General features: G+C 69.9%; 54 protein-coding genes and 1 pseudogene (2 of these 55 running past the window's edge). 24 read left to right on the forward strand and 31 right to left on the reverse strand.

Features of this window, described 5'->3' with window-relative positions; all coding sequences use genetic code 11:
- On the reverse strand, positions 1-56 hold the 5' portion of the coding sequence (locus ACFOW8_RS10755; protein ID WP_378549400.1) for a dTMP kinase. 592 nt of this gene lie to the left of the window's left edge; only the first 56 of its 648 coding nucleotides appear in the window; its start codon is at positions 54-56; its stop codon lies beyond the left edge, outside the window.
- 159 nt (positions 57-215) lie between these two features.
- Here ACFOW8_RS10755 and ACFOW8_RS10760 point away from each other — a divergent pair, with 159 nt between their 5' ends.
- Positions 216-557: a hypothetical protein gene (locus ACFOW8_RS10760; RefSeq protein ID WP_378549403.1), complete on the forward strand. Its 342-nt coding sequence runs from the start codon at positions 216-218 to the stop codon at positions 555-557.
- Positions 558-747: 190 nt separating this feature from the next.
- On the forward strand, positions 748-1,011 hold the full coding sequence (locus tag ACFOW8_RS10765; RefSeq protein ID WP_378549406.1) for a hypothetical protein: 264 nt from the start codon (positions 748-750) through the stop codon (positions 1,009-1,011).
- A 139-nt stretch (positions 1,012-1,150) separates the two neighbouring features.
- Here ACFOW8_RS10765 and ahcY read toward each other — a convergent pair whose 3' ends face one another.
- The 9 genes from ahcY to cofD form a co-directional block, all read right to left on the reverse strand.
- Complete coding sequence (ahcY, locus tag ACFOW8_RS10770; RefSeq protein WP_378549409.1) at positions 1,151-2,632, reverse strand: adenosylhomocysteinase; 1,482 nt, start codon at positions 2,630-2,632, stop codon at positions 1,151-1,153.
- 81 nt (positions 2,633-2,713) lie between these two features.
- Entirely contained in the window at positions 2,714-3,871 is a 1,158-nt protein-coding gene (locus ACFOW8_RS10775) for an alkane 1-monooxygenase (RefSeq protein WP_449289767.1), read from the reverse strand.
- A 122-nt stretch (positions 3,872-3,993) separates the two neighbouring features.
- Complete coding sequence (locus tag ACFOW8_RS10780; RefSeq protein ID WP_378549415.1) at positions 3,994-4,662, reverse strand: TetR/AcrR family transcriptional regulator; 669 nt, start codon at positions 4,660-4,662, stop codon at positions 3,994-3,996.
- Positions 4,659-4,841 carry a rubredoxin gene (locus tag ACFOW8_RS10785; protein WP_378549418.1) on the reverse strand — a complete coding sequence of 61 codons (183 nt, stop codon included), beginning with the start codon at positions 4,839-4,841 and terminating at the stop codon, positions 4,659-4,661. Before ACFOW8_RS10785 ends, ACFOW8_RS10780 begins: the two co-directional genes overlap by 4 nt.
- Positions 4,838-5,011: a rubredoxin gene (locus ACFOW8_RS10790; RefSeq protein ID WP_378549421.1), complete on the reverse strand. Its 174-nt coding sequence runs from the start codon at positions 5,009-5,011 to the stop codon at positions 4,838-4,840. Before ACFOW8_RS10790 ends, ACFOW8_RS10785 begins: the two co-directional genes overlap by 4 nt.
- Complete coding sequence (locus ACFOW8_RS10795) at positions 5,008-6,243, reverse strand: alkane 1-monooxygenase (protein ID WP_378549424.1); 1,236 nt, start codon at positions 6,241-6,243, stop codon at positions 5,008-5,010. Before ACFOW8_RS10795 ends, ACFOW8_RS10790 begins: the two co-directional genes overlap by 4 nt.
- Before the next feature lie 197 nt (positions 6,244-6,440).
- A complete protein-coding gene (locus ACFOW8_RS10800) occupies positions 6,441-6,971 on the reverse strand; it encodes an NUDIX hydrolase (protein WP_378549427.1) in 531 nt (176 codons plus the stop codon).
- Positions 6,972-6,990: 19 nt separating this feature from the next.
- Entirely contained in the window at positions 6,991-8,337 is a 1,347-nt protein-coding gene (locus ACFOW8_RS10805; protein WP_378549430.1) for a coenzyme F420-0:L-glutamate ligase, read from the reverse strand.
- Positions 8,334-9,320, reverse strand: coding sequence for a 2-phospho-L-lactate transferase (gene cofD / locus ACFOW8_RS10810; RefSeq protein WP_378549433.1), 987 nt, complete (start codon positions 9,318-9,320; stop codon positions 8,334-8,336). The genes ACFOW8_RS10805 and cofD overlap by 4 nt, the downstream gene beginning before the upstream one ends.
- Before the next feature lie 489 nt (positions 9,321-9,809).
- Between cofD and ACFOW8_RS10815 the strand changes: the two genes are divergently transcribed.
- The 8 genes from ACFOW8_RS10815 to ACFOW8_RS10850 all read left to right on the forward strand — a co-directional run bounded on the left by ACFOW8_RS10815 (position 9,810) and on the right by ACFOW8_RS10850 (position 17,197).
- Positions 9,810-10,043, forward strand: coding sequence for a WhiB family transcriptional regulator (locus ACFOW8_RS10815; RefSeq protein WP_167456194.1), 234 nt, complete (start codon positions 9,810-9,812; stop codon positions 10,041-10,043).
- A gap of 146 nt (positions 10,044-10,189) precedes the next feature.
- Complete coding sequence (locus tag ACFOW8_RS10820; RefSeq protein WP_378549436.1) at positions 10,190-10,672, forward strand: metallopeptidase family protein; 483 nt, start codon at positions 10,190-10,192, stop codon at positions 10,670-10,672.
- A gap of 59 nt (positions 10,673-10,731) precedes the next feature.
- Positions 10,732-11,103, forward strand: coding sequence for a DUF3499 domain-containing protein (locus ACFOW8_RS10825; protein WP_378550704.1), 372 nt, complete (start codon positions 10,732-10,734; stop codon positions 11,101-11,103).
- A gap of 72 nt (positions 11,104-11,175) precedes the next feature.
- On the forward strand, positions 11,176-12,555 hold the full coding sequence (locus ACFOW8_RS10830; protein ID WP_378549439.1) for a phosphomannomutase/phosphoglucomutase: 1,380 nt from the start codon (positions 11,176-11,178) through the stop codon (positions 12,553-12,555).
- Between the two features lie 82 nt (positions 12,556-12,637).
- Complete coding sequence (locus ACFOW8_RS10835; protein ID WP_378549441.1) at positions 12,638-13,858, forward strand: tobH protein; 1,221 nt, start codon at positions 12,638-12,640, stop codon at positions 13,856-13,858.
- Entirely contained in the window at positions 13,858-15,075 is a 1,218-nt protein-coding gene (gene manA / locus ACFOW8_RS10840; RefSeq protein WP_378549444.1) for a mannose-6-phosphate isomerase, class I, read from the forward strand. The genes ACFOW8_RS10835 and manA overlap by 1 nt, the downstream gene beginning before the upstream one ends.
- 145 nt (positions 15,076-15,220) lie before the next feature.
- A complete protein-coding gene (locus ACFOW8_RS10845; RefSeq protein WP_378549447.1) occupies positions 15,221-16,141 on the forward strand; it encodes a cation diffusion facilitator family transporter in 921 nt (306 codons plus the stop codon).
- Between the two features lie 120 nt (positions 16,142-16,261).
- Positions 16,262-17,197, forward strand: a complete 936-nt coding sequence (locus ACFOW8_RS10850) for a cation diffusion facilitator family transporter (RefSeq protein ID WP_378549449.1) — start codon at positions 16,262-16,264, stop codon at positions 17,195-17,197.
- Position 17,198: 1 nt separating this feature from the next.
- On the opposite strand, the gene ACFOW8_RS10855 is transcribed toward ACFOW8_RS10850, so the two are convergent.
- Positions 17,199-18,668 (reverse strand): phytoene desaturase family protein, encoded by a 1,470-nt coding sequence (locus tag ACFOW8_RS10855; protein ID WP_378549452.1) that lies wholly within the window; start codon positions 18,666-18,668, stop codon positions 17,199-17,201.
- Positions 18,669-18,845: 177 nt separating this feature from the next.
- Here ACFOW8_RS10855 and ACFOW8_RS10860 point away from each other — a divergent pair, with 177 nt between their 5' ends.
- A complete protein-coding gene (locus ACFOW8_RS10860) occupies positions 18,846-19,055 on the forward strand; it encodes a DUF4287 domain-containing protein (protein ID WP_378549455.1) in 210 nt (69 codons plus the stop codon).
- A gap of 15 nt (positions 19,056-19,070) precedes the next feature.
- On the opposite strand, the gene ACFOW8_RS10865 is transcribed toward ACFOW8_RS10860, so the two are convergent.
- Together ACFOW8_RS10865 and ACFOW8_RS10870 are read right to left on the reverse strand one after the other, a co-directional pair.
- A complete protein-coding gene (locus ACFOW8_RS10865) occupies positions 19,071-19,229 on the reverse strand; it encodes a hypothetical protein (protein ID WP_378550770.1) in 159 nt (52 codons plus the stop codon).
- Positions 19,225-19,434, reverse strand: a pseudogene (locus ACFOW8_RS10870) (cation:dicarboxylate symporter family transporter); the annotation flags it as partial. The gene ACFOW8_RS10865 and the pseudogene ACFOW8_RS10870, both read right to left, overlap by 5 nt.
- 74 nt (positions 19,435-19,508) lie before the next feature.
- On the opposite strand from ACFOW8_RS10870, the gene ACFOW8_RS10875 reads away from it, so the two are divergent.
- Together ACFOW8_RS10875 and ACFOW8_RS10880 are read left to right on the forward strand one after the other, a co-directional pair.
- Entirely contained in the window at positions 19,509-21,062 is a 1,554-nt protein-coding gene (locus tag ACFOW8_RS10875; protein ID WP_378549458.1) for a sensor histidine kinase, read from the forward strand.
- Positions 21,059-21,757 (forward strand): response regulator, encoded by a 699-nt coding sequence (locus ACFOW8_RS10880; RefSeq protein ID WP_378549461.1) that lies wholly within the window; start codon positions 21,059-21,061, stop codon positions 21,755-21,757. The genes ACFOW8_RS10875 and ACFOW8_RS10880 overlap by 4 nt, the downstream gene beginning before the upstream one ends.
- Positions 21,758-21,825: 68 nt before the next feature.
- Here the strand turns inward: ACFOW8_RS10880 and ACFOW8_RS10885 are convergent, their stop codons facing one another.
- The 3 genes from ACFOW8_RS10885 to rfbD are packed head-to-tail and all read right to left on the reverse strand — an operon-like array spanning position 21,826 to position 24,704.
- On the reverse strand, positions 21,826-22,905 hold the full coding sequence (locus tag ACFOW8_RS10885) for a sugar phosphate nucleotidyltransferase (protein ID WP_378549464.1): 1,080 nt from the start codon (positions 22,903-22,905) through the stop codon (positions 21,826-21,828).
- A 33-nt stretch (positions 22,906-22,938) separates the two neighbouring features.
- Complete coding sequence (locus ACFOW8_RS10890) at positions 22,939-23,835, reverse strand: glycosyltransferase family 2 protein (RefSeq protein WP_378549467.1); 897 nt, start codon at positions 23,833-23,835, stop codon at positions 22,939-22,941.
- A gap of 11 nt (positions 23,836-23,846) precedes the next feature.
- Positions 23,847-24,704: a dTDP-4-dehydrorhamnose reductase gene (gene rfbD, locus ACFOW8_RS10895; RefSeq protein WP_378549470.1), complete on the reverse strand. Its 858-nt coding sequence runs from the start codon at positions 24,702-24,704 to the stop codon at positions 23,847-23,849.
- Between the two features lie 166 nt (positions 24,705-24,870).
- Between rfbD and ACFOW8_RS10900 the strand changes: the two genes are divergently transcribed.
- The 3 genes from ACFOW8_RS10900 to ACFOW8_RS10910 all read left to right on the forward strand — a co-directional run bounded on the left by ACFOW8_RS10900 (position 24,871) and on the right by ACFOW8_RS10910 (position 28,512).
- On the forward strand, positions 24,871-26,352 hold the full coding sequence (locus tag ACFOW8_RS10900) for an LCP family protein (protein WP_378549473.1): 1,482 nt from the start codon (positions 24,871-24,873) through the stop codon (positions 26,350-26,352).
- A 3-nt stretch (positions 26,353-26,355) separates the two neighbouring features.
- Complete coding sequence (locus tag ACFOW8_RS10905) at positions 26,356-27,069, forward strand: TIGR03089 family protein (protein WP_378549476.1); 714 nt, start codon at positions 26,356-26,358, stop codon at positions 27,067-27,069.
- Between the two features lie 114 nt (positions 27,070-27,183).
- Positions 27,184-28,512 carry a cytochrome P450 gene (locus ACFOW8_RS10910; protein ID WP_378549479.1) on the forward strand — a complete coding sequence of 443 codons (1,329 nt, stop codon included), beginning with the start codon at positions 27,184-27,186 and terminating at the stop codon, positions 28,510-28,512.
- 37 nt (positions 28,513-28,549) lie between these two features.
- On the opposite strand, the gene ACFOW8_RS10915 is transcribed toward ACFOW8_RS10910, so the two are convergent.
- A complete protein-coding gene (locus tag ACFOW8_RS10915; RefSeq protein WP_378549482.1) occupies positions 28,550-30,127 on the reverse strand; it encodes a carboxylesterase/lipase family protein in 1,578 nt (525 codons plus the stop codon).
- 327 nt (positions 30,128-30,454) lie between these two features.
- On the opposite strand from ACFOW8_RS10915, the gene ACFOW8_RS10920 reads away from it, so the two are divergent.
- On the forward strand, positions 30,455-30,670 hold the full coding sequence (locus ACFOW8_RS10920; protein ID WP_378549485.1) for an FmdB family zinc ribbon protein: 216 nt from the start codon (positions 30,455-30,457) through the stop codon (positions 30,668-30,670).
- Between the two features lie 3 nt (positions 30,671-30,673).
- Here the strand turns inward: ACFOW8_RS10920 and ACFOW8_RS10925 are convergent, their stop codons facing one another.
- The 4 genes from ACFOW8_RS10925 to ACFOW8_RS10940 are packed head-to-tail and all read right to left on the reverse strand — an operon-like array spanning position 30,674 to position 34,463.
- On the reverse strand, positions 30,674-30,949 hold the full coding sequence (locus ACFOW8_RS10925) for a SelT/SelW/SelH family protein (protein ID WP_378549488.1): 276 nt from the start codon (positions 30,947-30,949) through the stop codon (positions 30,674-30,676).
- A 21-nt stretch (positions 30,950-30,970) separates the two neighbouring features.
- A complete protein-coding gene (locus tag ACFOW8_RS10930) occupies positions 30,971-31,369 on the reverse strand; it encodes a YchJ family protein (protein ID WP_378549490.1) in 399 nt (132 codons plus the stop codon).
- 38 nt (positions 31,370-31,407) lie between these two features.
- Positions 31,408-31,860: a hypothetical protein gene (locus tag ACFOW8_RS10935; protein ID WP_378549493.1), complete on the reverse strand. Its 453-nt coding sequence runs from the start codon at positions 31,858-31,860 to the stop codon at positions 31,408-31,410.
- Entirely contained in the window at positions 31,857-34,463 is a 2,607-nt protein-coding gene (locus tag ACFOW8_RS10940; protein ID WP_378549496.1) for an AAA family ATPase, read from the reverse strand. Before ACFOW8_RS10940 ends, ACFOW8_RS10935 begins: the two co-directional genes overlap by 4 nt.
- A 400-nt stretch (positions 34,464-34,863) precedes the next feature.
- On the opposite strand from ACFOW8_RS10940, the gene ACFOW8_RS10945 reads away from it, so the two are divergent.
- The 4 genes from ACFOW8_RS10945 to ACFOW8_RS10960 all read left to right on the forward strand — a co-directional run bounded on the left by ACFOW8_RS10945 (position 34,864) and on the right by ACFOW8_RS10960 (position 42,817).
- Complete coding sequence (locus ACFOW8_RS10945; RefSeq protein WP_378549499.1) at positions 34,864-37,740, forward strand: DUF5691 domain-containing protein; 2,877 nt, start codon at positions 34,864-34,866, stop codon at positions 37,738-37,740.
- On the forward strand, positions 37,737-38,837 hold the full coding sequence (locus ACFOW8_RS10950) for an ATP-binding protein (RefSeq protein WP_378549502.1): 1,101 nt from the start codon (positions 37,737-37,739) through the stop codon (positions 38,835-38,837). Before ACFOW8_RS10945 ends, ACFOW8_RS10950 begins: the two co-directional genes overlap by 4 nt.
- A gap of 43 nt (positions 38,838-38,880) precedes the next feature.
- Positions 38,881-41,517 (forward strand): DUF5682 family protein, encoded by a 2,637-nt coding sequence (locus ACFOW8_RS10955; protein WP_378549505.1) that lies wholly within the window; start codon positions 38,881-38,883, stop codon positions 41,515-41,517.
- 139 nt (positions 41,518-41,656) lie between these two features.
- The gene (locus tag ACFOW8_RS10960) at positions 41,657-42,817 is read left to right on the forward strand and encodes a VWA domain-containing protein (RefSeq protein WP_378549508.1); all 1,161 of its coding nucleotides are present in this window, start codon (positions 41,657-41,659) and stop codon (positions 42,815-42,817) included.
- A gap of 354 nt (positions 42,818-43,171) precedes the next feature.
- On the opposite strand, the gene ACFOW8_RS10965 is transcribed toward ACFOW8_RS10960, so the two are convergent.
- From ACFOW8_RS10965 to ACFOW8_RS10990, 6 genes are all read right to left on the reverse strand, one after another.
- The gene (locus tag ACFOW8_RS10965) at positions 43,172-45,691 is read right to left on the reverse strand and encodes an ABC transporter permease (protein WP_378549510.1); all 2,520 of its coding nucleotides are present in this window, start codon (positions 45,689-45,691) and stop codon (positions 43,172-43,174) included.
- Between the two features lie 62 nt (positions 45,692-45,753).
- On the reverse strand, positions 45,754-46,530 hold the full coding sequence (locus tag ACFOW8_RS10970) for an ABC transporter ATP-binding protein (RefSeq protein ID WP_378549513.1): 777 nt from the start codon (positions 46,528-46,530) through the stop codon (positions 45,754-45,756).
- Positions 46,531-46,594: 64 nt separating this feature from the next.
- A complete protein-coding gene (locus ACFOW8_RS10975) occupies positions 46,595-47,509 on the reverse strand; it encodes a hydroxymethylglutaryl-CoA lyase (protein WP_378549516.1) in 915 nt (304 codons plus the stop codon).
- On the reverse strand, positions 47,506-47,676 hold the full coding sequence (locus ACFOW8_RS10980) for a hypothetical protein (protein ID WP_378549519.1): 171 nt from the start codon (positions 47,674-47,676) through the stop codon (positions 47,506-47,508). Before ACFOW8_RS10980 ends, ACFOW8_RS10975 begins: the two co-directional genes overlap by 4 nt.
- Positions 47,673-48,884, reverse strand: a complete 1,212-nt coding sequence (locus tag ACFOW8_RS10985) for a CaiB/BaiF CoA transferase family protein (protein WP_378549522.1) — start codon at positions 48,882-48,884, stop codon at positions 47,673-47,675. Before ACFOW8_RS10985 ends, ACFOW8_RS10980 begins: the two co-directional genes overlap by 4 nt.
- Positions 48,885-49,111: 227 nt before the next feature.
- Complete coding sequence (locus ACFOW8_RS10990) at positions 49,112-49,882, reverse strand: deoxyribonuclease IV (RefSeq protein ID WP_378549525.1); 771 nt, start codon at positions 49,880-49,882, stop codon at positions 49,112-49,114.
- Positions 49,883-50,003: 121 nt separating this feature from the next.
- Between ACFOW8_RS10990 and ACFOW8_RS10995 the strand changes: the two genes are divergently transcribed.
- Both ACFOW8_RS10995 and ACFOW8_RS11000 read left to right on the forward strand, forming a co-directional pair.
- Positions 50,004-51,131, forward strand: a complete 1,128-nt coding sequence (locus ACFOW8_RS10995) for a serine/threonine-protein kinase (protein ID WP_378549528.1) — start codon at positions 50,004-50,006, stop codon at positions 51,129-51,131.
- Positions 51,132-51,291: 160 nt separating this feature from the next.
- A complete protein-coding gene (locus tag ACFOW8_RS11000; protein ID WP_378549531.1) occupies positions 51,292-53,121 on the forward strand; it encodes a serine/threonine-protein kinase in 1,830 nt (609 codons plus the stop codon).
- A 10-nt stretch (positions 53,122-53,131) separates the two neighbouring features.
- Here the strand turns inward: ACFOW8_RS11000 and ACFOW8_RS11005 are convergent, their stop codons facing one another.
- Together ACFOW8_RS11005 and ACFOW8_RS11010 are read right to left on the reverse strand one after the other, a co-directional pair.
- Positions 53,132-53,941 carry a GNAT family N-acetyltransferase gene (locus tag ACFOW8_RS11005; protein ID WP_378549534.1) on the reverse strand — a complete coding sequence of 270 codons (810 nt, stop codon included), beginning with the start codon at positions 53,939-53,941 and terminating at the stop codon, positions 53,132-53,134.
- Positions 53,942-53,994: 53 nt separating this feature from the next.
- The gene (locus tag ACFOW8_RS11010; RefSeq protein ID WP_378549540.1) at positions 53,995-54,282 is read right to left on the reverse strand and encodes a hypothetical protein; all 288 of its coding nucleotides are present in this window, start codon (positions 54,280-54,282) and stop codon (positions 53,995-53,997) included.
- Between the two features lie 255 nt (positions 54,283-54,537).
- On the opposite strand from ACFOW8_RS11010, the gene ACFOW8_RS11015 reads away from it, so the two are divergent.
- The gene (locus tag ACFOW8_RS11015; RefSeq protein ID WP_378549543.1) at positions 54,538-55,218 is read left to right on the forward strand and encodes a hypothetical protein; all 681 of its coding nucleotides are present in this window, start codon (positions 54,538-54,540) and stop codon (positions 55,216-55,218) included.
- A gap of 226 nt (positions 55,219-55,444) precedes the next feature.
- Here ACFOW8_RS11015 and ACFOW8_RS11020 read toward each other — a convergent pair whose 3' ends face one another.
- A complete protein-coding gene (locus ACFOW8_RS11020) occupies positions 55,445-56,572 on the reverse strand; it encodes an acyl-CoA dehydrogenase family protein (RefSeq protein WP_378549546.1) in 1,128 nt (375 codons plus the stop codon).
- A gap of 9 nt (positions 56,573-56,581) precedes the next feature.
- Positions 56,582-56,831, reverse strand: the 3' portion of a protein-coding gene (locus ACFOW8_RS11025; RefSeq protein ID WP_378549548.1) for an acyl-CoA dehydrogenase family protein. The gene runs 923 nt beyond the window's last position; 250 of the gene's 1,173 nt are visible here — the last part of the coding sequence; its start codon lies beyond the right edge, outside the window; the stop codon is at positions 56,582-56,584.

A 56,831-nucleotide genomic window follows, 5' to 3' on the forward strand; every position in this document is an offset into this window, starting at 1 on the left:
ATCAGTGTCCGTTTACCGGCGCCGTCGAGGCCCTCGACCGCAATCAGCACGCCCATGCGCAGCAGATTACCCGACCGTCGAGCGCGCGCCCGGAGCACCGGACGGCCACAAAGTGAAGTGATCGAACTTCAGACCCCCGACAATTGGGGTCTCCCCCGCGCCCCGGACGGACGGGCATGGTCGAAACTCACCGCACCCCCACGAAGGACCAGCCGATGTCACGCCACCTCGCCGCACAGATCGCGGTCGCCGCCGTCGCCGCCGCGACCGCGATCACGCTCTCCGCCGGATCCGCATCCGCCGAAGCCGGAACGATTCCCCGGTCGGCCGTCTCCGCACCCGCCGACACGAACGACACCACTACCGGTTCCGATGCCATCGCGCCGCTGATCAACGAGCTGGTCATGAGCGGCTCCGGACAGACCGTCATCACCGGGAGCAACGCGCTCAACGCGGCGACCGGCAGCTCGGACCTGCTCACCGCGGTCGTCTGCCTCCTGTTTCCCAACTTCGGGAGCGTCGGAATGCTCCCCACCAGCGGCTGCAGCAATCAGTAGACCTCCACGTCACAGCCCGCCGACTCGGCCCACGGGTAGCCGGGTTGACGGGCCGAACATGGCGATGTCGCCCGATTTCGCTGCCGCCACCGGTATGAAGTGCTGTCATTTCAGAGTCCCCGGTCGGCTCGGCCGCTCGCGGGCAGCACTCTCCGCGCCCCGGCCGGGGCCCGCTCGACCAGGAGTCACCATGTTCTCTCGCACCACCCTCCGCACCGCCGTCGCCGCTGCCGCGCTCGGCCTCACCCTCGCAGGTACCGGCGTTGCCGCCGCCGCGCCCGAGGCGGAACCGATCCGGCACGGCCATCACGACAACCGCCCCGGCCTGCTGTCCGGATCGGCTTCGGCGGGCTCGGCCGCCGCCGGGTCGGCGGCGCGCGGTTCCGCGACGCTCGCCGCCTGTGTGCTCCTGGAAGCCGTCGTCCCCCTGCCCGTCTGCCTGCTGCTCAGCTGAGCTCAGCCGGCCGACTCCCTGGTCCCGTCTACACCTGCACGACGACCGGGGCGGCCGCGCCGTTGCGATCGGGCCGGACCTGACCAGCACACTGGCCCAGCGACTACGAAAGTCGCTGGGCCAGTGGGTGTTCGACGACCTAGTACCGGTAGTGCTCCGGCTTGTACGGGCCCTCCACGTCCACGCCGATGTACTCGGCCTGGTCTTTGGTGAGCTTGGTCAGCGTGCCGCCGAGGGCCTCGACGTGGATGCGCGCGACCTTCTCGTCCAGGTGCTTGGGCAGGCGGTAGACCTCGTTGTCGTACTCCTCCGGCTTGGTCCACAGCTCGATCTGGGCTATGACCTGGTTGGAGAAACTGTTCGACATCACGAACGAGGGGTGCCCGGTGGCGTTGCCCAGGTTCAGCAGGCGGCCCTCGGACAGCACGATGATCGCCTTGCCGTCGTCGAAGGTCCACAGGTCGACCTGCGGCTTGATGTTCAGCCTGCCCGCGCCGGAGCGCTCCAGCGCGGCCATATCGATCTCGTTGTCGAAGTGACCGATATTGCCGAGGATGGCCTGGTCCTTCATCGCCTTCATGTGCTCGAGGGTGATGATGTCCTTGTTGCCGGTCGAGGTGATGACGATATCGGCCTGGCCGATCGCCTGCTCGACGGTCACCACGTCGTAGCCGTCCATCAGCGCCTGCAGCGCGTTGATCGGGTCGATCTCGGTGACCTGGACGCGCGCGCCCTGGCCTGCCAGCGACTCCGCGCAGCCCTTGCCCACGTCGCCGTAACCGCAGATCAGCACCTTCTTGCCACCGATGAGCACATCGGTGCCGCGGTTGATGCCGTCGATCAGCGAGTGGCGGGTGCCGTACTTGTTGTCGAACTTGGACTTGGTGACCGAGTCGTTGACATTGATCGCCGGGAACACCAGCTCACCCGCGGCGGCGAATTGGTACAGCCGCAGCACGCCGGTGGTGGTCTCCTCGGTGACACCCTTGACCGACTCCGCGATCGCGGTCCACTTGCCCTTGTCGGTCTCGAGCCGCTCGCGCAGCAGGTTCAGGAAGACCGTGTACTCGGCCGAGTGGTCCTCGTCGGCGGGCGGGACCACACCGGCCTTCTCGAACTGCGCGCCGCGCAGCACGAGCATGGTGGCATCGCCACCGTCGTCGAGGATCATGTTGGCCGGCTCGCCCGGCCAGGTGAGCATCTGCTCGGCCGCCCACCAGTACTCCTCCAGCGTCTCGCCCTTCCAGGCGAAGACGGGAGTGCCCTTCGGCTCGTCGACGGTGCCGTGCGGCCCGACGACGACCGCGGCGGCGGCGTGATCCTGGGTGGAGAAGATGTTGCAGGACGCCCAGCGCACCTGCGCGCCGAGAGCGACCAGCGTTTCGATCAGGACAGCGGTCTGCACGGTCATGTGCAGCGAACCGGAGATGCGCGCGCCTTTCAGCGGCTGCACATCGTGGTATTCGCGGCGCAGTGCCATCAGGCCGGGCATCTCGTGCTCGGCGAGGCGGATCTCCTTGCGGCCGAAATCGGCCAGCGAGAGATCTGCCACCTTGTAATCGATGCCGTTGCGGACGTCAGCGGTGAGCTCGGTGCGCGCGGGAAGTTCTGAGGTCGTCATCAGCCTCTCCTGGTAGTCAGTACCGAGGCAAGGCTACCGCCTGGGGACGCGCCTGTTTCCCTGTCCCATCGTGGCCGCACCTCAGGCCGTGGCGCGGTATCGGGCCAGCAAACGCCGCGGCTTGGGCGGCGCGACATTGGCCAGCGACAGGTCCCCGCCGTAGTGCGCGGCGACCTTGGGATCCATCACCGCGCGCCACAGCGGCGGGACCGCGGCGAGCAGCAGCATGGTGGCATATCCGGCAGGGAGCTGCGGCGATTCACTACAGCTGCGCAGGGTCTGATAGCGGCGGCCAGGGTTGGCGTGATGATCGCTGTGCCGCTGCAGATGGAACAGGAAGATGTTGGTGACCAGGCGATCGCTGTTCCAGCTGTCACGCGGGGAACAGCGCGCCCAGCGGCCGTTGGGCTTGCGCGCGCGCAACAGCCCGTAGTGCTCGACGTAGTTCACCGCTTCGAGCAGCCCGATCCCGACCACCGCCTGCAGCACCAGCCACGGCACGATCGCGGGACCGAACACCAGGATCAGCGAACCGAAGAGCACCCCGCTCATCGCCCAGGCCTGCAGAATGTTGTTGCCGCGGCTCCACCAGCCCTGACCCCGCCTGGCCAGCCGGACCCGCTCCAGTTGCAGCGCCGACCGGAATCCGCCGATCACGCTGCGCGGCAAGAACTCCCACAGCGATTCGCCGAGCCGGGCACTGGCCGGGTCTCCCGGGGTAGCGACCCTGGCGTGGTGGCCCCGATTGTGCTCGACGAAGAAGTGCCCGTACCCCGACTGGGCGAGCGCGATCTTCGACAGCAACTTCTCAGCACGCTCCACCCGGTGGCCCAATTCGTGCGCGGCGTTGATGCCGATTCCGCTCACGAAGCCGACGGTGGCGGCCAGACCGAGTTTGTCGACGACATCGAGATCGTCACCGGCCCACATGGCGCAGGCGATCACCAGCCCGATCAGCTGGATCGGTAGGAACAGGTAGGTGCACCAGCGGTAGTAGCGGTCGGCCGAGAGGGCCTCGTAGTCCTCGTCGCGCGGGTTGTTGCCGTCCTCGCCGACGATCCAATCCAGCACGGGAATGGCGATGAGCACGATCGCGGGACCGATCCACCAGAACACCTCGGCGCCGGTGCGGTAGACGAGCTGGGAGGGCAACAGCGCGCACGCGGGCGCGATCAAGCCTAGAGCCCAGAGATACCGCTTGGGGTCACGAAAACCCCCCGGTTTGCCAACCGCTTGCACACCCGCTCCGCTGTAAAAAGACCAATCGCCAACGGATGTGAATACTGACAGACCGGGCGCTCGTTACACAGAGCCAAATCGGCAAACGTGGTGATGGTTACACGTTGACGAATCGGCACACATCAGCGCGCGGAGTGGTCACCGTCACCCTGCGGCCGGCGGATCCCACGTACCTGCACGATCGCTTCGACGTACGGACCGAGCAACGCGCTCATCTCCGCCGGCGCGTCCCGCTCCGGCACCGGCGGGTTCGGGATATAGCTCAGCGCGATGCGCACCAGCGCGTGCGCGAGCACATCGGCCTCGACATCGGAGGCGTCGACCCAGCTGTGCTGGAACACCCCGGTCAGCCGCGCCGTGGCGTGCTCGAGCAGGGGGCCCGCGTCGAGCGTGATCAGGCGCAGCAGGTCGGGCTTCATCTCCCCGGCCAGCAGCGAGCGGACCAGCGGGTCGGCCGCGGCGGCGAGGAAGAATCCGGTCATGCCGACCCGGATGGCGGCGCGGGCATCGCCGACATTGTCGTCGAGCGCCTCGCGGACGTGATCGACCAGCTGGTCGGCCAGCCGCAGCGCGTAGGCCTGGGAAAGCCCAGCGCGCGAACCGAATTCGTTGTACAGCGTCTGCCTGCTGACACCGGCGCGCGCGGCGACGTCACCGAGAGTGATCTTGGACCAGTCCCGCTCGGTGAGCAGCTCGCGCATCCCGTCCAGGACCGAGCTGCGCAGCAGTTCCCGCGCGGCCTCCTGGTACGGGATGCGCGCGCCTGCGCGCGCCGTGCCCGCCGTACTCACGAACGTTCGATCTCGACCATGAAGAAGTCGGACTTGGCCGCACCGCAGTCCGGGCAGGTCCAGTTGTCGGGGATGTCCTCCCACCTGGTGCCGGGCGCGATGTCGTCATCGGGCCAGCCCTGCGCCTCGTCGTACTCGAAACCGCACTGCACACACTGGTAGAGCTTGTATTCGGTCACTGCGACACTCCTACCGCCTCGAAGTCGATCTTCTCCCGCACGCCACAATCCGGGCAGCACCAGTCGTCGGGTACCGACGCCCACGACGTGCCTGCCGGAAATCCTTCGCGCGGGGCTCCTTTCGTCTCGTCGTAGACATAATCACAGACCGGGCACCGGAACGCACTCATCGGTTCCCCTCCTGTCCGTATCGCGCGAGGACCTTGTCCCGGCGCTTGGGTTCGATATTGGCCTTGGTGACGTCGCCGGAGTAGTGCGCGAGCACACGCTTGTCCATCACCTTGCGCCAGATCGGCGGGAAGTAGGCGATCAGGATCATGCTGGCGTAGCCGCTGGGCAGGTTGGGCGCTCCGTCCCAACTGCGCAGGGTCTGATACCGCCGGGTCGGGTACGCGTGGTGATCGCTGTGCCGCTGCAGGTGGTACAGGAAGATGTTGGTGACGATGTGGTCGCTGTTCCAGCTGTGCTCCGGCGCGGGCCGTTCGTAGCGTCCGGTCGCGGTCTTCTGCCGGACGAGGCCGTAATGCTCGAGGTAGTTCACCGACTCGAGCAGGCTGAAGCCGACCACCGCCTGCAGGATCAGATACGGCAGTACCTCGATGCCGAAGACCGCGATCAGCCCCAGCCACAGCACCACCGACATCGCCCAGGCGTTGAGCACGTCGTTGCGCAGCGTCCACGGGCTCTTACCGAGCCGGTGCAAGCGTTCTTTCTCCAGATGCCACGCGGACCGGAAGCTGCCGACCACGGTACGCGGCCAGAAGGCCCAGAAGGTCTCGCCGATGCGGGCGCTGGCCGGGTCCTCCGGGGTGGCGACCCGGACGTGGTGACCGCGATTGTGCTCGATGTAGAAGTGCCCGTAGAACGACTGCGCCAGCGCGATGCGGGCCAGCCAGCGCTCCAGGTCGACCTTCTTGTGGCCGAGTTCGTGGGCGGTGTTGATGCCGATGCCGCCGATCATGCCGACGCTGATCGCGATGCCGATCTTGTCGAACAGGTTGGCCCCGCCGGGGAAGCCGAGCCAGTGCAGGTTGTCGGCGGTGATGATGTAGCAGGCGAAGATCAGCGAGGCGTACTGGAACGGCAGGTAGAGGTAGGTCAGGTACCGGTAGTACTTGTCGTTCTCCAGGTACTCCATCACTTCGTCGGGCGGATTGTCGCCGTCGGGGCCGAAGAACAGGTCGGCCAGCGGGATCACCAGGTACACCAGGATCGGGCCGAGCCAGAACGGCACCTCGGCGAGCCGGTGCCAGCCGAGCTGGTTGAGCCCCCAGATCAGCGGGATACCGATGGTGAACAATCCGGTCGGGGCGAACAGGCCCCACAACCAGAGATAGCGCTTGGAATCGCGCCACTGCGGGGGCGCCACCCGCTGTTCGGACGCGTTGGCATCTGTAGACATCGTCGTCTCCATCCTGCGGCACATCTCACACTTGTGATGTGCGTAACCCTGTGTCACAGACGATAGAGCCGGATTTGTCCGACGTCTAGACAAATTCGCAAATTTGTAAAGCCGCAATGGCCAGGTCACGAAACGGCGACCGCACCCAGCTCGGTGCGGTCGCCGCTATCGCAGTTCGGAGACTCGTCCAGGGGCCTTTACCGCGGTCCGGGAGGCAGCAGCACGTCCGCATCGGGCGGTAGCCCGTCGACCGGCCACCACCGCAGATCGGTCGACTCGGCACTGCGCACCGGTACCGCGCCGGGCGGCGCGACCACCTCGAACAGAAGGTCGAGATGACGGGTCGGCACCCCGAGCGAACAGGTGATCGGGTGCGCCTGCGCGCCGTACAGCCCCGGCATGAGCCGCAGGTCCGCGATACCGGACTCCTCCACCGCCTCGCGCAGCGCGGCATCGGCAACGGTCGCGTCGCCCGGTTCACAGTGCCCGCCGAGCTGGATCCAGCGACCGACCCGCGGATGCAAGGTCAACAGCACCTCGCGCCGATCATGGGACAACACGATCGCCGATGCGGTGATGTGGCCAGGCGCGTGTTCGCGCAGACACCCGCGCGGTGCCGAACCGAGGAAGGCGAGCATCGCCTCCCGCAACGAACTGTCCTGTCCCGCCTCGGGTTTCCACTCGGTGAGCAGTTCGGTCGCTGACGCGTGCAGCGACTCCGCGGTCATGCCCGCCCCTGCGCGACGTTCACAGCTCGACCAACCCGGCACCCGGCGCGCCGACACTCCGCGGCGCCGGCTCGTCGAGCGGTTGACCGATCGCGATGGCCCCCAACGGCATCCAGTCACCGTCGAGACCGAGTACCTCGCGGGTGACCTCGGGGGCGAAGATCGTCGACCCGATCCAGCAACTGCCCAGACCGTCGGCAGCCAGCGCGACGAGCAGTCCCTGCACCGCGGCGCCGACCGCGACGGTGAACATCGTCTGCTCGGCGGCCCTGCGCCTGGCATCGGGATAGTCGTGCGCGCCGTCGGGAACGCAGAACGGGATGATCACCTCCGGCGCGTCGAACAGGATGCGCCCGCGCGCCACCCGGCGCTCCACCCGCTCGGTGTCGAGCCCATCGGCGGCGAGATCGGCACGCCACTTCTCCGCCATCGCCGCGAGCAGCCGCTCACGCGTCTGCCTGGAACGGAGCCAGACGAAACGCACCGGCCGGGTGTGGTGCGGCGCGGGCGCGGTGAGCCCGGCGGCGACGGCCGACCTGATCCGTTCGGGGTCGACCGGCTCGTCGGCGAAGGCCCGCACGGAACGCCGCAGCGGCACAGCCTCTTTGCGCCCCTTCTCGACGGCCTCGGCGGTGCCGAGCCAGAACAGGTCGTCGGAGCCCCCGCGCAGCAGCGCCGCCGCATTCGACCCGTCGTCGTCGGTGACCAGACCGCGCACCACCGCGACCGGGACCCCGCCGAGCTTGCCCTTGACCAGGTCGGCCGCCGCGGCCAGTTCGTCGGCGACGGCCACCTGGGTCACCTGCAGTTCGTTGCCCTGCCCGTCGACCGCGCCCGCGTAGTCGTGCAGCACCCGCAGGCCCGCGGCACCGATGGCGGCGTCGATCTGGCCGTTGCGCCAGGCCCGACCCATGGTGTCGGTGATGACGACGGCCACCCGCACCCCCAGCCGCTGAGCCAGCGCGGCCCGCAACGCCGTGGCGCTGGCGTCGGGATCGGTGGGCAGCAGGACCAATTCGCCCTCGGCCACATTCGAGCCGTCGACGCCGGAGGCCGCCTGCACGATGCCGAGCCGGTTCTCGGTGATGAGGGTGCGGCCCTTGCGCGCGAGCACCCGCACCGCTTCGGCGTCGACCAGCTTGCGCCGGGCGGTGTCACGCTCCTCCGGGTCGGTGGGCGCGGCGACGATGCGCCCCTCGACCTTGGACACGATCTTGCTGGTCACCACGACGACATCGCCGTCGGCCAGCCACGGCGCCCGCGCCGCGAGATGTTCGGCGAGGTCGTCGCCGGGCCGGAACTCGGGGAGCCCGGTCACCGGCAGGATCCGCAGCTCGCCCGCCGCATGGTCGGACAGCGCGGTCACGGCTTCACCTCGGCCAATTCCAGTGCGGCACGAGCCATCTCGGCCGTGGCGTCGGGGTCGGTCATCAGCAGCGGCACGCTGCGCACCTCGACACCCGGCACGTCGGCGGTGTCGGTGGCGTGCACCAGCCAGCCGTCGAGGATGCCGGTGGCCGAGCGCGCGCCGTAGTGCCGCCCGATCGCCTCGGCGGTGGACTCCACGCCGATCACCGACAGACATTCATCGGCCATGCCGCGCAACGGCTTTCCATCGATCACCGGCGACAGGCCGATCACCTTGGCCGCGGTGGTGCGCAGCGCACCCCTGATCCCGGGGACGGCGAGGATGGCGCCGATGCTCACGACAGGGTTGGAGGGGGCGAGCAACACCGCGTCGGCGGAGGCTATGATCTCAGTCACATCGGGTGCCGGGGAGGCCTGTTCGGCGCCGATGGAGGCGAATCCATGGGTCGGCAGCGCCGCGCGGTACCGCACCCACCATTCCTGGAAATGGATCGCGCGACGTTCGCCGGCGTTGTCGGGATCACTGACGACAACGTGGGTCTCACACCGGTCGTCGGTTGCCGGGATCAGGCGGACGCCGGGCTGCCACCGGTTGCACAGCGCCTCGGTGACCGCCGACAGCGGATATCCGGCGCGCAGCATCTCGGTGCGGATGAGGTGGGTGGCGATATCGCGGTCGCCGAGGCCGAACCAGTCGGGTTGCGCGTTGTACTTCGCGAGTTCTTCCTTCGCGTGCCAGGTCTCGTTCGCATGACCCCAGCCGCGCTCGGGGTCGATCCCACCACCGAGGGTGTACATGCAGGTGTCGAGGTCGGGACAGATGCGCAGCCCGTGCATCCAGACGTCGTCGCCGACGTTGACGATGGCCGAGACGGTCGCGTCGGGCAGCAGCTGCCGGACGCCCTGGAGGAACCTGGCACCGCCGACACCACCGACCAGAACGGCGATCTCGGGCTTGCGCACCGCGTGTTGTGCAGTCACGGGTCACAGCCTAGTGGTGGCGGTTGCCGCGCGATTCCGCGCCGAATTCCAACAAAGTTGCTGGTCATTTGCCACAGCACATAACAAGATCAAAACGAAAGGCGGGTGCGGAGTGTAACGGAAGGGTGACGGCGGGTTGACCACCGGCGCTTGCGGCGTGTCTAATCACAGTCATGTCATTCCGGTCACCGCGTGAAGGCATGGCGCGGGGGCGTTTGCGAGAGCGGTTCGGCTCGCCGGAAGACAGGTTCGGGGAAGCCCGCGAGACTACGTCGCGGTGTTTTGCTGCCGGGGTTCGTTTCCGCCCGGCGGAAAGAATCATTCTGCGCTAACACATAGTGAGGAGGCGGAACGATGACCGAAGACATGGTCTCGCCGACCGATTCCACAGCAGGCGCAGCTCACGCTGTCATGAGCTGGCCGGAACCGGACGTGGCGAACGAGGTCGCGGCTCCCCGGCTGAGTCTGGTCGTGCCGGGCTTCGACGAGATGTTCGATTCCATCGAAGAACAGTGGCAGGAACGGGCACTGTGCGCTCAGACAGACCCCGAGGCGTTCTTCCCCGAGAAGGGCGGCTCGACCCGTGAGGCCAAGCGTATCTGCTTGGGCTGCGAAGTTCGTGACCAGTGCCTCGAGTACGCGCTGGCGCACGACGAACGTTTCGGCATCTGGGGCGGTCTCTCCGAGAGGGAGCGTCGCAGGCTGAAGCGCGGAATCGGCTGAGAGAATGTTCGAAAGTAGACTCTGAGGCTCCAAGCCCGGAGCACGCAGGCGCAGTACGTCGGTGCTTCGGGCGCACGCCCAGTAGTCGCACCGTCTACCGGTTCGACGGGCACGACCAGTGCACGCGAGAGAGGTGGACGAGTTCCATGGCACGTTCCCGGCGTCATCCCCCGGCACCCACCGCCCGCTCGGTGGCCCGCCGCGGCCGTGGTGTCCGCGGACCCATGCTCCCGCCCACCGTTCCCGCGTGGCGCACGAGGGGCCAGAAATTCGATCGGCTCGTGCTGGAGGCCTTCGCCCCGCTCGACACCCGCTGGCACGACCGGCTCACCAAGCTCGACATCGCCGTCGACGATGTACCGAAAATCCGTCCGCTGCACCCTGATTCGGTCACCTGGCCGGACGAGGTGGTCGCCGACGGACCGGTGCCGCTGTCGCGGCTGATCCCCGCCGGCGTCGACCGGCACGGCGCGGCCACCCGCGCCAGAGTGGTGCTGTTCCGTAAGCCGCTGGAATTGCGGGCCGCCGATCCCGACGATCTCGTCGATTTGTTGCGCGAGGTTCTGGTCCAGCAGATCGCCACCTATCTCGGCGTCGACCCGGATCTGATCGATCCCGAGCCCGAATAAAGGCGTGTCCGATCCCCCTTTTACGGGGCGGAGGAGTTAATCTCGACGGCGTGATCCCCATGCGTCGTTGCTGCCGACCCGGCTGCAAGAACCCGGCTGTAGCGACGCTGACGTATGTGTACTCCGACTCGACCGCCGTCGTCGGACCACTCGCCACCGTCGCCGAACCGCATTCCTGGGATCTGTGCGAAACCCACGCCTGCCGCATCACCGCCCCCAAGGGCTGGGAACTGGTGCGCCACGAAGGCGGATTCGCCTCCAGCACGCCCGACGACGACGATCTCACCGCACTGGCCGAAGCCGTCCGCGAGGCGGGCCTGCGCCGTCGCCCCGACGCCGACCAGCCCGGCTACCGCGACTCCGCCCCCGCAGCCCCGCGCCAGGCCCGCACCGGCCGCCGCGGCCACCTGCGGGTCCTCCCCGACCCATAGAAATCCCTGGTCATCGCGCTGGCCGACAGGTACGTGCGTGACCAGGACCGGTTCCCTACTAGGGTTAGGGCTATGACGACTGTCGCGCGCTCTGGCGAACTCGTGAATGCCGTGATCAAGGCTTATGACGTCCGCGGCGTCGTTGGCGAACAGATCGACGCGGGGTTCGTCACAGACGTCGGCGCCTCATTCGCGCGACTGATGCGTGCCGAGGGCGCCGGCAGGGTCGTGATCGGCCACGATATGCGCGAGTCCTCGCCCGAGCTGGCGGCCGCGTTCGCCGCCGGGGTCACCGGCCAGGGCCTCGATGTGGTGCACATCGGGCTGGCCTCCACCGATCAGCTCTACTTCGCCTCCGGCAAGCTCGGCTGCCCCGGCGCCATGTTCACCGCCAGCCACAACCCGGCCCGCTACAACGGCATCAAGCTGTGCCGGGCGAACGCGCTGCCGGTCGGCCAGGACACCGGCCTCGCCACCATCTCCGCCGAGATCGTCACGGGCGTGCCCGCCCACGACGGCACACCCGGCACCGAGACCACCGTCGATCTGCTGGCCGACTACGCCGCCTTCCTGCGCGAACTGGTCCACCTCGACGACATCCGCCCGCTCACCATCGCGGTCGACGCGGGCAACGGGATGGGCGGGCACACGGTGCCCGCGGTGCTCGGCACACTCGGGCCGGTCACCGTCGTTCCGCTGTACTTCGAGCTCGACGGCTCGTTCCCCAACCACGAGGCCAACCCGCTCGACCCGAAGAACCTGGTCGACCTGCAGGAGCTGGTGCGCCGCAGCGGCGCCGATATCGGCCTGGCCTTCGACGGCGACGCCGACCGCTGCTTCGTCGTCGACGAACGCGGCGAGCCGGTCTCCCCCTCGGCGATCACGGCGCTGGTCGCGCAGCGCGAACTGGCCAAGGAGCCGGGCGCCACGATCATCCACAACCTGATCACCTCGCGCGCGGTGCCCGAGCTGGTCGACGAACTCGGCGGCAAGCCGGTCCGCACCAGGGTCGGGCACTCGTTCATCAAGCAGGAGATGGCGGCCACCGGCGCGGTGTTCGGCGGCGAGCACTCCGCGCACTACTACTTCCGCGACTTCTGGGGCGCCGACTCGGGAATGCTGGCCGCCCTGCACGTGCTCGCCGCGCTCGGTGAAGGGCAGCGTCCGGTCTCGGAGCTGATGGCCGCCTACGACGTCTACGCGGCCTCCGGCGAGATCAACTCGACCGTCGCCGACGCCGCCGAACGCACCGACGCGGTACTGACCGCCTTCGCCGACCGGACGGTCTCGGTGGACCGGCTGGACGGCGTCACCGTGGATCTCGGCGAGCACGCCTGGTTCAATCTGCGCGCCTCGAATACCGAACCGCTGCTTCGGCTCAACGTCGAAGCCGGATCGCAGGAGGAAGTAAACACACTCGTGACTGAGATCCTCGCCATCGTCCGCGCCTGACTGGAATAGTGGAATCACAGACCTTGTATTCGCCGACGGATCGGCAGACGACACAGCGCGATGAGGGGAGGTGGGATCGGCGATGATCGCTGGAACACCGGTATTCGACCTCGACGATGCCGCGTCGCTGGAGGCGGCCGACACCGGCGGCGCCTTGCGTTCGGCGGCTTCGGGTGGCGCGCAGGTGCGGGCGACGGCCGCCGCGGTCGCCGAGACCTCGCTCGTCGAGCGGCTGACCGAGCTGCGTCCGCGCAGTCTGGTCCTGGTCTCCGGGTCGGGCAGGGCCGCTCGGGCGGCCGGACTGCTCGTCGCCACGCTCGGTGACCGGGCCGGGCTACCGATCGTGTCCGTCACCTCGCTACCGCCGTGGGTCGGCCCGCTGGACGTGGTGCTGGTCGCCGGCGACGACGCGGGCGATCCGCGACTGATCGACGCCGTCGACCGGGCCATCCGGCGCAGTGCCGAGGTGATCGTCGCCGCGCCGAACGAGGGCCCGCTGCGCGCGGTGGCCGCCGGGCGCGCCGTCGTGCTCGAACCGCGCGTGCCCGTCCTCGATCACAACCGGCTGCTGCGTTTCCTCGCCGTCGGCATCGCGGTGCTGCGCGGCATCGACGCCCAGCGCAGCGTGCCCGCCACGCCCGAGCTCACCGAGCTGGCCGACATGCTCGACGCCGAGGCACTGCGCGACGGCCCGCACCACGAGGTCTTCCACAATCCGGCCAAGACGCTGGCCGCGCGCATGCACGGAGTCGGGGTGGTGCTGGCCGGTGACGCGCCCGCCGCGGTCGAGCTGGCCGGGCACGGTGCCGAGGTGCTGTTGCAGTCCGCGGGCAAGCTGGCCGCCGCCGCCGATCTCGCCGATACCGTCGCCGCCGTCGGCAGGCTGAGCGAGGCGACCGGCGGCTCGGCGCCCGGCTTCGATCCGCTGTTCCACGACGAGGAACTCGACGGCCCCGCCCCGGTCGACCGGGTGCGGGTGCTCGCACTGAGCGTGCATCCCGATCAGGCCGCCGCCCGCCGCAAGCTGGCGGTGTTCGACGGCGCCGGTGGTGGGCTCGTCGACGCCGATCTGGTGCACGCCGATGTCGATGTGTTGCAGGCTCAGCTCGCCGAGCCGGGTGCGGTCCAGCCCGCCGAGGCCGAGGCCGCGTCGACGGCCTTCGGCGGACACGGCAGCGAGATCGAGCAGCTGGCGGTACTCGCGGTGCGTCTCGACATGGCCGCCGCCTATCTCCGGCTCATGGGCGCGCGCGGTGGCACCGCGCCCGCCCCTGACCCATATCACGACGGGGGACGCTACTAGTGCAGGAACTCGTTGGTGCGCTGCGTTCCTACGCTTGGGGGTCGCGCACCGCGCTCGCTCAGCTGTGTGGAAGGCCGGTGCCGTCGGCCCATCCCGAGGCCGAACTCTGGTTCGGCGCGCATCCCGCCGATCCGGCGCGGGTCAAAGCCGCGGGCAGCGACCGGTCACTGCTCGATCTCGTCACCGACGATCCGGTCCGCGAGCTCGGCACCGTCGCCGACGCCTTCGGCGCCCGATTGCCGTTCCTGCTGAAAATCCTGGCCGCCGAGGAGCCGCTGTCGCTGCAGGCGCACCCCAGTTCGGCGCAGGCACGTGTCGGTTTCGAGCGGGAGAATCGCAGCGGCGTCCCCGTGGACTCACCCCTGCGCAACTACCGCGACGACAGCCACAAGCCGGAGCTGGTCGTCGCGCTGGACCGGTTCGAGGCGCTGGCCGGGTTCCGCGACCCACTGCGCACCGTCGATCTGTTGCGCGCACTGGACGTGCCCGGCCTCAACGTGTACGCCGAACTGCTTGCCGCCCAACCGGATTCGGACGGCCTGCGCACCCTGTTCACCACCTGGATCACGCTGCCCGCCGCCGCGCTGTCGACGCTGCTGCCCGCCGTGCTCGAAGGGTGCGTGCGGTACCTGTCCGGCAAGGGTGCCCGTGAGTTCTCCGCCGAGGTGCGCACCGCGCTGGAACTGGCCGAGGTCTACCCTGGCGACGCCGGCGTGCTGGCCGCGCTGCTGCTCAACCGGCTGACCCTGGAACCGGGCCAGGGCCTGTTCCTCGCGGCCGGCAATCTCCACGCCTACCTGCGTGGCGTCGGTGTGGAGATCATGGCCAACTCCGACAACGTGCTGCGCGGCGGGCTCACCCCCAAACACGTCGACGTCCCCGAGCTGCTGCGGGTACTCGACTTCGAGCCGATCGACCTGCCGATCCTGGAACCGGAGGCAGGCGACGACGGCGGCGCGCGCTACCGCACGCCCGCCCCGGAATTCGCGCTGTGCCGCTTCGACCTGCCCGCGGGCGGCGAGCCGATCGCGCTCACCGACGCGGGCCCTGGCATCGTGCTGTGCACCGAGGGCACGGTCGAACTGGCGCAGGGCGGACACACGCTCACCGTCCGCTGCGGCAGCGCGGCGTGGATCTCCGCGGCCGACACCGACATCAAGGCACGCGCGGTCGATGGTCCCGCGCAGCTGTTCAGCGCCTGCGTCGGCGGGAACTGACCCCGAAGTCGGCACTGTGCCCGATGGCGCCGACCTCCGAGGGCCCTGCGTGGCCACACTCCGCTACCACCTCCGGCCCCACCGGAATCGGCGCTAGGCTGTTGCCGCACGATCGTGTTCAGCGAATCTGGAAGGGCGGGCCGGAATGTCGGCTGGTGGTGGCAAGAAGGCGATTCTCGCCGCGTTGACGGCCAACGCGGGAATCGCGGTGGCGAAATTCATCGGCGCGGCGATCACGGGATCGGCGTCGATGCTGGCCGAGGGGGTGCACTCGGTCGCCGACACGGCCAATCAGGGTCTGCTGCTGTTCGGGCAGCGCGCGGCCGCCAAGGATGCCGACGAACTGCACCAGTTCGGCTACGGCCGCAACCGCTACTTCTACTCGTTCGTCGTGGCACTCGTGCTGTTCACGCTCGGCTCGGTGTACGCGATCTATGAGGGCATCCACAAGGTCCAGCATCCCGAGGAGCTGTCGCAGCCGATCGTGGCGATCATCATCCTCGGCATCGCGATCTGTCTGGAGACCTTCAGTTTCGTCACCGCGATCCGGGAATCCCGCCCGCTCAAGGGCACGTCCAGCTGGTGGCGGTTCATCCGCACCTCGCGCAGCCCCGAGCTGCCGGTGGTGCTGCTCGAGGACACGGGCGCGCTGATCGGTCTGGTCATCGCGTTCGGCGCGGTCGGGCTGACCATGGTCACCGACGACCCGATCTTCGACGGTATCGGCACCCTGGCGATCGGTGTGCTGCTCGGCATCATCGCGATCGTGCTGATCGTGGAGATGAAGAGCCTGCTGATCGGGGAGGGCGCCACCCCGGAGCAGGATCGCGCGATCCGCGACAATCTCGTCGACGGCGCCGAGATCACCTCGGTCATCCACCTCAAGTCCGAATACATCGGCCCGGAGGAGATGCTGATCGCGGCCAAGGTGGCGATCGCCCCCGACCTCGATATCGCCGAGATCGCCGAGGCGATCGACGCCGCCGAGATGCGGGTGCGGACGGCGGTGCCCGCCGCCAGGCTGATCTATCTCGAGCCCGACCTGTACCGCACCCAGCCTGCCTGATTCTTTCCGTTCGCGGTCGCCGTCGTCCCTGCCGGGGCGGCGGCGATCGACGTTTTCCCGACGACGACACGGTCCGGCGTCCACTGGATCCGGCCAGGTCCGGCGGTACCGTTCGGTGCTATGGCCGTCGAGGGAGACAGCAAGATCGCGATCCTGGCCGCGCTCGGCGCGAACACCGGCATCATGATCGCCAAGTTCGTCGGCGCGTTCATCACCGGGTCGTCGTCGATGCTGGCCGAGGCGGTGCACTCGGTCGCCGACACCGGCAACGAGGCGCTGCTGCTGCTCGGACGGCGCAGGGCCGAGCAGGGCCCCGACACCCTGCATCCGTTCGGGTACACGCGCAACAGATACTTCTATTCGTTCGTCGTCGCACTGATCCTGTTCACGATGGGCAGCCTGTTCGCGTTGAACGAGGCCGTCCACAAGATCCGGTTCCCGCACGAGCTGGAGTCACCCGCGGTCGCGATCGTGATCCTGCTGGTGTCGATGGCCTTGGAGGCGGCCAGTTTCCGTACCGCGCGCCTGCAGTCGACACCGCTGAAAGGCGAACACTCCTGGTGGCATTTCATCCGCAACACCAGGAACCCGGAGCTGCCGGTGGTGTTGCTGGAGGACCTCGGCGCGCTGGTCGGCTTGCTGTTCGCGCTGGCTGGGGTGAGCCTCACGGTGCTCACCGGCAACGGCGTATGGGACGGCGTCGGCACCCTGCTGATCGGTCTGCTGCTCGGAGTGAACGCGATCGTGCTGATCGTGGAGACCAAGAGCCTGCTCATCGGCGAGGGCGCGACGGCCGCCGAGGACAGCGCCATCCGCGCCGCGCTGCTCGCCGATCCGCGCATCGTGCGGGTGCTGCGCATGCAGACCCAGTACCTGGGCCCGGAGGATCTGCTGGTGAACGCGAAGATCGCGCTGCGTGCCGGGCTCGATGTGGCCGAGGTCGGTGAGCTCATCGATGCCGCCGACGACCGGATCAGGGCGGCGGCGCCGAATGTCGACATCGTCTATCTGGAACCCGACGTGTTCCGGCCCGAGAAAGCAGCCGCCACAGCATGACTCAGTGGTAGGCGGGAACCTCACCACGCAGGATGTCCAAGGGGTCGGTGACGATGCCGAAACGGGTGCGCAGCATGTGCCGCGCGGCGTGCAGGCCGGGCATGCCGTGCACCCCTGGCCCCGGCGGGGTCGACGACGAGCACAGATAGGTGCCCGCGATCGGCGTGGCGTACGGATTCCACCTGGCGAGCGGCCGGAAGGCGGTCTGGCGCAATGTCATCGCGCCCGCGGAGATGTCACCGCCGATGTAATTGGCGTTGTGGGCCGGCATGAACGCGGCGGGGGTGACATGGGTGGCGAGGACGAGGTCGCGGAAGCCGGGCGCGAACCGTTCCACCTGGGCGATGACGGCCCCGCTCACATCGCGATCGGATCCGTTGGGCACGTGCGCGTAGGTGTAGAAGGTGTGCTTGCCCGCGGGCGCGCGAGTGGTGTCGACGACGCCGGGCTGGATGGCGAGCACGTAGGGCCGCTCGGCGAATTCACCAGCGGCGACACGGCGTTCGGCGTGCATCGCCTCCGCGCGGGTGCCGACCAGGTGCAGGGTACCCGCGAGGTCGCAGCCGGGCGCCGTCCACGGGACCGGCCCCGACAGCGCGAAGTCGACCTTGCAGGCGGCGCCGCCGTAGTGGAACCGGCCGAGCCCGTCGCGGTAGCGCGCGGGCAGCCGGTCACCGGCGATGCGCAGGAGTTCGGCGGGCGCGGTGTCGAACAGGACCGCTCTGGCACGGGCGAGTTCGGCGAAATCGTCGACGCGGTGTCCGGTGACGACCTCGCCGCCGAGCCGCTCCAGCTCCGCGATCAGCGCGTTCGGGATGGCCTGGCTGCCACCGCGTGGGATCACCCAGCCGCCGGCGTGCGCGAGGGTGCCGAGCAGCAGCGCGGCACCGACCGCGGGCAGGGCCCGCGGCGGGGTGATCGCGTGCGCGGCGACCCCGGTGAGCAGTGCGGGCGCGACCTCGTCCCGAAAACGCTTGTTCCACAGCGGAGAGCCCTGTTCGAGCAGGCGCAGCCCGAACCGGACGGCGGCGCTCAGCCGGGCAGGTGGCCGCCGTAGATCCGACATGGCCAGGTCGACCACGTCGGGCCAGTGCAGGACGAGCGGGCCGAACAGGTCACGCCAGGCCGGACCGTCGCGGCCGAGGTCGGCGACGGTCGATTCCAGGTTGCGCCAGGCCAGCCCGGCGTTGCCGCCGTCGAGCGGATGGGCGTAGGAGATGGTGGGGGTGAGCAGTTCGACGCCGTGCGCCGGCAGATCGAAGGCGCGGAAGAACGGGGAGGCCAACGCCATCGGGTGCGCCCCGGCGCAGACGTCGTGGTGGAATCCCGGCAGCGTGAGCTCCGCGGTCCGTGAGCCACCGCCGGGCTGGTCCTGCGCCTCCAGCACCCGCACCGAGATTCCGGCGCGTGCCGCGATGACCGCCGCCGCCAGGCCGTTCGGTCCCGACCCGACTACTACGACTTCCGCCATCCGTCGTCCCTTCGCCATCGACCACCGTGTCGCCCCGCGTCGTCTCCAACCTACGCGGCGCGCGGCCCTCGGCCCACGAGTCGCCGGTCCCGCGCACGGCTGCCGGAACACTGTCCGATGAATTCCGTCCGGCCGCACCGTCAGCAGAGAAACGAACAACATTTCGAGGAGAGCATCATGGCGAACGGGCCTGCGTCCTACTTCCCCAGCATCGAAGCCAAGTACGGCAAGCCGGTGGACGAGTGGCTGACGTTGCTGGCGGCCGCCGGGACAACCGGGCACAGCGCACTGGTGAACTGGCTCAAAACCGAGCACAGCCTCGGGCACGGGCACGCCACCGCACTGGTGCAGTTCCACCTGAACCCAGGGAAATGGGCCCGCGACTGAACGGACCGCACCGTCTCACCGCACCGCGACCGGTTTCGGATCGGCAGGCAGCGCGTCCGCCGGATGCCCGCCGACCATCGTCTCCTCGTCGAACGCCAGTTCGCGAGCGAGCACACGGCGGGTTCGATCGGCGTCGACGGTGCGGGTCCAGGTGCCGATGAACAGGGTGGCCACGACCGAGCACAATCGTGCAGAAGAGGTCGGGTGCGATCATCATCGTGATCAGGTTCACGAACGGCGTGCCGAGCGGCGCCGGTGACTGCCCGAATTCGGGCGCGAGCCGGCCGACCAGAACGCCCGCGAGGACGGCGAAGATCACCGCCAGGCACAGCCAATGGGTATGGTCTCGTTTTCGCGGAAGTGCGCCAGTTGTACCCATGACGACCGATCAAGGGCACGACATGTGATACCCATCACTTTTGGTGCATAGGTTCAGGACGAGGTGGAGGCACAATGCGACGACGGCAACTGTCGCTCGCCGGACAGGCCTTCGTCTGGCAACTGGTGGTGCTGGCGCTGATGATCGGCACCGGCACCGCGCTGGCCTTCCTCGACGCCAGTCGCGACCACGACGTGGCGACCGAACTCCAGGTCCGCGATGTGGCCGTCACGGTGGCCCGTGCGCCGTCGACCCTGGCCGCGGTGAACTCGCCGTACCCGAGCGGGTTGTTGCAGCCGACCACCGAACGCATCCGCGCCGACACCGGTATGGACTTCATCGTGGTGATGGCCCCCGACCGCACCCGCTACACCCACCCCAACCTCGAACTCATCGGCAAGCCGTTCTACGGCACCATCGACCCCGCGCTGGCCGGGCAGACCTTCACCGAGACATTCACCGGCACGCTCGGCCCTTCGATCCGCGCGGTCACCCCGGTCTACGACAACGGCCGGGTGGTCGCGCTGGTCTCGGCCGGGGTCACCAGGGCAAGGATCAGCACGCAGGTCGCCTCCCAGCTGCCGGTGATCCTCGGGGTCTCGGCGGCAGGCCTCGCGCTGGCGGCGCTGTCGTCGTTCCTGATCAGCCGCAGGCTGCGCCGCCAGACCCACGGTCTGGCGCCCGACGAACTGCGCGTGCTCTACGAACACCACGACGCCGTGCTGCATTCGGTGCACGAGGGCCTGGTGGTGTTCGGGACGAACCAGGGGCCCGCCGAGGTGGTCAACGATCAGGCCCGCACGCTGCTCGACCTGCCCGACGGCCCGGTCCACCGCGGCGATCTGCCGGTGTCCCTGCAGCAGATGCGCGCCGGCGTGGTGCGGGACGAGACCCATGTGACCACCGACCGGGTGCTGCTGGTCAATCAGGACGTGGTGAGCTGGGAGGGCAAGCCGATCGGCACCGTGCTCACCATCCGTGACCAGACCGAGCTGCGTGCGGTGCTCGGCGAGCTCGACTCGGTGCGCGGCTTCGCCGAATCGCTGCGCGCCCAGGCACACGAGGCAGCCAATCGGCTGCACACCGTGGTCACCATGGTCGAGCTGGGCCGCCCGGAGGAGGCCGTCGCCTTCGCGACCGCGGAGCTGCAACTGTCCCAGGTCCTCATCGACCGGCTGCTGGCCTCGGTCGGCGACGCCGCGCTTGCCGCGCTGCTGCTCGGCAAGGTCGATCAGGCCGCCGAGCGCGGAGTGACCCTGGCCATCAGCGAGGACACCGCACTCGACTCCACCGATCCGCTGTCACCGCACGAGACCGTCACCCTGGTCGGCAACCTGGTCGACAACGCGATCGATGCCGCCGCGGGCACCGTCGACAAGCGGGTGACGGTGACGGTCCAGCATCGCGGCGCCGAACTGCTGGTGCGGGTCGGCGACAGCGGTCCTGGCATGCCGGCGCAGATGTTCGCGCGCGCCGCCGAACGCGGCTACACCACCAAATCCGACCACGCCGGGCTCGGCCTGGCGCTCGTGCACCGCCTCGTCGATCGGCACGGCGGTGTCATCACCACAACGGCCGCACCACACAGCGCGGTCATCGTTCGAATTCCGCTGAGGGAGAAGTCATGATCCGGGTCCTGATCGTCGAGGACGAGCCATTGATCGCGCAGGCGCACCGGGCCTACCTCGAGCGGCTCGACGGCTTCGTCACCGGCGGCGTCGCCCACACCGGCCACGACGCGCTCACCATGGCGGCCGAGGCGATCGCCGACGGCAAGCCGTTCCACCTGGTGCTGATGGACATCGGCCTGCCGGATATCAGCGGACTCGAGGTCGCCGCGGCGCTCACCGGCCTGCAACCGCGGCCGGATGTCATCGCGATCACCTCGGCCAGGGAATTGAACATGGTGCGCAACGCGGTCGCTCACGGCGTCGTGCTGTATCTGCTCAAGCCGTTCACCTTCGCCGCGTTCCGCGAGAAGCTGGAACGCTACCGCGATTTCGACACCGCGCTGCCCGCCGGCGAGGCGGCACTGTCGCAGTACGACATCGACCGCGCGCTCGGCGCGCTGCGCACCGCCGATCAGCGGGCCGGTGCGCCCAAAGGCGTTGTGCAACACACGCTGGAGGAGGTGTCGCGGGCGGTGCGCTCGGCCGAGTCGGGCATTACCGCCACCGATGCCGCTGCCGCCGTTGGTGTTTCGCGGATCACCGCGTGGCGGTACCTCGAGAAACTCGCCGACGACGGGTTGGCCGAGCGGCGCGCCGACTACGGGCGCGCCGGGCGGCCGAAGACCCGCTATCGCTGGCGGGCGGGGGCGTAGTAGACCCGGTACCGGAGTTGGAGCGGCGCGCGTGGCGGGTCAGGCTCGCCACGCGCGCCACGACCAGCTCACACGTCGGTGGAGAAGCGGATGCCGCCGTCGGGGATCTCGACGCCCGGCCACACCCTGGCACCGCGCAGCAGCTCGCAGCGGGCACCGATATTGGCGCCGTCGCCGATCACACCGTCGCGCACCAGCGCGCGCGGGCCGATCCTGGCGCCGAACCCGACGATCGACCGCTCGACGGTCGCACCGGCCTCCACCACCGCGCCGTCGAAGATCACCGCGCCGTCCAGTCGCGCGCCCGCGCCGATCTCGGCGCCGCGGCCGACCACGGTGCCGCCGATCAGCAGTGCGCCCGGTGCCACGCCGGCACCGGGATGCACCAGCGACTCGCCCCGCTGTCCCGGCAGTGCGGGTGAGGGCGCGATGCCGCGGACCAGGTCGGCCGAGCCGCGCACGAAGTCCTCCGGGGTGCCCATGTCGCGCCAGTACGACGCGTCGACATGGCCCTGGACGCGCGCGCCCTCGGCCAGCAGCGCGGGGAAGACCTCGCGCTCCACCGACACCGGGCGACCGGTCGGGATCTTCTCGATGTACTCGCGGCGGAACACATAGCAGCCGGCGTTGATCTGGTCGGTCGGCGGATCCTGGGTCTTCTCCAGGAACGCGGTGACCCGGCCCTCGTCGTCGGTCGGCACGCAGCCGAACGCGCGCGGATCGCTCACCCGCACCAAGTGCAGGGTGACATCGGCGTTGCTCGACTCATGGGTGTCGAGGATCGCGCCGAGGTCGGTGCCGCCGAGCACGTCGCCGTTGAACACCATCACGTTGTCGGCGCGCAGCTTGGGCAGCACATTGCGGATGCCGCCGCCGGTGCCGAGCGGTTCGGTCTCGGTGACGTACTCGATCTCGAGCCCGAGCTCGGCGCCGTCACCGAAATGCTCCTCGAACACCTCGGCCTTGAACGAGGTGCCGAGCACCACGTGGGTGATCCCGGCCTCGGCGATGCGGGCCAGCAGGTGGGTCAGGAACGGCAGCCCCGCCGTGGGCAGCATCGGCTTGGGCGCCGAGAGGGTGAGCGGACGCAGCCGCGTGCCCTGTCCGCCGACGAGGATGACCGCGTCGGTGCCTGCATTGCCTGCCATCGAGTTTCCCCTGTTCACGGTGGACCGGTACCCCTAGGCGCCGGTTCGCGCTTTCTCGCGCAGCGCCGATCGAACCGCAATCCGGGAGCGGACCGCAAGTCCGGCGCGCAGCGCACCCCGCAACGGTGCCTGCCACCAGTGCGGATGCCGGTCGGCCTGGAAACGGTAGGCGCTGGCGTGGTGGGCGGGCAGCATCAGTTCGGGATGCTTGCCCGCGGCGTGCCCCTTGGCGTGGGTCACCTCGGCGTCCGGGACGAACACATTGTGCCAGCCCGCCTTGCCCATGCGGTCACCGAAGTCCACGTCCTCCATGTACATGAAGTAGCGCGAGTCGAAGCCGTCGATGCTGTCGAACGCCGAGCGCCGCACCAGCAGACAGGAGCCGGACAGCCAGCCGACGACCCGTTCGGAGATCTCCTCGTTCTCCTGCCGGTAGCGCACCGACCACGGGTTCTTCGGCCAGATCGTGCCGAGGATCGCGTGGCCCGCGCCGTCGGCGAGGCCGGGCACCCGGCGCGCCGAGGGATAGACGCTGCCGTCCGGCTCGCGGACCATCGGGCCGAGCGCGCCCGCCCGCGGCCAGCGCTGCGCGGCGGCGAGCAGCGTGTCGATGGAGTCGACACCCCAGCGGATGTCCGGGTTGGCCAGGATCACGAACTCGATCGACGGGTCGATCTCGGCGACCGCGCGATTGATCGCACCGCCGTAGCCGATATTGCCGCCGGTGCGCAGCAGCCGCACGTGCGAGTTGGCCTCGGCGACCAGTTCGGGAACGCCGTCGGTCGATCCGTTGTCGGCGAGGATGACCTGCGGCTTCTCGCTGGTCGCGTCGGCAAGGGTGGTGATGAAGTGCTCGAGGTGTTCGCCCGGTGAATAGGTCACCGTGACGACGGCAAGGCCCGCTGGGGCCGCGGAATCGGCTGCGTTCACGACTGGGCAGCCTAGTCGGCGACGCGCCGTAGCGCGTCGGTCAGCGCGGATTGCCAGGAACGCAGCGGGGTGAGCCCGGCCTCGTCCCACGCCGCGGGGGAAAGCACCGAGTAGGCGGGGCGCGGCGCCGGCCTCGGGAAGGCGCTCGAATCGCAGGGCAGCACCCTGGCCGGGTCGGCGCCGAGCTCGCCGAACACCGCGGTGGCCAGGTCGAACCAGCTGGCGGTGCCGGAGTTGGTGACGTGCAGGAGCGTGGGTGCGTCCGGGCGGGTGGTCAGTTCCAGCAGCGCGGCGGCCAGATCGGCGGCGCTGGTCGGTGAGCCGAGCTGGTCGGCGACCACGGTGACGGTGTCGCGTTCGGCCTCCAGCCTGCGCATGGTGGCCACGAAGTCCCCGGCCACCCCGGAATACACCCAGGCGGTGCGCACGATCTGCGCGGACGGGCACAGCTCACGCACGGCCTGCTCGCCCGCCAGCTTCGACTGCCCGTAGACGGTGGCCGGACCGGTCGGGTCGCCGGGTTCGTACGGGGTGTCCGCGTCGCCGGGGAAGACGTAGTCGGTGGAGACATGGATCAGCCGCGCCCGCGCCGCGGTACACGCGGCCGCCAGCACGGCGGGGCCGGTCGCGTTCGCGGCGAAGGCGGCCTCGCGATCGGTCTCGGCGGCGTCGACCGCGGTGTAGGCCGCGCAATTGATCAGCACCGCGCCCGGAGTGAGCGCGGCGTCGACGGCGACGCGGTCGGTGATGTCGAGCTCGGCCCTGCCCAGCCCGGTGGCCGTCGGCGCCAGCCGCAGGATCTCGCGCCCGAGCAGCCCGCGCGCTCCGGTTACGATCAAGCGGGATGGGGCGGGGAAATCGGTGTTCACGCGGCCAGTCTGGCACGCCGGGACACCTGCGGTTCGGCGCGACTGTGGTAACTGTTGGTTAGCCTGTGATGGCCGGTTTCGGCGGATGAGCCCTGGGTTCACGCGATGGCGGGGTTTGCCGGGGGAGATACGGAGCTGGGCGCGGAGTTCGTCGAGAGGATGCGCGATGCGAGAGTCGACCAGACCACCGACCGTGGCCACTCGAGTGGGTGCCTTCGGTCCGGTGCAGGTGATCGTGGCGATCGCGGCGGTCCTGGTGCTCGCGCTCACCGGATTCGCCTGGCGGAGTGTGGACAATCTGATCGCCAATATCGACCGGATCGGCGGGCTCGGCCTCGGTGGTGGCCGCGACGGTGCCGTCGACATCCTGCTCGTCGGGGTCGACAGCCGCACCGACGCGCACGGCAATCCGCTGACCTCCGCCGAACGCGCGATGCTGCACGCAGGCGACGAGGTGGGCACCAATACCGACACCATCGTGCTGATCCGGGTACCCAACGACGGCCGCTCGGCCACCGCGATCTCCATCCCGCGCGACTCCTACGTCGACATTCCCGGCCAGGGCAAGGGCAAGATCAACTCCGCCTACGGCGCCACCAAGGAGACCGAACGCGCGAAGCTGCTCGAGAAGGGCGCCACCGAGGCCGCGGCCGAGCGCGACTCCACCAAGGCGGGCCGCACCGCGCTGATCAAGTCGGTCGCCTCCCTCACCGGCATCACCGTCGACCACTACGCCGAGGTGAGTCTGCTCGGTTTCGTGCTGCTCACCGATGCCGTCGGCGGCGTGGAGGTGTGCCTGAACAACGCGGTCGACGAATGGATGTCGGGTGCGGACTTCCCGGCGGGCCCCCAGCGGCTCGACGGACAGCAGGCACTGAGCTTCGTACGGCAGCGGCACGGCCTGCAACGCGGTGACATCGACCGGATCGTGCGTCAGCAGGTGTTCATGGCCCAGCTGGTGCGGCAGCTACTCAATGCCAAGGTGCTGGCAAATCCGGGCAAACTCAGCGATATCAGCGAGGCGGTCGGCCGGACCGTTGTCCTCGACGAGGACTGGGACGTGCTGGCCTTCCTGCAGCAGCTGTCGGATCTGTCGGGCGGCAACGTCGAGTTCGACACGATTCCGGTGGCCGACCTCAACGGCATGACCTCGGCGGGTGAGTCGGTGGTCCGGGTCGAGCCGAAGGCGGTGCAGGACTATGTCGCCGGGCTGGTGGGCGAGGAACGGTCCACCGACGACACCCCGAAGGTCGACCCGTCGACGGTGACGGTGAGCGTGCTGAACGCGGGCGGCACCACCGGTCTCGCGGCCAGGGTGTCGACGACGTTGACCGGCAAGGGTTTCCGCGAAGGCCTGGTGGGGAACTACACCGGCGGCAGCGTGAGTTCGAGCCGGGTGCTCGCCGCCGACGCCGAAGATCCGAAGGCGGCCGCAGTCGCCGAGGCACTCGGCGGGCTGCCCGTGCTCGCGGATCCGTCACTGTCGCCGGATACGGTGAGCGCGGTGCTGGCGAGCGACTATTCTGGTCCGGGCTCGGCCGCCGCGAGCATGTTCGATTTCGACGGAACATCCTCGGCGACCGCGACGCCAGTACCGCCAGCCCCGCCGATCGACGCAGGCCAGAACGGACCGAAATGCGTGAACTGAACAATGCGTGAGCCGAATTCGACCCTCACCGAGGCCCTCCTCGACCCGATCCTCGAGCGAGACCCCGCCGGTCCGCGTGTCACCTGGTACGACGACGCCACCGGCGCGCGCATCGAGCTGTCCGGCCTGACCCTGGCCAACTGGGCCGCCAAAACGGCCAACCTGCTCCGTGACGAATTCGCGCTGAGCCCGGGCGCGAGAGTCGCGGTGCTGCTGCCCGCGCACTGGCAGACCGCGGCCGTGCTGCTCGGCTGCTGGTGGGCCGGGACCGAGGTCGTGCTCGCCCCCGATCCCGACGCCGACCTTGCGCTGGTCACCCCCGACCGGATCGACGACGCCGACGGGGTCGACGAGGTGGCGGCGCTTTCGCTGGACGCCATGGGGACGCCGGTGCGCGACCTGCCGGTGGGCGTCACCGATTTCGCGACCGCGGTGCGCGTGCACGGTGACCAGTTCCATCCGGGCGGCTTCCGTGCCGCTCTCGACGGGCTCTCGGTCCCGCAGGTACTCGCCGAGGCCAGGAAATCGGCGGCGGCGCAGGGCATCTCCGCCGGCGACCGGGTGCTGTCGAGCGCGCCGTGGGACACCCCGGCCGAACTGATCGACGGCTTCATCGCCGTGCTCGCCGCCGGTGCCTCCCTGGTCCAGGTCGTCAATCCCGACCCGGCCGCCGCCGAGCACCGGGCCACGACCGAACGGGTGACGGTCCGGCGCTGAGGCCCAGCGATCTCCTACCCAGGTATAGGTCCGAGTCCGACTGGAACACGTTTCGGTCTGCCAGGAAAGCCCGTACCGTGGAGAGATCCATTCGGCAGAGCGGCAGGGGTGGCGATGAGTGTCCAGTACTGGTTGCGGTGGTCGGCCGAGCACGGAGCGCCGCGGGCGATCCTGCGCTGGCAACGACGCCGGGGTGAACCGTTCGCCACCCTGCTCAGCGGACAGCGCGGCCAGAATGATCCGTACCCGCTCATCGACGACCTGCGCGAGCAGGGCGGGATCCGGCGGACACCGGTGGCCTATGCCGCCTTCGACCACCGCACCGTCCGCGGCATCCTGCGCGACAGCCGATTCGGGGTCAGGCAGGCACTCGGCGGCGAACTGCCCGCACCGTGGCGCTCACTGGCCGCCCGCGTCACGGTGCCGCCCAATCCGGTGGAGCCGCCGTCGATGCTGGTACTCGATCCACCCGAGCACACCAGAATGCGCAAACCCGTGTCCTCGGCGTTCACCCCGCGCGCTATCGCGCGGCTGCGGGACGCGGTGGAGGTGGTCACCGCCGAACTGCTCGACGCCATGCCCGCGCACGGATCGGTCGATCTGATCACCGATTTCGCGGCCAGGGTGCCGATCGCGATCATCGCCGACATGCTCGGTTTCCCCGCCGCCGACCGGGAGCTGTTCCTGCGCTGGGGTGATCGGGTGACCCCGCTGCTCGATATCGGCACCTCGTGGCACGCCTTCCGCGACGCGATGGTCGCCATCGAGGCGATGGACGAGTACCTGGCCGCCCATATCGCCGAGCTGCGCCGCGCACCCGGCGACGACATCCTCTCCACGCTGGTCGGCTCGGGCGAGCTGAACCTGCGGGAACTGCAAGCGGGCGCGAGCCTGCTGATGGGTGCCGGGTTCGAGACCACGGTCAACCTGATCGGCAACGCGATCGCGGCGCTCTCGGCCAACCCCGAGCAGCTCGCCAAGGCCGCCGCCGATCCCGACCGCTGGCCGGATGTGGTGGAGGAGACGCTGCGCTTCGATCCACCGGTGCAGACCACCGCGCGGCAGGCGCTGGAAGACGTCGAGGTGGACGGGTTCCCGGTGCGCGAGGGCAGCACCGTCATCCTGTCGCTGGCCGGGGCCAACCGCGACCCGGAGATCTTCGGCGAGCCACACCGCTTCGACATCGACCGCCCCAACCTGCGCGAACACGTGGCCTTCAGCAGCGGCATCCACGCCTGTCTCGGCGCCAGCCTGGCCAGGATGGAAGCGGTGCACGCCCTGCGCGCGCTGTACACCCGCTATCCCGGTCTGCGGCTACGCGGGAAGCCGACCCGGCGGAATCTGTTCACGCTGCACGGTTTCGAGCACATGCCGGTCGACCTCGGACCGGTCGCCCGCGCGGCGGCGCCCGACGGGCTCGCCGACGCCGCCAGCCACAGCTGAGCCGGGACCGGTGCCTCCTGGTTGGGGGACGTCTCGCTCAGCTGAAGCCGACGGCCTGATCACCCCACGCGGAGTGCAGGTCGGCGTCGGGATTGTCCACCACCCGGTCGATGGTGTCGATGAGCAGGGTGGTGCGGGCCGAAGGTCGGTAGTGCGGCCAGTGCTTGGAGCCGTCGAGAGCCGCGGGCACGCCGTGTTCGGCGAAAGCCAGCCAGCGGCGCTGCATCCGCCCCGACACCGCGACCGAGGCCTTGCGGCCGCCGAGCCAGAAGGTCGGGTCGTGGTTGAGGGTGCCGAAGTTGCCGAACACGTACGGCAGCTCGGTGGCGTGGCCCGCGCCGACTCTGGCCGCCTTCAGCATCGGGGTGGCGTAGTCGAAGCGGTACATCCAGGTCGGCGAGTGCGCGGCATGCGCCTCGGCGACCCATGCGGCGGGCATCCGGAAGGCCGCGTCGGTGGACATGGCCAGCGCTCCACGGGTTTTCGCGAGGTCAGGGTAGGCCGAGGTGATCTCGGCGATCCGTTCCGGTGACATCTCCGGGTGCGATGCGGCGACATCGCGCAGCATGGCGTTCACCGCGTCTGGGGTCACCGGCATGATCGGTGAGCGCAGCACCCGGAACAGCGAGGCCTCGTCCCGGTTGGTGCCGATCAGCAACGGAATCCGGTGCGATCGGCCCTGCTGGAATCGATCGATCGGATAACCGGGCAGCAGGTCGCCATCGACCACCGGCGCCGCGGCGAGCCTGCCCGGCTCCTTGATCGGCACCTCGTCCAGCAGCACGGCCCCGACCTCGACGAGCTGTTCGACCGGCAGTTCCAGCAGCCGATCGGTCTCGCCGGGGCCGAGTTCGAGCAGTTCGAGATACCGCTGTGCGACGACGGCCGCCCGCTCCTGCCCGAACACCGTGGTCGCGGGCGGACTCTGGGCGATGGCCTTGTGGAAAAGCCCGGCGGCAGCAGGCGAAGTGAGCAGGGCGGTGACGCAACCGGCGCCGGAGGACTCACCGAAGACCGTCACATTGCCGGGGTCGCCACCGAAGGCGGCGATGTTGTCGCGCACCCAGGCCAGCGCGGCGAGCTGGTCGCGCAGGCCGAGATTGGGCGCGAAATCGGCACCGAACGAGGACAGGTCAAGGAACCCGAGGACGCCGAGCCGGTAGTTCACCGACACCACGACCACCTCGCCCGCCTCCGCGAGCTTGCGGCCGTCGTAGATGCTCTGCGCGGCGGTGCCCAAGCAGTACGCGCCGCCGTGCAACCACACCAGGACCGGCCGCCGTTCGGTGTCGGCGGGTTCTGGACGCGGGGACCAGACATTGACCCACAGACAGTCCGCACCCATCGACAGATCCGAGTCGACCGGAACCATGGCGCCCATCGCCTGCGGTGCGATATCGCCGAAGACGGCGCAGTCGCGGACCCCGTCCCATGGTTGCGGCGGCCGCGGCGGTGCGAATCGCGCCGGACCGGCCGGGGCCGCGGCGTAGGGCACGCTGCGCCACACCGCGATCGGACCGTCCCAGATTCCGCTGACCATTCCGTACTCGGTGCGCGCCAGCGGCTCGGTCTCGTGCGTCCGCACGTCGGGATCGAGATCTGACTGAATGCTCATCGCACACCTCCTAGCCCGCGCGACCACTCGGGTGCCTGTGGGTTTGCTCCCGTCGGCCGCAGCACCTGGTGACTCATTACGAGAGTACGTCGACCCGCCCCTCGGGGCCGTCCAACGCACCATCTGCGCAGGTAACGGTTGCTCTCCCGGCTCCGGTCGAAAGGTCTGGCAGGCGGATCGCGGAGTGGTCACGATGTGAATTCGGCCATGTGATCTTCCGGCCACGGGCGGCAGAGCCGATCTCGGTCCGGAAGCGGCGGCCGATCGACCCGACCGCCTGTCGCGGTAGCTGGAAGTGCGCTGGTTCGCGATGCCTACACTGTGGCGATGCCGAACTACAGCTTCCGGTGTCGTTCCTGCGACGATACGTTCGAGGTCAGCAGGCCGATGGCCGAGTCGTCGGATCCGGCCGCCTGCCCCGCCGGGCACGACGACACGGTCAAATTGCTCACCACCTTCGGCACCGTCGGGCGCGGCGCCGCACCAGCGCCGGCGCCCCGACAGGCGGGTGGCGGCTGCTGCGGCGGGGGCGGCTGCTGCTGACGATCAGGCGCGGCGGTCGCTGTGGCCGAGGTCGCGGTCGGGAGCGATGCGGTCGCGCACGCGCTGCTTGAGGACGGCGATATCGGGGAAACCTCCGTCGGCCTTGCGTTCCCACAGCTGTTCGCCGTCCAGGGTGATGCGGAAGATCCCACCCTGACCTGGGACGAGCGCCACCTCACCCAGTTCGGTGGCGAAGGTGGTGAGCAGCTCCTGCGCCATCCAGCTCGCGCGCAGCAGCCAGCGGCATTGGGTGCAGTATTCGATCGCGATCCTGGGCACCAGTCGAGTATCGCGCACGGTTCACGCCGCGAACACGCCGTCGAGGTACACCCACGCGCCGTCGACCCGGACGAAGGTGCTGTTCTCGTGCATGGTGTCGCGCACGCCGTCGAGCCGGTAGTGCGCGATGAATTCGACGGTGCCGTTGTCGTCGAACGGTCCGCCCCGCTCGGTGCCGACGATCTCCAGGAACAGCCAGCGCTGTGCCGGGTCGAGGACCAGCTCGGCGGGGCGGGTATCGGGATGCCAGGACCGCAGCAGGTATCCGGTATCACCGACGACATAGGCGGTGTAGCGCGAGCGCATGAGGGATTCGGCGGTGGGGGCGGGCTTTGTCCCGGCCAGGATCGGGCCGCAGCAGTCCTCGAATGGTTCGCCACGACGGCACGGACACGGTTTCGCTTCACCCATACCGGTCATCCTGCCGGGTGGCGGTAGGTCGCTGACCGCCGGGCCGCTCAGGCGAACGGCTGGTGTGCCAGCGGGACCAGCTCGAGCGCCTTGGCCAGGTCGGCGGTCTGCTCGCGCCAGCGTCGCAGGTCGGTCACGCTGGGCGCCATCTCGTAGTCGAGGTGATGCGCGGCGCGCGACAGTGCCGCCCACAGCGCGCCCACCCGGCCCGCCGTCTCGGGTCCGGCGTACCCGCGCAACGCGAGGAGCTGGGCGCGCATCGGGCAGCGCATGAGCTCCGGCGCGATCTGCGCCCACAGCTCGTCGACGGCCTGTTCGAGGGCGAGCCGCAGAATCCAGGCCACCGCCCGCGACCACACCCCGCCCGCGTCGCTGACCGATCCCGCCAGCAGATGTTCGGCGGCTTCGAGCCGCTCGGCCACCGACGGGCGTGGGGTGTGGCCGGTGTGGCGCGCGGCGCGACGGCCGCCGGGTCCGGCCGGACCGCGCAGCCGGTTCATGACCGGACCACGGCGGGTTCGTGCGCACGCAGCCAGGCGATGAATCGTTCCGTATCGCTGATCAATTCCCGCATCGGCCGATCGATCGGAACGTGCGCGCCCGCGGTGGCGTCGCGCAGCACACCGACCAGCCAGCGGCCGCCGACTGCGCTCAAGTGCTTGTTGAGATCGTCGACCCTGGCGCCGGTGCCCATGATCGCCAGGGTGAGCATGGCGCGGGTGGTCTGGGCTTTCCGTACCCGCCGCTCGACCTCGGCGTGGTCGAGACCGGTGGCGAGCAGTTCCTGTCTGGCTTTGGCCAGGCCCGCGGCCTCGATCGCGGAGCGGCAGCAGGTGGCGACCAGTTCGTCGGCGATAGCGGGCGGCAGCTGAGGCGTACGCAGCAGCGATCTGGCGTCGTCGAGGTAGCGGCGCACCGGGTCACCGGTGACCCGCACCTCGACGACGGAACGCTCCCTGCGCTGCACCTCGAGCACGGTCGCGTCGAGCTGCATCCGCCGCACCGCCTCGGCGAGCCGTTCGTCGTGGGTGAACACCACCACCTGGCGGGTCGTCGCCACCTCCGCGAGCACCCTGGCCAGGCCGTCGACCTTGGCCGGGTCCATCGCCTGGACCGGATCGTCGATCATCACGAACCGGAACGGGCTGTGCGCCACCGTGGCACGTGGCAGGAACAGCGAGAGGCCGAGGGCATGCAACTCCCCCTGACTCATCACACCGAGCGCCGCACCGTCCACCTCGTCGACGGTGACATCCAGCAGCACCCGCCGCGCCGTCCCGGCACTCCCCTGCAGCCGGATCGCGCCGAGTTCCACATTGCTCTGCTGTCGCAGGGTGCTCCACACCCAGCGGGCGGTGGTCTCCAGCGGACGCATCCGCTCGCCGCGAATCCGCGCGGCGGCCGACTTGAGCCAGTCGGCGGCCTTGCGCACCACCCGCAGCTCGGCCGCGTCGGCGGCGACCGCACGCGCCGGATCGAGCCAGGCCAGAATCCGCGGGACCAGGGGCGCCCAGACGGCGTCGAGCCGGTCCAGTTCGGCGCGCGTATCCCGGTGCAGAACAGCGAGTTCGGCGGTGAGCTCGGCGTGCGCGACACGCAGACGCTCTGGGTAACCGGCGTCGTGATCCGCGTCGGCGAGGTCGGCCCAGTTCGACCATGCCGCTCTGACCAGTGCGAGGCGTCCGGCGAACGCACCGGACACGGTCGACGGCGGGGTCTCGGCGCCACCATGTCCGCCGACCACACCGCCACCCGCGGCCGACGCGACACGGCCCGCGGTGACCTGCTTCGCGTGGCCACCGGATACGGCTTCCGTGCCGATGTCCGATTCGGCGTTCTCGGCGGGCACGGCGTCCGTGGACGCGGCAGCGGTGGCACCGGCGGATGGCCCGAGTTCGGTGGGGACGCGGGAGATCAGAGCACGCGCGGCGGCCTCGGCGGCCGCGAGTTCCGTGCGCGCCGATCGCAGGGCGGCAAGCCTGCCACCGCGCTGCGCGATCTCGGTGTCGGCGGCGGCGAGCCAGGCCGAATCCAGGTCGCCGCGACCGCACAGCGGGCAGGGACAGCCCCCGCTCGCGGCGACATGTGCACGGGCGCGGGTGAGCAGTTCGAGGACACGCAGGTCGGATTCTGCATCCGTGGTCGACCGCAGCGACAGGTCTGCAGCCGCCGCGACGAGCCGGTCCGCCACCTCGGCCACCTCCGCGGTGTCGGGCAGGGCCAGCCGCAGGATCGCGCGAAGCCCGTCGGGCCCTTCGACGTCGACGACCGAGCCGGCCACCTCGGCCGCCATCGCATCCAGATCCGGCTCCGCCGCGTGCAGCAGCTCCGCGACCCGACGGGCCCGCGCGTCGTCGACCGCGGCGAGCTCGCTCAGCAGCGCGGTCTTGGCCTGGCGTGAATCCTTTACCGCGCGTTCGAGTTCCAGCTTGCGCAGGCGGATGCGTTCGGCGGCGGCGGCGAGATCGTCGAGGCCGAGCAACCGGTGCAGGGCGTCGAACAGGTCGCTCGGTTTGCCGTCGACGAGGGCGCCGAGTTCGCTGTAGGACAGAAACGGCCGATACAGGTCGAGCCGCTGCCGCCACCCGCACGGATCGGCCGGGACCGGCGGGCCCGACCCGCGGCGCTCGGTCCAGCGCGCGTCGGCCAGCTCGCCACCGGGCTCCCACTGCGTGGCGATGGTGACGGCACTGTCCGCGCCCGCGGTGAGCAGGTCCACCTCGATCCGGGCCAGTTCGGGTTCGTGCAGGTTTCGCCAGCCCTCCCGCCACGCGGTCGAGCGGCCGTCCCAGCGCCGGTTGCCTCCGGTCAACGCGAATTCGGCGGCCTCGGCGAAGCTGGATTTGCCGCTGCCGTTGCGACCGACAACCAGGGTGAGCCCTGGGCCGGGATTCAGCCGCAGCGTCGCGGTCGGCCCGATGCCGCGGAAACCGTGCACCGCGATCGAACGCAGGAATACGCCGGTATCGCCCTGCTCGGGCACATTCGGCTCGTCGTCCGTCTCGGCGAGCGCGGCGAGCACGCACTCGGCGACCCGGGTTTCCACAGCGGGATCGGCCGCGAGCTCGCGCGCGACCACCTCGGCGATCCGATCCGAGCACACCCTGCGACATCCCCCTTCGCGCCCGTGCGCAACGCGGTTCCGGCCACGACGCTACCCGATCGCGGGGCGTTCGCCCAGGGGATGCGCAGTGCCCCAGCGAATCTGCCCGCGGAGTGGAATGGCCATCGTCGAGCCGTTCGGCGGCCCTCGATGCCCACCCCTCGTCCACCCCGACGGGCAGCTCGATGAGGTGCTCACACCCGCGCTACGCTGCGTTGAGCGGCGAGGATGGTCCGGGCGAGCCGAACAGGTCAGAATGCCAGACTTTGCCGCTATCAGCAAGAGGAAGTTCGTGAATCCGGCACGGAACCAACGGTTTCCAGGCGGTACGCCGGCGTCGACGGCAGTTTGTCGGTGGGTTGCGGTAGACATTGCGGCGAGAACAGAACGGGGGATGGCGATGGCCGACCGAACGCCGCCGTGGACCGAAGCCCAGGTCCGCGCGCTCGCACCGGACGCGAGCTCACTGACTGCCGCGCGCAAGCTGGCCGGTCGCTGGCGCGAGACCGGTACTGCCGGGAGCGCGGTGTGGGGGCTGTGTCATGGCAGCGGCGCCAAGCCCTATCAGACGGTCGTCGAGCTGGCCGGGCCAGCGTACAAGTGCTCGTGCCCGAGCCGGAAGTTTCCCTGCAAGCACGCCCTGTCGCTGCTGCTCGGCTGGTCCGGCGGCACGGTACCGAACCGAGACACCCCTGCCGATTACGCCACCGAGTGGCTGGCGGGCCGGGCCGCCAAGGCCGCCGCGGCGCCGAAGGCCAAGGCCGCCGCACCGTCGCAGGCGACTGTCGAGCAACGGCGAGCGCGGGTGTCGGCGGGGCTGACCGAGCTGGAGGTATGGCTCACCGATCAGGTGCGCACCGGCCTGGCCCAGGCCGATCGCTCCTTCGCCGGGTACGAGGCGATCGCGGCCCGCATGGTCGACGCCCAGGCACCCGGAATCGCGGCGGTATTGCGCCGCCTGCCCGCCCAGGTACTCGGCACCGAGCACTGGCCGGAGCTGCTGCTGCGCGAGTACGCCCGCCTGCACCTGCTGGTGTCGGCCCATCGCGCGATCGATGCGGTGCCGGAACCGTTGCAGGCCGGGATCCGCACCCATATCGGCTACCCGACGCCCGCGGAGACCGTGCTGGCCGAGCCCGCGGTGCGCGACCGGTGGGCGGTGCTCGGCATGCGGGTCAGCGAGGAGGAGCGCCTGCACACCCGGCGCACCTGGCTGCGTGGCCGCGGCAGTGGGCGCTGGGCGGTCCTGATCGAGCACTCGTTCGGCAGCGCGAACTTCACCGGCGAGGTGCCGCCCCCCGGCCATGAGGTCGACGCCGACCTGCATTTCTACCCCGGCGCCGCCCCGCTGCGGGTGCAGTGGGGCACCCGGCACAGCGCCGTGGAACCGATCACCACGGTGCCTGCGACCGGCGGCAGCACGATCGATGCCGCGCTACGGGCGTACGCCGCCGCGCTGGGTGCCGATCCGTGGGTGCAGGCCTGGCCAGCCGTTCTCGCCGAGGTGGTCCCGGTGCTCGACGAGCAGGGCTGGCAGCTCGTCGACGCCGACGGCGCCGCGCTGCCGCTGCCTGCCGGGGTCCGGCCGTGGCGCTTGCTCGCGGTGTCCGGTGGTCATCCGGTGACGGTCACCGGCGAATGGCGAGCAGGCGGCTTCGATCCGATCTCGGTGTTCAGCGCGGGTGAGGCGCACGATCTGGAGACCGAGTTCCCCACCGCGGTGGCGCCGAATCCGGAACTGGCCGAACTGGTTTCGGTCGCGCTGCTCGGCACGGCCCGCCGCAGTGCCGACAGCGCCGAGGTCGCCGCGGCCGTGACATCCGCACTACCCACGCGGGTGGGCGAACCCGCGGTACGGCTGCTCGAGGCGGCCGCCATGCAAGACCTGTATCTGCGTGGCGGCCTGCTGCCAGGCACCGCGCCGAGGCCTGAACCGGCCGCCGACGATCCGCGGCGCCTGCTGCCGCGCCGGGCCGCCGCCCGGCTGCACCGGCTGCTGGCCGAGAAGTCGGCCTTCCTGCCCGAATGGTTCGCCGCCGCGGCGCCGTTCGACTTCCGGCTGCCGGACGCGCTGTGTGTGCAGGCACTCGGCGCGGCCTCCGACGCCGCCCTGCGGGTGCCACTGCTGCGGCTGGCCGGACGCCGCGGCCGATGGCTGGCGGCCCGCAATCCGGCGTGGACCTCACTGCTGGATTCCTTCCCGGTGGACCCGGGCGCTGCGATCCCCGGCGTCGATGACACGGAAATCTCTGGCGCGCAGGATATCTGGCTGTTCGGCGCACCCGGTGAACGCAAGGACTGGTTCGCCGCGCTGCGGGCCGCCGATCCCGCCGCCGCGCAGGCCGTGCTGAGCGCCGCGTGGGCCAAGGAGTCGGGTCCGCTCAAGGCCGAGCTGCTCGCCCTGCTCGAGCGGGGATTGCATCCGGGCGACGAAGAACTGCTGGAGCGAGCGCTCGACGACCGGCGCGGCGATGTCCGCCGGACCGCGGCCGGGTTGCTCGCCCGGCTGCCAGGCTCGGCGTACTCCAAGCGGATGGCGACGCTGGTGGCGGCATGGGTCAGGGTCGGTGGCGACGGGTTCGAGATCACCGTGCCCACCGATGTCGGTGCCGCGGCGCGTCGCGACGGTGTCACCGACGGCACGGAACAGCCGCGAATGCGCTGGGACACCACCGATTCGACGGTGCTCACCCTGCATCAGGTGATCGCGGCGACTCCCCTTTCCACCTGGGCCCCGCTGACCGGCGGGTCAGCGACGTCCGCGCTCACCACGACGCTGCCACCCCGCTATGCCAAGGCGGTGGTCGACGGCTGGGTCGACGCGGCCCTGGCTCAGCGCGACACCGACTGGGCCCGTGCTCTTTTCGCCAATGCCAGCCCGACCGAGCAAGCCGTGCTGCGCCGTCGGGAACTGTTCGGCCTGCTCGACCCCGCCGACCGGGTCGAGCATGTGCTCGACCTCGACGCCCACCAGCTCACCGAGCTGCACGCGATCCTGCCCGGCCTCGGCCATCCGTGGCCGACCCCGGTGGCCGACCACGTGCTACGCCTGCTGCGGGAGCGCGCACGCACCACCGCACGGCAACCGCACGCCAGTGCCGGGGTCTACACCGACCGCGCCCTGCTCACCGCCGCGGGCGTGCACCTGCCCGTCGACAACGCGAGCCGTGTCACCGCGCTCGCCGACAGCACCGAGGACCCGGCCTGGCAGCAGGCCTTCCACCGACTCGCCCACGATCTCACCGACCGCGCGACCATGCTCGAGGAGCTGCGATGACCACCACCGAACCGGCAACGACCCTGCTGCGCCCGCATGCCGAGCAGGCCTTCGCCGACGAGCTGGCCGCGCTGGCCCGGCTCGACGACCGGCCGCGACCGCCGTCGTGGCGGCTCTCGCCCTGGGCCGTGGTGACCTACGTGCTCGGCGGCACCCTCGACGACGGCACCGTGATCACGCCCAAATACGTCGGGCCGCGCCGGTTGATGGAGGTGGCGGTCGCCACCCTCGCCACCGATCGGGCGCTGCTCCTGCTCGGTGTGCCCGGCACCGCCAAAACCTGGGTTTCCGAGCATCTTTCGGCGGCGATCAGTGGCGAGTCGACGCTGCTGGTGCAGGGCACATCGGGGACCGCGGAGGAAGCCATCCGCTACGGCTGGAACTACGCGCGGCTGCTCGCCGAAGGACCGAGCGACGCGGCACTCGTCCCGTCACCGGTGATGACCGCTATGCGGACCGGCGCGATCGCCAGGATCGAGGAGCTCACCCGCATCCCGTCCGACGTACAGGACGCGCTCATCACCGTGCTCTCGGAGAAGACGCTGCCGGTGCCCGAGCTCGGCGCGGAGGTCCAGGCCGCGAAGGGATTCAATGTGATCGCTACCGCCAACGATCGCGACCGCGGCGTCAACGACCTGTCCTCGGCGCTGCGCCGCCGCTTCAACACGGTGGTGCTGCCCCTGCCCGCCGACGAGGACTCCGAGGTCGACATCGTCAGCAGGCGGGTGGAGCAGCTCGGCGCCGCACTGGAACTGCCGACCGTGCCCGCGGCCGCCGAGGAGGTGCGCCGGGTGGTGCGGGTGTTCCGCGAGCTGCGCTCCGGGATCACCGCCGACGGCCGCACCAAGCTCAAGACCCCGTCGGGCACCCTGTCCACCGCCGAGGCCATCTCGGTGATCACCAACGGTCTCGCGCTGTCGGCGCACTTCGGCGACGGGGTGCTGCGTGCCTCCGACATCGCGGGTGCGGTGCTCGGATCGGTCATCAAGGATCCGGTCGCCGACGCGGTCATCTGGACCGAGTACCTGGAGGCCGTGGTCCGCGAACGCCCCGACTGGGCCGACTTCTACCGCGCCTGCCGTGAGATCTCGGCCTGAGCCGGGCACCGGCGGAGAGAGATTCGCACCATGGGGGTCGTCTATGAGTGAACACCCGATCGGCCGGACCCGTCCGGCCGCGGACCCGCGCGCAGAACCCGACGCGACGGCCACCGGGTCCGCGCGGTCGCGGATCGACGGCACCGACATCGTCGGGGAACCGGTGGCCGACCCGGCCGCCGCCGTCACCAGGGTGTTCGGGATCCGGCATCATGGGCCCGGGTCGGCGCGGTCATTGCGGATGGCGCTCGACGAGTTCCGGCCCGACGCGATTCTCATCGAGGGCCCGGCCGATGCCGATCCGCTGGTCGGCTTCGTCGCGGCGGACACGATGGAACCCCCGGTCGCGCTGCTCGCCTATGTGCCGGATTCGCCTGCCCGCGCGGCATTCTGGCCGTTCGCGGTGTTCTCCCCGGAATGGCAGGCCATGCGGTACGGCGTCGACCACGCGGTACCCGTCCGGTTCTGCGATCTGCCCGCCGCCAACGTCCTGGCCTCCGACGAGGATTCGCGCGGCGATCGCACCGATCCCCTCGGCACGCTCGCCGCGGCAGCGGGATTCGACGACGCCGAACGCTGGTGGGACTCGGTCGTCGAAACCGTCCCCGACAGTGCCGCTTTCGACGCCATCACCGAAGCCATGGCCGCCCTGCGTGCGGATGCCCTCGACCACGCATCGCAGGCACCGGCGCCACCCACCGACGGCAACCCGCCTGCCCGCACCGCGCACTCGACGACCGCACCGAGCCGCACCTCACCTGGCGCTCCACCGCCGACCGCCCCCACACCACCCTTCATACCGGGCTCAGCGACCACCGCCCATGCGCCCACACCGCACGGTCCGCCCGCAGGCAGCCCGATGCCGGGCGACCCGCCACCCGTGGCGGACGCCGGGACGGCCGACACTCGGAAAGAGAGCCCGGCCGCGTCGGGGGCGGATCTTCGGCCCGTCCTCGATGATTCGCCGACGAACCGGTGGGCGCCGCTGGTGGTCGACGAGCACACGTTGCGGCGTGAGGCGTATATGCGGCAGGTGTTGCGGCAGACGCTCAAAGACGGGGCGCGGCGGGTGGCCGTGGTGTGTGGAGCCTGGCACGCGCCCGCGCTGGCGGGTCCGCTCGGACCGGCGGCGCCGGACGCGCGGCTGCTGCGTGGGATGCCGAAGACCAAGGCCGCGCTGACCTGGGTGCCGTGGACGCATTCCCGGCTGGCCGCGAGTTCGGGGTACGGGGCCGGGGTCACCTCACCTGGCTGGTATCACCACCTGTTCACCGAGACCGAGCGGCCGGTGGCGCGCTGGCTGACCAAGGTCGCCGGCGTGCTGCGCGCGCACGATCTGCCGGTATCGAGTGCGCACATCATCGAATCCGTACGTCTCGCCGATACGCTCGCGGCGCTGCGGGACCGGCCGCTGCCCGGCCTGGCGGAGGTCACCGAGGCCGTGCGGTCGGTGATGTGCGGCGGCGACGAGACCATGCTGCGGCTGGTGATCGACGAACTGGTCGTCGGCGAAACCCTCGGCGGCGTGCCGGAGGACACGCCCACCGTCCCGTTGGCGGCCGACCTGCGGGCCAGGAGCAGAACCCTGCGGCTGAAGCAGGAGGCGCTCGCCCGCAGCATCGATCTGGATCTGCGCAAGGACCGCGACGTCGAGCGATCCCACCTGCTGCACCGCCTCCGGCTGCTCGGCATCGACTGGGGCACACCGACCGTCGGCGAGGTGCGCAATACCGGCACCTTCCGCGAGACCTGGACGCTGCGCTGGGAACCGGAGTTCGCGGTGCGCATCGTGGAGGCCGCGGTATGGGGGACGACGCTGCGCACGGCCGCCGAGGCCAAGATCCTCGACACCGCGAGCCGCGACGGCGTGTCGGTCACCGAACTCGCCGACGCGCTCGAGATCGCGCTGCTCGCCGATCTCGGCGGCGCCACCGACGGGCTGATCGCCCGGTTGGAGGCGGCCGCCGCGCTCGATCACGATGTGACCCATCTGCTCGGCGCACTGCCCGGCCTGACCCGCACTCTGCGCTACGGCGATGTGCGCGGCACCGACACCAAGGCACTGACCCATGTCGCCGACGGCCTGCTGGTGCGGATCTGCGCCGGCCTGCCCGGCGCCGCCACCGGGCTCGACACCGACGCCGCCGAGGCATTGCGTGCCCAGATCGACGCCGCGCACACCGCCGTCAGCACCCGCGACGACGAGCACGCCGGCGCCGAATGGCTGGCGACGCTGCAGCGCATCGCCGACCGTGACGACGTGCACGGTGCGATCACGGGCCGCGCGGTGCGCCTGCTGTGCGACGCGGGCCGCATCGACGACGCGGACTCGGCCCGCAGGCTGGCCGCCGCCCTGTCGATCGGCAACACCCCGGCCGCCAAGGCCGCGTGGATCGACGGTTTCCTCGGCGGCCGCGGTCTGCTCCTCGTGCACGATCGAGAGTTGTTACGCCGCATCGACGACTGGCTGCGCGAACTCGCCGAGGACCAGTTCGTGGCCACCCTGCCGCTGCTGCGCCGCACCTTCGGTGCCTTCGAGTCCGGTGAGCGCCGCGCCATCGGCCAGGCTCTGCGCGACACCGGGTCGGCGACCACAATCGCGGCTCCCACCGCTGTCGACCCGGAGCGCGGACGCGTCGCCCTCCGCGCCGCGGCCATGATCCTCGGCGCGGCGCGATGACCCCGCCGTCCCCGACCACCCGGCGCGCGAACCAGGCGCGCTCGCGGCCGGTCGCGCCCGCGTCGGCGATGCGGTGTGCGTCCGTGGCGATGTCACCCGCGCAGCGCATCGCCCCACCCTCGCCACAGGAGCCCACCGCATGACCGAATCCGACGACACCAAGCGCCGCTGGCGACTGGTCCTCGGCACCGCCGCCGACGACCAGCTCGGCGGACTGTCCAGTGGGCCCGACCAAGCCATGGACCAAGCGCTGGCCGCGCTGTACAACACCGGCGAATCCGCCGGGTCGCCGAAGCGGTCCGGCGGCCTCGGCGGGTCGGCGCCGCGGGTGGCGCGCTGGCTCGGTGATATCCGCACCTATTTCCCGGCGACCGTCGTCGAGGTGATGCAGCGCGACGCGGTGCAGCGGCTGAACCTCACCCAGCTGCTGCTCGAGCCGGAACTGCTCGAATCGGTGGAACCCGATGTACATCTGGTCGGCACGCTGCTCGGGCTCAATCGGGTGATGCCGGAGACCACCAAGGCCACCGCGCGGATGGTGGTGGAGAAGGTGGTGCGCGAGATCGAGCGCCGCATCGCCGCCAAGACGGCCTCCGCGGTGACCGGCGCCATCAACCGTGCCGCCCGCACCCACCGGCCGAAGCTGCGCGATATCGACTTCGACCGAACCATCCGTAAGAACCTGGCCAACTATCTGCCCGAGCACCGCACGGTCGTCCCCGAACGACTGGTCGGCTACGGGCGCAAGGCGCAGTCGATCCAGCGTGATGTGGTGCTGGCCATCGACCAATCCGGGTCGATGGCCGCCAGCGTCGTCTACGCCTCGGTGTTCGGTGCGGTGCTGGCCTCGATGCGCGCGCTGAAGACCTCGCTGGTGGTGTTCGATACCGAGGTCGTCGACCTGACCGACCACCTCAGCGATCCGGTCGACGTCCTGTTCGGCACCCAGCTCGGTGGCGGCACCGACATCAACCGTGCCATCGCCTACTCCCAATCGCTGATCACCAGGCCCACCGACAGCCTGTTCGTGCTGATCTCGGATCTGTACGAGGGCGGCGTCCGCGAGGAGATGCTGCGCCGGTGCCACGCGATGAAGGAGGCCGGTGTCCAGGTGGTCGTGCTGCTCGCGCTGTCCGACGAGGGCGCCCCCGCTTACGATCACGACAATGCCGCCGCGCTGGCCGCGCTCGGCATCCCCGCCTTCGCCTGTACGCCGGACAAGTTCCCTGATCTGCTTGCCACCGCGCTCGATCGTGGTGATATCACCCACTGGGCGGACCGCAACGCGCCGGCCGTATGACGCCGCGACTTTCGCCAGGCCGCGAACGGTCGGTTTCGTGGAACGGGGAGGTGTTCGCGGGGTTCGTCATCGAAGGCGAACCAGGGCGCGGCGGGATGGGCGCGGTGTACGCCGCAGGCTGCCGCGACTCACCGCGCTCGACCTGATGCACCGGGATCTGTTCACCGAACACGACAGGCCGACCGAGACCTGGTGGCACCGCTGCCCCGGCTGAGCCACCATCGCCTCGCCGATACGGCCGCCGGGGCAAGCGCACCGAGCCGAATCCCCTTCGAACGGCAGGGGCCACAGGACCGGCTGGAAATGCGCTCGGCCCCCAGCGGATTCGATCCACCAGGGGCCGAGCACGCCGATCTAAAGGTCCGCGATCGCCGCCAGCGGCGGGGTGCGGGCCGCCCGCACGCCCGGCCACACCGCGGCGAGCACACCGACCACGCCCGAGGCGATCAGCACGGCGACCAGCTGCGACCACGGGATGGTGATCTGGTCGATGCCGAGGTCACGCAGGGTGCGCAGGAAGCCGACGCCGAGCGCGATACCGAGAACCAGGCCGACGATGGCGCCGAAGATGGCGATCAGCATGGACTCCAGATAGATGGTGCGGCGCACCTGGAACCGCTGGGTACCGACGGCGCGGAGCATGCCGATCTCGCGGCGGCGTTCCACCACCGACAATGCCAGGGTGTTGATGATGCCGAGCACCGCGATCACCACCGCCAACGCGAGCAGGCCGTACAGGATGGCGAGCAGGGTGTTGATCTGCTGCCCCTGCGCGCCCTTGAACTGCTCGTGGTCCTGCACCTGCACCACCACGAACGGTTCGGTGGCCTGCTCCAGATTCGTGCGCATGGCGGCGAGATCGGCGCCTGGCTCCGCCTTGACCAGCACGAAGATATTGGTGCGCAGGCTCTGCGGCATCAGCTTCTCGTACACGCCGGGATCGATGACCATCGGCCCGAGCAGTGGCGAATCGGCGTAGATGCCACCGACGGTGAGCTCTAGCTGCTGTTTGTCCAGACTGGTGATCGTCACCGTGTCGCCGACCTGCCACCCGCGATCGGCCGCCTCGGTCTCGTCGACGAGCAGTTCATCGGCGCCGATCGCGGTCGAACCGCTGATCACGTCGATGTCCATGACCGGGTCGATCGGCCCGTCCGGCGAGGTGGCGCCGATCTGCTCGCCGTCCACCTCGAACGCGACGACCCTGATACCGGTGACATCGCTGATTCCAGGCACCTCGCTGCGCACGGCGTCGACCGCGCCGATCGGCGCGCCGATCATCGGTGGGCCCGCGAGCACGTATTCGGCTTTCACGCCCTTGTCGATGAGCACGCCGACGCTGGTCTTGGCCGAGGCGCCGAGAATGCCGATCGCCGAGACCAGCATCAGCCCGAGGGTGAGCGCGAACGCGGTCGCGGCGGTGCGGCGCGGATTGCGCACCGCGTTGTTGCGCGCCATCTGCCCGATCGGACCGAACGGGCGGGTGAGCACACCGAGGACCAGCACCATCGGCCGCGAGAGCGCGGGCGCGGCCAGCAGCACGGCCAGGATCAACCCGAGCGCGCCGATCCCGACGGTCACCGCCGAACCCTTACCGGTGCCCTGCGCGCCGATGTACACCAGCACGCCACCGGCCACGGCCAGCACCGCACCGACCGCGGTGCGGATCCGCAACGAGTCGCCGGCACTGGCGAATTCGGACCGCATCGCCTCCACCGGTGGCACCTTCGCTGCCCGCCGCGCCGGCGCGTAGGCGCTGATCACGGTGACGAGCAGGCCGACGAGCAGCGCGACGATCGCGGTCCGCGGCAGCACCGTCAGCGACCCGGTCGGCAATCCGACGTCGAAGGCGTTGAGCAGCGCCGACAACCCGAATGCCAGCCCGATCCCGGCGGCGAGGCCCACCGCACTGCCGATCAGGCCGATCACGACGGCCTCGGCGACCACCGAGCGGCCGACCTGCCTGCGGCTCGCGCCGATCGCCCGCAGCAACGCCAGCTCGCGCAATCGCTGAGCCACGATCATCGAGAAGGTGTTGTAGATGATGAAGGTGCCGACGATCAGCGCGATCGCGCCGAAGGCGAGCAGGAAGTAGTTGATGAAGGTGAGCGCCTCGGAGACTTCCTTCTTCATGTCCTCGCGGACCTCGTCGGCGTTCTGCACCTTGTAGTTGGGCAGTTGGGCGGCCAGCTCGTCGCGCAGATCGTCGGCCCGCACGCCGGGCGCGGCGGCGATATCGGCGTAGGCCACGTGCGCGCCGTCGGTGAACAGCGTGCGGCCCTGCGCTTCGGTGAACATCACCGCCACCACACCGCTGTTGCTTGCGCCGGGCATCTCGTAGATGCCGGTGAGGGTGACGTCGAACGGCTCGCCCCTGGACGGGATGAGCACCTTGGTCCGCTGCCCGACCTCGAGCCCGGCTTTCTCGGCGCCGCTGGTGTTGAGCGCGACCTCACCGGCCTCGGCGGGCGGGCGGCCCGCGACGAAGGTCTCCGGGTCCTCCACCGCCTGCTCCGGCGGCAGGTAGGAGACGCCGAAACTCGGTGCGCCACCGGTCTGCACGGCTTTCTCGCCGTCGGGATCGAGCAGCACGACCGGACCGTTGACAGCCGGGGCCACCCGGTCGACGCCCTCGTACTCGGCCAGCGCGTCGACGATATTGGTCGGCACGCCGAGCGACTGTCGGTCCTTCGGGCCGACGCGGACGTCGACGCCCTCGGCCTGGCCCTCGAAGATCCCGTCGAAGGTGCGCTGCAGGGTGTCGGTGAAGACGAACGACCCGGAGATGAACGCGGTGCCGAGCACCACCGACAGCACCGTCAGAGCCAGGCGCACCTTGTGCGCGGCGAGATTGCGCAAGGCCACCTTGCGCATGGGACTCGGCCCACCCGTCAGACGACCGCTGCCCCGCACCGAATCGTCTTGCGATGCCGCGTTCACTTGGTCTCCAGCGCCTTCATCCGGTCGAGAATCGAATCCTGGGTCGGGTCACGCAGCTCGTCGACGATCCGGCCGTCGGCGAGGAACACCACCCGATCGGCGTAGGCGGCGGCCCGCGGATCATGGGTGACGATCACGACGGTCTGGCCGAACTCGTCGACCGAGGCGCGCAGGATCGACAGCACCTCGCCGGAGGAATGCGAATCCAGATTGCCGGTCGGCTCGTCGCCGAAGATGATCTCCGGCTTGCCGACCAGCGCGCGGGCACAAGCCACGCGCTGCTGCTGGCCGCCGGACAGCTCACTGGGCCGGTGCCCGAGCCGGTCGCCGAGGCCGAGCCGCTTCACCACGGTGTCGAGCCACTCCCGATCGGGCCTGCGGCCCGCGATATCCAGCGGCAGGGTGATGTTCTCCAGCGCGGTCAGCGTCGGCACCAGGTTGAACGCCTGGAAGACGAAACCGATCCGGTCGCGGCGCAGCGCGGTCATCTGCTTGTCGGACAGGCCGGTCAGCGCGGTGTCACCGATGCGGACCTGCCCCGAACTCGCGCTGTCCAGCCCGGCCAGGCAGTGCATCAAGGTCGACTTGCCCGAACCGGACGGGCCCATGATCGCGGTGAACTCGCCCCTGGCGAACTCGGCCGACACCCCGTCCAGGGCTTTGACCTGGGTATCTCCCGATCCGTACAGTTTGACCAGGTCTTGCGCTGCGGCCGCGACCGCGGAGTCGGCCGCCGCGTCGACGGCCTCGGTGCCCATGGCGTGCGAAGTCATGGTGTCCAGTCTGTCTGCCGACCGGGCACCGCGCCATCCGGGATCCCCCCTAGTACCTCTCGGCCTACCGGATGACCCACTCGAAGGCATCTGCTTTCGACCTGGCGCCCTCGGCGGTGCGGGAACGGTTGGGTTCGCCCAGCTCGGCGAGCAGTTCCTCGGTGAGTCCGACCAGGCTCGCCAGCGCGGCCGGGGTGAACCAGTCAGGGCGGGTGGCGAAGAGGATGTCCTCGGACGCGGTGTTGCCGCTGGCGCCGGGAGCGAACGGGCACCCGCCGAGGCCACCGAGCGCTCCGTCGACCATCGTGGCGCCCGCCGCGACGGCCGCGAGGGTGTTGGCCACTCCCATGCCCCAGGTGTCGTGGCCGTGGAAGACGATGCGACGCGGCGGGGTCTGCGCGCGTACGGCCGCGACCAGTGCGCTCACCTGTCCGGGGTGGGCCTGACCGAGGGTATCGGCCAGCACGATGTCGGCCGCGCCGTCGGTGCGTGGATCGTTGGCGATGGCCAGCACCCTGGCCGGGTCGACCGGGCCGTCGAACGGGCAGGTGAAGCTGGTCGCCAGGCACAGCTGGAGCTCGCCGCCCACCTCGCGCGCCACCCGGACGGCGTCCGGCATCGCCGCGACCGAGGCTTCGGTACTGCGGCCGATATTGGCCATGTTGTGCGCGTCCGACACCGAGAAGCAGTACTGGAAGTTGCGCGCGCCTGCCGCTGCCGCCTTCTCGACGTGCCGGGGCGTGGCCACCCACACCCAGCATTTCGCCAGTTCGTCGGGGGTGAGCGCGGCGATCAGGTCCAGCGAGTTGGCCATCGGCGGCACCAGATCCGGCCTGGCCATCGAGCCGATCTCCAGCGCGGGCACACCGGCCGCGAGCAGCCGCCGCACCACATCGACCTTCCGCTCGGTCGGCAGCACCTTGCCGGTGAGCTGCAAACCGTCGCGCAGGGTGACATCCCGCAGCAGCGGGGCGGTCATCGCCGCTGGTCCGGTTCCCGCGCGGGCACGCACATCACGCCGCCGCACGGCTTGTCCCCGACGCTGGCCGGGGTCGGGTGCACGGTCGGCCGCACGTGGCCTGGTCCGCGCTGCTCCCACTTGCTGCGCACCGGTGGGCGGCGTCTGCCGTGTACTCGCCTGCTCACTTCGCCTCCAGCGCGTCGATCTCGTCGTCACTCATCCCGAGCAGCCCGCCGAGCACCTCTCTGGTGTGCTCGCCGAGGTCGGGGCCGACATTGCGGATCGGCAGCGACATGCCCCCGATGACAGGGACGATGCCGGGGAACCCCACCTGCTTGGGTTCGGGCTCGCCCACGTCGACGGGGAACGACTGGATCATATTGCGTGCGCGGTACTGCTCGTCGGCCACGATGTCGGCGGCGGTGTAGATCGGGCCGCACGGGATGGCCGCGTCGTCGAGGATCTTCAGCGCCTCGTCGCGGGTGTGCCGGATGGTCCACTCGGCGATCGAGGCGTCCAGGCGTTCCCGATGGCGCCAGCGGCCGGCGTTGTCGGCCAGTTCCTCCTCGGCTGCCAGGTCCGGCCTGCCGATGACCTGCATGTACCGCTGGAAGATGGCGTCGCCGTTGCCGCCGATGATGATGCTGTAGCCGTCGCTGGTCGGATAGGCGTTGCTCGGCGCGATGCCTTCCATCCGGCCGCCGACCCGCTCCCGGTTGATGCCGTAGGCGAGATGATCGGGCACCAGCGATTCCATCACCGACAGGATCGACTCGTTGAGCGCCACATCGATGATCCGCTCCGCCTGCGGTACCCGGCCCTGCGCCCGCTCGCGCTGGAACAGTGCCATCACCGTGCCGAAGGCGGCGTAGATGCCCGCGATCGAGTCGCCGATCGAGACACCGACCCGTACCGGCGGCCGGTCCGGGTCGCCGACCAGTTCCCGCAGGCCGCCGACGGCCTCGGCGACCGCGGCGAACCCCGGTCGCGCTGCCATCGGGCCGGTCTGGCCGTAGGCGGAGATCCTGGTGATGACCAGGTCAGGGTTCACCTGCTCGAGCACCTCGGGCCCGAGCCCCCATTTCTCGAGCATGCCGGGACGGAAGTTCTCCAGCAGCACATCGCAGTGCCGCAGCAGGTCGAGCACGGTCGCGCGCCCCGCCTCGGTCCGCAGGTCGAGCACGATGGATTTCTTGTTCCGGTTGACGGTGCGGTACAGCATCGAGGTATCACCGCCGTAGAGCCGCCAATTGCGCAACTCGTCGCCGGTTCCCGGCCGCTCCACCTTGATCACCTCGGCGCCGAAGTCACCGAGGATCCGTCCGGCGGTGGGAGCGGCAACATAGTTTCCGAGTTCGAGGACACGCACACCGTCCAACGCCAGTTCCGCCACCCAGCGACTCTATCGCCAGCCCGCCTCTCCGCGTCATCTGGCTCACCCGCCTCTCCGGCCATTCTGGCCGGACTCAGGTGCGGGAAGCGTTGCATTGGCGGCAAGACCAGGTACGGGTCAGGTTAGCCCGTACCCGACGAGTTACCCATGTGCTCACGAGATCAGTCCGGCGTGAGACGAGTGAGTCCGGTGCGATCGAGTAGCTCGCACCTTGGCACCGGAACGGTTCAGCCGAGGTTCTCGCGCAGGTAGGCCAGATCGTCGGCGACCCCGTCGACCGGGGTTTCCAGGATCACCGGCGCGCCCGCGGTACGGCACACCTCGGCCAGCAGCTGCGGATCGATGGTGCCGTCGGCGAAGTTGGCGTGCCGGTCGGCACCGGAATCGAACTCGTCGCGCGAGGAGTTCAGGTGCACCAGGTCGATCCGGCCGGTGATGCCCTTGATCCGCTCGACGACGCCGACCAGGTCCTCCCCGCCCGCCCAGGCGTGGCAGGTGTCGAGGCAGAACCCGGCGCCGTACTCACCGACGGCGTCCCAGAGCCGGGCGATCGTGTCGAAGTGCCGGGCCATGGCGTGGTTGCCACCCGCGGTGTTCTCGATCAGGATCGGCACGGCGAAACCGCCCTTGTCCTGCTGACGTTCGAACAGCTTGCGCCAGTTGTCGATTCCGGTGTCGAGCTCGGCGTCGGAGCGCACATGCCCGCCGTGCACGACCAGACCGAACGCGCCGAGTTCGGCGGCGGCCTTCGCCTGCTGGGCGACCGCGTTGCGCGATGGCATCCGCAGCCGGTTGTTCAGGCTGGCCACATTGATCTGATACGACGAATGCACGACGACGTCGATCGGGCTGGCCACGATCTCGGCGGCCTTCGGATGCGGCTGGGGTTTGTCCCAGCTCTGCGGATCGACCACGAACATCTGGATGACCTCGGCACCGAGCTTCTCACCGAAGCCGATCGGATCGCTCTCGTCACGAACGTGTGCTCCAATGCGCATGAGGCCACCATAATCCGCGGCACCGACAGTTCTCGCGGCCGATGTTGCGGACCGGGGGCTTCGAGAGATACATCGGTAGAATTTCGACGGGTGCTCTTGCCCTGGAGGGGGTGACTTCGCGGTGTTGCGCAAAGGCGACGTGTTCGCCGGCTACACGATCCGGCGTGTGCTCGGCCACGGCGGGATGGGGGTCGTCTACCTGGCCCGCCACCCCCGGTTGCCCCGGCTCACCGCGCTCAAGCTGCTCAGCAGGGAGCTGTCGGCCGACGAGGAGATCCGGCGCCGCTTCGAACGCGAGGCCGACCTGGTCGCCCAGCTCGAGCACCCCAATATCGTCAACGTCTACGACCGCGGCACCGACGACGACCAGCTGTGGATCTCGATGCAGTTCGTGGCAGGCACCGATGTGGCGACCGCCGACGTCAACGTGCTCACCCCGGGCCGGGCGGTCCAGATCGTCGCCGAGACCGCGACCGCCCTCGACTTCGCGCACGCCGGCGGCGTGCTGCACCGGGACGTGAAGCCGGCCAACATCCTGCTGGCCAAGCCACCCATCGGACGCCCGGAACGGGTGGTGCTCACCGACTTCGGGATCGCGGCGGTGCGCGACAGCGAGACCACGCTGTCGTCCGCGGGCACCATCACCGCCACCCTCGCCTACGCCGCACCCGAGCACCTGTCGGGTGCGCCGCTGGATCATCGCGCCGATCAATACTCGCTGGCCTGCACCCTGTTCTGGATGCTGACCGGCTCGGTCCCGTTCGCGGGCCCCAATCCGGCCGCGGTGATCCAGGCGCACCTGGCCAGACCGGTGCCGCCGCTGCGCAGCCTGCGCCCCGGTCTGCCGCCGACTCTGGACGCCGTGCTGGCCAGGGGTACCGCCAAGCGGCCGGAGTTGCGCTACGACAGTTGCGCCGATTTCGCCGAGGCCGCCAAGGCGGCGCTGTTCGCGGTGCCGGGACCGTGGCAGCAGACGCTCACCCCGAGCTACACCGGAGTCGTGCTGCGGGCCAGGGAACCGTATCCGCCCCAGCAGTATTCACGTCCGGCCACCCCGCCGCAGCCGCACCGGCAGGCAACACCGCCCACCGGGGGCCAGCCGGCCGGTGCCCCGGCTCAGCCGCGGCCGACCACCGGCGGCACCGCGATCCCGCGACGTGGCGCGCCGCGACCCGGCACCATCGATCTGCCCGGTGGCCGTAACCATCCCGGCTATATCGTGCCGCCCCGGCCGCGCAGGCCACCATGATCGGTCCCGGCCGGTCGCGCTACCCGCGAGCAAGCGATCGCCCGGTCGGTGACTGCTAAGGTTTCGTTGATTTTCCCGTGGCGGGCCTCCCGGCGCGGCTTTCTTGCTGTACGCGCGTGCGCTGGTGGGTCCCGGCGCACGGCGGGAAGTGGAGCGGTCAATGCTGGCCAACGGAGATGTCTTCGCCGGCTACGTCATCGAACGGCAACTCGGCCGTGGTGGCATGGGTTCGGTCTACCTTGCCAAACACCCACGGCTGCCGCGGATGACCGCGCTGAAGTTGCTCAACCGGGAGATGTTCTTCGACACCGAGGTGCGGGCACGGTTCGAACGCGAGGCCGATCTCGTCTCCCGGCTCGATCACCCGAACATCGTCACCGTCTACGACCGCGGTCTCGACGACGAACAGCTGTGGATCTCCATGCAATTCATCGACGGCGTCGACGCCGCTTCGGTGGATCCGCAGACGCTGCCGCCCGCCCGCGCACTGCAGATCGTCGCCGAGACGGCCGACGCGCTCGACTACGCGCACGGCATGGGGGTGCTGCACCGCGACGTGAAGCCGGCCAACATCCTGCTCGCCCGCTCCGGCGCCGGGCGCGGCGAACGGGTCTATCTCACCGATTTCGGCATCGCCCGCCTGCGCGACGACACCGGCCACCTCACCCAGACCGGCACCTTCACCGCGACCCTGGCCTACGCCTCGCCCGAACAGCTCACCGGCGCGTCGCTGGATCACCGCTCCGACCAGTACTCGCTGGCCTGCACGCTGTTCTGGCTGTTCACCGGGTCGGGGCCGTTCACCGCGACCAACCCGGCCGCCGTCATCCAGGGTCATCTGCAGCAACCGCCGCCGCCGCTGAGCAGTGTGCGGCCCGGTCTGCCCTACGCCTTGGACGCCGTGCTGGCCAAGGCCATGGCCAAGCGGCCCGACGACCGGTTCGACTCGTGCTCGGATTTCGCGAGCGCGGCGCTGGCGGCACTGAACAACCCGAGCGCGCCCGCGCTGCCGATCGTCGGTCAGCACCCCACCACCGGTGGCGCGATGCCGGTGACCGGCGGCCAGCGCCCGACCACCGGTGGCGCGATCCCGCAGACCGGTGCGCCGTATCCGATCGCGGGCCATGGCCAGCTGACCGGCGGCCCGATGCAGGCCCACCCCCAAGGACCGATGACCGGCGGCCCGATGCAGGCGCATACGCAGGGTCCACTGGCCGCCGGACCGCGCACGGCGGGACAGCTGCCGAATCCGCAGCTCACCGGCGGCGCGGCCACGCCGAACCCGTACACCCAGCAGTCGCGGCCGCAGTATCCGACGCCGCCTGCGCCGCCGCGCCCGCCGGTCAGCGGATTCGCGCAGTACCCGCAGGGGCCGCGGCCACCCGCGAAGTCGAATACCGGGCTGATCGTCGGCATCATCGTCGCGGTGGTCGTCGTGCTCGTGCTGATCGTGATCGGGATCGCGGTCAGCGGTGACGATTCCGGAGGCGGGACCACCACGACGACGACCACGACGGCGGCGGGCAGGCACGTCACCCCGAACGCCGACGCGATCAGCGCCGAGTTCGGCCGGATGGTGCCCGCCAGTACCGACGCCGACATCGGCTACAACGGCGCCACCTGCTGGGAGACCGACACCAGCTATGTGCCCTCCCCCAATGACGGCGACCCCGAGTTCGGGGCGTGGTCGTGGCAGTGGCGCTGCTACGACGGCGGCGGCAGCAACGGCAACGACCCGTTCTACCGGATCTACGTCTACAACTCGGCCGCCGACGTGCAAGCGGTGATCGACGGCCTGCCCGCCAACACCAAGTCCGTCGACACCAACGGCGGCAAGCAGTACACCAACTACAAATACACCGACAACGGGAACAAGATCATCACCCAGTTCACCGGAGATCCGGACCGCGCCCAGTTCCTGATGTTCACCGACGGCTACGGCGACCCCGACGAACTCCTGCGCTGGTGGCGCTCGGCCCCACTGAACTGACGGGTTCGAGCTACACCGTGTAGTGCGTGAAGTCGCGCACCGGCTCGTATCCGATGGCTCGATAGATCTTGTTCGAGGTCGGATTCGCCAGATCGGCGAACAGGCAGGCGTCGGCGCCCTCCGCCCGGATGACAGCGGAGACGGTGGCGGTCAGCGCGCTGGCGAACCCGTTGCCGCGCAGTTGCGGCGGGGTGTAGACCGGACCGATTCTGGCCCAGCCGAAGACCTCGGCCTGCCGGGCCACCAGCGTCACCGGCACCCCGTCGCGCTCCCACAGCCACCAGAGCCCGGCCTCGATCCGCTGCCTGACCCCGGCCGCGCCGAACCGTGGCGGGTCACCGATCGCTCGCGAGAATTCGGTCGCGAACGACAAGCAGGTATCCACGTCGTCGACCGTGGCCCGGCGTGGTGTGCCCGCAGTCTCGGGCACCGACAATGTCCCGAGGCGGAACAGGCGGACCGAGTACCTGGCGGTGGCGGCCGGCCAGCCGCTCACGAATGCGGCGGCATCGACCTCGGCACCCTCGACACTGCGCACCGACACACCGTCGGCGAGAAGGGCCGCCGCCACCTCGGGAATGCTGTCGGCGGGCAGTTCACCCAGGTAGACGGCACCTTCGGTGGTGGTGGTCGCGGCGCCGGTCACCGCACCGGCAGCATCGCGGACGGTCAGGAACCTGATGGTCGTCCCGGCGGTCCGGCCACTGCGGGCATTGGCGGCAGCGGTGGCGATGACCGTATGCCGCAACGAGTCTCGCCGCAGGAAGGGCTCGGCGGCGGCCAGGAAGCGGGTCGGGTCGGCGGTGATGTCGATACCCATGGCATCGACGGTATGCCCACCTCAGCGGTATCGCACTCGAATTTCGCTGTGACTCAGCCGTTCCCGAGCGCCTCTCGGTCGGTGCGCAGCTTCAGCAGGATGAGGCCCGCGGTGCAGGCCAGGATCAGGCCTGCGACGGTGATCTCCACGTGCAGGCCGGCGATGCCGAGCCCGGCGCCGACGAGACCGCCGACGAAGAACAGCCAGCCCATGATCCGCGCGACGACCGCGACCGCGCGGTTCGGTGTCGGACCGGACGGCGTGTGCTGAACATTTGCCACCACGGGCGAATCACCGCTCGCCGCCGCACCTTCCAGCTGGGGTGTCGGATATGCTCCCATCAGACTCTCCTCGGTGACGCCGATCAGATTCTTGTCTCGCGCAAACCTCGCACGTCAGGGGTCTCGTTCCGGGCGTCTCATGCGTAACTTTGCTCACACACGCTACGACCCGGCGACGCCGATCGGGCGCGACACGTCCCCGCGACACGCTGCCGAAATCAATCCGATATCTGAATCATTAATGTTTAAAATAGGCCGTTTGGGCCCACCTGAACTACTGTGAGGCGACTCGAAGTCGACGAGGAGTACACGCCCATGGATGACAGCAGGACCAAGCTCGTAGGTCCGGCCATCGCTGTCGGCGCGGTATCGCTCGGCCTGATCGTCATCGGCGCGTGCGGTGTCGGACAGCAGGACGTCTACGTCCCACCACCGCCGCTCCGGGCGAATCTCGCCGCCGCGCCGAGCCCGGTCGCCGACGACACGACATCGACGACCACCCGAATCCCGATCCCGCCGTCGCCCACCTGGCGGATCGCGCCGTACATGTCGCCGCGCAAGCCGTTCAGCCTCAGCTCCACCGAGACCACTCCGTCGGGGGCACCGTCCGAGACCGAGGAAGCCCCCGAGTCCCGCGCCGAGGACAGCACCACCGAGCCCCCTGCCCCGGAGCCGACCACCACGACACCCGAGCCGGAACCGGAGCCGGAACCCGAGCCGACCTTCGAACCGACCACCGAAACGGAAACGCCGACCACCACCCGGCCGTACCGCACTACCACCCCGCCGCTGACCGAGCTGCCCACGCGCACTGTGTCCCCGCCACCGTGGATGCAGTCCCCGGTCGACGAGGAACCACTCGACGAGGAAGAGAACTCGGCCTTCCCGACGCGGGCCAACGATCACACCGCACCCTCGCGAACCCCCACTCCGGCGCCCGCCCAGATCTCCCCCACCATCACCTCGACCCCCGCGCACCCGCACCTGATCCGCTAGCCGATCACCAATTCGGTTCCGGGCGAGCGCCCACCACGACAAGAACCGCTACAGCTCCCAGCAGGTCATAGCTACCGACACGGTCGGCGAGGACCCATGCGGCGATTCTCGAGGCGTCGCAGCTGGATTGCGCTTCCACCACGAGCCCGTCCTCCCACTATGACGGGATAGCCAAGGTCGACCGGTGGTGCGCGCCCATCCCCGGACACGCACCACAAGCGAACCTCTACAGTTCCGGCAGGTCGTAGTCGCCGACACGGTCGGCGAGGACGCGGCGGTGTTCCAGTGCCCCGCCGAGGGTTTGGCCGATGGCGGTGAGGCGGGCGACGTAGTGGCTCACCGGGAATTCGGCGGTGACGCCGATGCCGCCGTGCATCTGGATCGCCTCGCGGCCGATATGGTCGGCCGAGCGGGCGATCTGGAGCCGGGCTCGGGAGGCGACGATCGGGTCGTTGCCGCCGTCGGCCAGCGCGGCCGTGGCGAAAAGGCTCATGCTGCGGGCCAATTCGAGGGAAACGTAGCAGTCGGCGGCGCGCTGGGTGAGCGTCTGGAACTTCGACAGGGTGACGCCGAACTGCTTGCGGGTCTTCAGGTAGTCGGCGGTCATGGTGAGCGCGAGTTCCATCGCGCCCACCGCCTCCGCGCACAACGCCACCTGCGCGTATCCCTGCACCAGCGCGATCTGTTCGGCGGCATCGACGGTGTCGCCCAACAGTTCGCCCGCCGCGCCGTCGAAGTCGAATTGCGCGCCGCGCCTGCCGTCGAAGGTCCGGTACACCCGCTTGCGCACCCCCGGCCCGTTCGGATCGACAAGCAGCAGCCCAACGCCGCCGCCGGGCAGCACCGCGCTCACGATCAGCTGGTCGGCGCAATCGCCGCGCAGCACCGGGTTCTTCACACCGGTCACGGTGTAGCTGTCGCCGGATGCCGACGCGGCGGTGGTGAGCTCCGTCGACGGCCAGCGCTGCCCCGGCTCGGCGTGTGCGAACGCCAACAACGTCTCGCCGCCCGCCAGCGCGGGCAGCAGCCGTGCCCGCTGCTCGGCGCTACCTGCGAGCTTCAGCAATTCGGCGGGGACGACGACCGCGTCGAGCACCGGTTCCGGGGCGAGCGCGCGACCGAGCTCCTCCTGCACCACCATCGCCTCGACCGGGCCCGCGCCGACCCCGCCGTCGTCCTCGTCGATGGTCAGGCCGAGCACGCCGAGATCGGCCAGCTGCTTCCAGACCGTGCGATTCCAGCCGGGGTCGGTGTCACCGGCCTTGGTCAATGACTCGCTGTCGTAGAACCGGTGCAGCAGTTCGCGCACGGTGTCACGCAGCATCGTCTGTTCGTCGGTGAGTTCGAGATCCATGGCAGCGCCTCACAATCCGAGGATCGTGGAGGAAATGATCGAGCGCTGGACCTCGCTCGAGCCTCCGTAGATGGTGACCTTGCGGTAGTTCAGGTAGCCGGGGCCGCTGTGCTGGGCCCAGCCGGGCGAGGCGATATCGTCGGCCTCGACCGGGAGCGCGTCGGCGCCCGCGATGTCGAGCAGCAGTTCGGTGGCCGCCTGCTGCAGTTCGGTGCCCTTGAGCTTGAGCACCGAGGATGCCGGATTCGGTCTACCGTCG

The organism is Nocardia rhizosphaerae, assembly GCF_042650365.1.
Taxonomy (GTDB): domain Bacteria; phylum Actinomycetota; class Actinomycetes; order Mycobacteriales; family Mycobacteriaceae; genus Nocardia; species Nocardia rhizosphaerae.

Bases quoted from the DNA above. Each gene is read 5' to 3' on its own strand.
- ACFOW8_RS11000 (WP_378549531.1), top strand. From the start codon at position 51,292: ATGCTGGCCAACGGAGATGTCTTCGCCGGCTACGTCATCGAACGGCAA.
- ACFOW8_RS11005 (WP_378549534.1), bottom strand. From the start codon at position 53,941: ATGGGTATCGACATCACCGCCGACCCGACCCGCTTCCTGGCCGCCGCC.
- ACFOW8_RS11015 (WP_378549543.1), top strand. From the start codon at position 54,538: ATGGATGACAGCAGGACCAAGCTCGTAGGTCCGGCCATCGCTGTCGGC.
- ACFOW8_RS10820 (WP_378549436.1), top strand. From the start codon at position 10,190: ATGGCACGTTCCCGGCGTCATCCCCCGGCACCCACCGCCCGCTCGGTG.
- ACFOW8_RS10800 (WP_378549427.1), bottom strand. From the start codon at position 6,971: ATGACCGCGGAGTCGCTGCACGCGTCAGCGACCGAACTGCTCACCGAG.
- ACFOW8_RS10855 (WP_378549452.1), bottom strand. From the start codon at position 18,668: ATGGCGGAAGTCGTAGTAGTCGGGTCGGGACCGAACGGCCTGGCGGCG.
- ACFOW8_RS10930 (WP_378549490.1), bottom strand. From the start codon at position 31,369: ATGACCGGTATGGGTGAAGCGAAACCGTGTCCGTGCCGTCGTGGCGAA.
- ACFOW8_RS10935 (WP_378549493.1), bottom strand. From the start codon at position 31,860: ATGAACCGGCTGCGCGGTCCGGCCGGACCCGGCGGCCGTCGCGCCGCG.
- ACFOW8_RS10970 (WP_378549513.1), bottom strand. From the start codon at position 46,530: ATGACTTCGCACGCCATGGGCACCGAGGCCGTCGACGCGGCGGCCGAC.
- ACFOW8_RS10905 (WP_378549476.1), top strand. From the start codon at position 26,356: ATGCGTGAGCCGAATTCGACCCTCACCGAGGCCCTCCTCGACCCGATC.
- ACFOW8_RS10790 (WP_378549421.1), bottom strand. From the start codon at position 5,011: ATGAGTGCGTTCCGGTGCCCGGTCTGTGATTATGTCTACGACGAGACG.
- ACFOW8_RS10860 (WP_378549455.1), top strand. From the start codon at position 18,846: ATGGCGAACGGGCCTGCGTCCTACTTCCCCAGCATCGAAGCCAAGTAC.
- ACFOW8_RS10765 (WP_378549406.1), top strand. From the start codon at position 748: ATGTTCTCTCGCACCACCCTCCGCACCGCCGTCGCCGCTGCCGCGCTC.
- ACFOW8_RS10975 (WP_378549516.1), bottom strand. From the start codon at position 47,509: ATGACCGCCCCGCTGCTGCGGGATGTCACCCTGCGCGACGGTTTGCAG.
- ACFOW8_RS11010 (WP_378549540.1), bottom strand. From the start codon at position 54,282: ATGGGAGCATATCCGACACCCCAGCTGGAAGGTGCGGCGGCGAGCGGT.
- ahcY (WP_378549409.1), bottom strand. From the start codon at position 2,632: ATGACGACCTCAGAACTTCCCGCGCGCACCGAGCTCACCGCTGACGTC.
- ACFOW8_RS10920 (WP_378549485.1), top strand. From the start codon at position 30,455: ATGCCGAACTACAGCTTCCGGTGTCGTTCCTGCGACGATACGTTCGAG.
- ACFOW8_RS10760 (WP_378549403.1), top strand. From the start codon at position 216: ATGTCACGCCACCTCGCCGCACAGATCGCGGTCGCCGCCGTCGCCGCC.
- ACFOW8_RS10910 (WP_378549479.1), top strand. From the start codon at position 27,184: ATGAGTGTCCAGTACTGGTTGCGGTGGTCGGCCGAGCACGGAGCGCCG.
- ACFOW8_RS10815 (WP_167456194.1), top strand. From the start codon at position 9,810: ATGTTCGATTCCATCGAAGAACAGTGGCAGGAACGGGCACTGTGCGCT.
- ACFOW8_RS10900 (WP_378549473.1), top strand. From the start codon at position 24,871: ATGCGAGAGTCGACCAGACCACCGACCGTGGCCACTCGAGTGGGTGCC.
- ACFOW8_RS10795 (WP_378549424.1), bottom strand. From the start codon at position 6,243: ATGTCTACAGATGCCAACGCGTCCGAACAGCGGGTGGCGCCCCCGCAG.
- ACFOW8_RS10830 (WP_378549439.1), top strand. From the start codon at position 11,176: ATGACGACTGTCGCGCGCTCTGGCGAACTCGTGAATGCCGTGATCAAG.
- ACFOW8_RS10965 (WP_378549510.1), bottom strand. From the start codon at position 45,691: ATGCGCAAGGTGGCCTTGCGCAATCTCGCCGCGCACAAGGTGCGCCTG.
- ACFOW8_RS10875 (WP_378549458.1), top strand. From the start codon at position 19,509: ATGCGACGACGGCAACTGTCGCTCGCCGGACAGGCCTTCGTCTGGCAA.
- ACFOW8_RS10955 (WP_378549505.1), top strand. From the start codon at position 38,881: ATGAGTGAACACCCGATCGGCCGGACCCGTCCGGCCGCGGACCCGCGC.
- ACFOW8_RS10885 (WP_378549464.1), bottom strand. From the start codon at position 22,905: ATGGCAGGCAATGCAGGCACCGACGCGGTCATCCTCGTCGGCGGACAG.
- ACFOW8_RS10960 (WP_378549508.1), top strand. From the start codon at position 41,657: ATGACCGAATCCGACGACACCAAGCGCCGCTGGCGACTGGTCCTCGGC.
- ACFOW8_RS11020 (WP_378549546.1), bottom strand. From the start codon at position 56,572: ATGGATCTCGAACTCACCGACGAACAGACGATGCTGCGTGACACCGTG.
- ACFOW8_RS10950 (WP_378549502.1), top strand. From the start codon at position 37,737: ATGACCACCACCGAACCGGCAACGACCCTGCTGCGCCCGCATGCCGAG.
- ACFOW8_RS10880 (WP_378549461.1), top strand. From the start codon at position 21,059: ATGATCCGGGTCCTGATCGTCGAGGACGAGCCATTGATCGCGCAGGCG.
- ACFOW8_RS10825 (WP_378550704.1), top strand. From the start codon at position 10,732: ATGCGTCGTTGCTGCCGACCCGGCTGCAAGAACCCGGCTGTAGCGACG.
- ACFOW8_RS10990 (WP_378549525.1), bottom strand. From the start codon at position 49,882: ATGCGCATTGGAGCACACGTTCGTGACGAGAGCGATCCGATCGGCTTC.
- ACFOW8_RS10835 (WP_378549441.1), top strand. From the start codon at position 12,638: ATGATCGCTGGAACACCGGTATTCGACCTCGACGATGCCGCGTCGCTG.
- ACFOW8_RS10945 (WP_378549499.1), top strand. From the start codon at position 34,864: ATGGCCGACCGAACGCCGCCGTGGACCGAAGCCCAGGTCCGCGCGCTC.
- ACFOW8_RS10915 (WP_378549482.1), bottom strand. From the start codon at position 30,127: ATGAGCATTCAGTCAGATCTCGATCCCGACGTGCGGACGCACGAGACC.
- ACFOW8_RS10850 (WP_378549449.1), top strand. From the start codon at position 16,262: ATGGCCGTCGAGGGAGACAGCAAGATCGCGATCCTGGCCGCGCTCGGC.
- ACFOW8_RS10845 (WP_378549447.1), top strand. From the start codon at position 15,221: ATGTCGGCTGGTGGTGGCAAGAAGGCGATTCTCGCCGCGTTGACGGCC.